Source organism: Nostocoides jenkinsii Ben 74, from assembly GCF_001046875.1.
Lineage (GTDB): Bacteria > Actinomycetota > Actinomycetes > Actinomycetales > Dermatophilaceae > Nostocoides_A > Nostocoides_A jenkinsii.
This window is the reverse complement of the sequence record NZ_HF571038.1, coordinates 980,952-1,038,058: the sequence shown is the minus strand read 5'-3', so window position 1 is coordinate 1,038,058 and position 57,107 is coordinate 980,952. Positions and strand designations below refer to the sequence as shown.

The window sequence follows — 57,107 nt, the reverse complement described above, 5'->3', positions numbered from 1 at the left end:
AGCTCGCGCAGCCGGCCTCCTCGAAGCGTGCCTTCTTGGTGTTGAGATCGATCAGCCGGGTGCTGGGAGACAACACCTCAACCGCCAGCAATGGTCGGAGAGGACGGTCCTTGTCGAAGAACCCCGCGCGCTCGACGACGAGAATGTCCGGCTGCAGCACCGTGTCCCGCGTATAGGCCACATCCAAGGGAGCGAAGGCAACGCACAGGTGGCCTGGACACGCGGCAGTGAGATCGATGTAGAACTTGCCTGCGCACAGTTGGTGCTCACGACCCGGTGACGGGGTCACAATCAGCGCCCCGTCGATGAGCTCGTAGCGGTGCCCGTCATCGGGCATCGCCGCGAGATCCTCGGCGGTCAGCGACCGCCCCCAGGGCAGCGTCGTCACGGTCATCAGTGTCCCTCACCTTGGGCCACGACAAAGCGACTCATGCGGGCCAGGTCTCGATGGCGGCAGGGAGGCCCGGCGCGCGCGCGAACTTCGCATCGTCTGTCAGGAGCGGGAGGCTGAGTGTCGCGGCCAGCGCGACGTAGAACGCGTCATACCCGGTGAGATTGTTGCGCAGGGCCACGACGTGGGCTTGCAGAGGTTGCATGGGATGCCGGACGATCGGCAGGTCTGCATAGTCGGCGAGCATCTGCTCGGCCCGCTCAAGCGTGATCCGGATGGTCAGCTTCGAGGTGATGAGCAGGCCCCGAATTGCGGACGCGACCTCCGCGTCGATCAGCGTCGGCGCGTGCACGAAGCGCTCACGCCGGAGTCGATCACGCAGCGGCCCGTCACCGCGCCGGTTCTGCAGGAGTCGAACGACGATCGAGGCGTCGACGACCACCACAACTAGGTCCGGCCCTCCGCAATGAGTTCCCGTATGTCGGTCCCGTCGGCGCCGACGCTTGCCCGTGTGGCGATGCGGTCGAGGATGGCCCCTATCTCGGGTCGGGAAGCATCGTGGTGGATGAGTTCGCGCAGGTAACTCGATAGCGAGATGCTCCGCGCCGCCGCGCGATCGCGCAGGACATCGAGTTCTGCGCTGGGCACGTCTCGGACCTGCACGATCTCGGTTCGCATGAGTGCCACCCTACGCCACTGCATGAACCCTGCATGCAGTCGACCGCGCTCCACGTCAGGCTCTGGCGGACTCCTTGGTATCGCGGGAGTCGGTGAGGGTGGATGCGCCATACAGGGAAATCACCCCGGCCAACACCGCGAGGACGAGGTATGCCGCGCGCTCACCCTGGAAGAACTGGCTCGCCAGCGCGGTGCTCCAGACGCCGGCCGGCAGGGCCGCGCCCATGGCGGCGGCGAGCACGGTGCCAATGACCGCGATGCCGAGGCAGGTGCCGATCTCCTGGGCGGTGTCGTTCAGCGCGGCCCCAATGGAGGTTCGGTTGGCGGGCATGGCGTTGACGAGTGCGATCGCGCAGATCGTCATGATCACGCGCAGGCCGAGCGTCATACCGACCATGGCGGCGGCGATCGCGAGGTAGCCGTCCGTCGCCGCGACGGCCAGCCCGACTAGCGACGCGGTCAGCGCGACCGCACCCGCCATCGTCGCGACCCGGTGACCGAAGCGCGCGGCGGCCCACTCGGCGTCGCGACAAGCATCGTCACGATGAAGGGGAGGTTGGCGAGGCCCGCGCGCACGGGCGACCAGCCGAAGGCGTACTGGAAGTGCAGCACCAGCCCGAACATCGCGCCGACCATGGCCACGCTGCCGCTGAGCTGCGCGAGGGCCGCACCGCGAATCGTCCTGCCCCGCAACAGGGTCAGGTCCAACATCGGATGCTCGGCGGACGCCTCGCGCCCGATGAAGGCGATCACCGCGACCACCGCCCCCACGACGCACACGAGCGTCGACGGCGCCGTCCAGCCCTGCTCCACGCCGCTGGTCAAGGCATAGCTGAACAGGCCGAGGGCCAAGCGCAAAACCGCTCATCCCGACGACAACCATCAGCGTGATCGCCCGCATGCGCAGCGCCTCGTCATCGAAGAGCCGGAAGACCAAGGACATCGTCACCGGCGCCACAGCGGCCGCCGCGACCCCCAGGGCCGCCCGGAGCGCAACGAGGTCCCCGATGCTCGACACAAGCGGCACCAGGGCGCTGATCGCCCCGAAGGCCGCCAGCCCGTACGACAGGATCCGGCGCCGGCCGAAGCGGTCCGCGAGCGCGCCCGCGGTCAGCAAGAGCCCGCCGAAGGTCAGGGCATAGCGCCGGTCACCCATTGCAAGGCGGTCGTGCTCGCATCGAAGGAGCGGCCGATCGTCGGCAGGGCAATGGTCAGGATGGTGTTGTCGACCATCTCGACGAAGAAGGCGAGTGCCAGCGCCAGCAGTGGCACCCAAGCCGCCCTCAGCGACGGGTAGATCCGGGCCGAGGGGAGGGAGACCTCCGCAGTCTCGGTCGGCGGCGTGGTGATGGTGGTCATTGCTAGCTCCTTCTCGAACGACGTTCTACTCTCGAATGTTGTTCGAGGATAGAACGACGTTCGAGAAACGGCAACTTCCGTGGTTCGATGGACGTATGCCGCCCGCTCGCCGCGCCCGCTCGACTCACTCCCTCCCGGCCATCCTGGAGGCCGCGGTGGCGATCCTCGATGAGTCCGGGGAGGAGGCGCTGACCTTCCGATCCCTGGCTGCGCGCTTGGGTGGGGGAGTGGGCAGCGTCTACTGGTACGTCTCCGGCAAGGACGAACTGCTCGACCGCGCAACGGATCTCGTCATGGGCGAGTTGGTCGTCCAGGCCGACCGCATCGCCACCGGCCCGAACCCGATCGCCAACCTCCGCGCCCTCGGCCTGGCCCTCTTCGAGGCGATGACCGCGCGGCGGTGGCTCGCGGCATACCTCATGAGAAGCGTTGACATGCAACCGAATTCAATGCGCGTTTATGAGCACTTCGGCCAGCAGGTGCAGCGGCTCGACCTGACCAGCCGCCAGCGATTCCACGCTGTCTCCGCGATCGTCAGCTATGTCGTCGGCGTCGGCTCCGAGATGAGCCAGGGCCCCACGGGTGTCCCCGACGATGAGCGTGCCGCGATGATGGCGGAGTATGTCGCCGCGTGGCGCGCGTTCGACCCGGCCGAGTATCCGTTCATCCACGAGGTCGCCGACGAGTTCGAGCACCACCAGGACACCGAGCAATTCCTCGCGGGCCTCGACCTGCTGCTCGCCGGGGTTCGGTTGCAGCACGAGTCCGCGGGCTGACCGCGGACATTTGGAATACCAATCGAACTCTGGTGGCCGGATCTGAACGATCCACCGGCGGCATTGGTATTCCGCCTGTCTGCCTCAGTGCCCGGTCAGCGCCTCCAGCGCCCCACCCAGCCGCGCCGGGCGGCCGGTCAGCGCCTCCTCGCGGTCCGCGAGGGCGGCCAACCGGAGCCCGCCATTGACTCCGAGCCAGCGGAAGGGCTCCGGCTCCCACTGCGGTGAACGGTGCCCCACCCACGGCAACCGCGTCAGGGCCGTATGCCGCCCGCTCACCAAGTCGGCCAGCGTGCGCCCGGCCAGATTGGTCGCCGCGACGCCGTCACCGACATACCCACCGGCCCACCCGACGCGCGTGGCCGGGTCATAGCCCACCGACGGATGCCAATCCCGCGGTATGCCGAGTGGCCCGCCCCATGCGTGCGTGAACTGAGTATCACCGAGCTGAGGAAGCATCTCCCGCAAGGCTTTTCGCAGCGACGCAAATACTCCCTCGTCACCATCGAACTCCGGGCGCACGCCCGATCCGAAGTGGTAGGGCGCCCCCCGACCGCCGAAAACCAGCCGGTCATCCTCGGTGCGCTGGCCGTAGACGATGACATTCCGGTAGTCGCTGAAGACCTCCCGCCGAGCCAGCCCGATGGCATCCCACGTCGCGGCGGGCAGTGGCTCGGTCGCGACGATCAGCGAATAGACGGGCGCCAGCCGCCGCCGCAGGCCGGTCAACTGCGCGGTGTAGGCCTCGGTTGCCCGCACGATGTGCCCGGCACGCACCGTCCGCCCGTCAACCAGCCGCACCTGCCCCGGCGAGGCGCCCGCGACGCGCACGCCTTCGACAATGCGACCACCCAACCGTTGAACGGCCGTCGCCAGCCCGTCCACCAGTGCCCTCGGCTGCACCCGCGCGCAATGCGGATTCCACGCCGCGCCAAGGACATTCGTCGCCGCCAGCCGCTCCCGCGCAGCGCCCGGCGGCAACCACACCGTCCCGTCGCCCCACTGCTCTCCGGCCGCCACGTCGCCGCGGGCGCGCTCGACCTGCGCCGGATTCCGCGCCAGAAATAGCGCGCCCCCCTTCACAAAGCCGACTCCCGGCAGTGCCTCCGCCGATACCACCGCGCCCACCTCGTCGACCGTATGCCGCAGCGCCGCCAGGAAATCGCGCGTCGCCTCGATCCCGTGCTGGCCCGCTAGCCGCGACGCGCCGACCGGGAAGAGCGCGGACACCCACCCGCCGTTCCGGCCGCTCGCACCGAAGCCCACATGTTCGGCCTCCACCACGAGGACCCCCAGCCGCGGGTTCGACCGCAATAGGTAGTACGCCGTCCACAGCCCCGTGAACCCGCCACCCACGATGGCGACGTCCACCTCGGCGGGAACATCGGCGGTCGCCCCGACGGGCGCCTTGGTGGGCACGTCGGTAGTGGAGGCATCGGCGCGGGGGGAGCGCGCGGCATACGACTGCGTCCACAGGCAGTTGGTGGGCACGTCAGCGGCGATGTCGCGACCCCGGGGCGAGTGTCACCGCGTGCCCCAGTTGTAGTGCTGCTTGTTGAGCTTCAAATAGACGAAGGTCTCCGTGGAGGCGACGCCGGGAAGGGCTCGGATCCGCCGACCAACCACGTCCAGAAGTTCGTCGTCGTCCTCGCACACCACTTCGCAGAGGATGTCGAAACTGCCCGCAGTGGTCACGACATACGCGACCTGGGGCAAGGCGGAGATCGCCTCGGCCGGCCCGTCCAACTCACCCTCGACGCGCACCCCGATCATGGCCTGTCGGGAGAAGCCGACCTGCAGGGGGTCAGTGACGGCGACGATCTGCATCACCCCCGTGTCCAGCAACCGCTGAACGCGCTGCCGCACAGCGGCCTCGGACAGGCCCACGATCTTGGCGATCGCGGCATACGAGGCGCGGCCGTCGGCTTGCAGCGCCTCGATGATCAGTCGGGATGTCGCGTCCAAGCGGGGGGTGCCGACCGGACCACGGTCGTTCCTGGGCATGCCCCCATCGTTGTGCAGGATTCGGTGGACCGCAAGGACAACGGCGACGGAATCCGTGGATCTTTCGGCTACATGTGTCGACTACGTAAATTCTGCGACGCGCGCGCCCGTCGGCACTAGTCCCTTGCGGCTCGGCTGGTTAGAGTTCCGTCAACCGTCAGAGTCGACGACCTTCTCGCCACCTTGGAGTCCTGGTGACCAACCCCCGTGAACTGAAGAATTTCATCGGCAACAGCTATGCCGATGCCACAAGCGATTCCCGCACTGAGCTGGTGAATCCGTCCACCGGCCAGGTGGTGGCTACCGCGCCGGTGTCGTCGGAGGCCGACGTCGACGCGGCCTACGCCAGCGCCGCGAGCGCCTTCGCGGAGTGGGGGCAGACGACTCCGAGCGAGCGCCAGCAGGCGTTGCTGAAGATCGCGGACGCGATCGAGGCGCGGGCCGACGAGTTCGTCAAGCTCGAGTCCGAGAACACCGGCAAGCCCTATGCGCTCACCGAGAGCGAAGAGATCCCGCCGATGCTCGATCAGATCCGCTTCTTCGCCGGCGCCGCTCGGGTCCTCGAAGGTCGCGCCTCCGGTGAATACATGAAGGGCATGACGAGTTGGATTCGGCGCGAGCCGATCGGCGTCGTCGGGCAGGTCACCCCGTGGAACTACCCGATGATGATGGCGGTCTGGAAGATCGCGCCGGCGCTCGCCGCGGGCAACACCGTCGTCCTCAAGCCGAGTGACACCACCCCGGAGACCACCCTGTTGCTGGCCGAGATCGCGGCCGAGTTCCTCCCCGCGGGCACCTTCAACGTCATCACCGGCGACCGTGAGACCGGGCGCGCGCTCGTCGAGCACCCCACGCCGGCGTTGGTCGCGATTACTGGCTCTGTTCGGGCCGGCATCCAGGTCGCCGAAAGCGCGAGTGCCCAGGTCAAGCGGGTTCACCTCGAACTCGGCGGCAAGGCTCCGGTCGTCGTCTTCGAAGACGCCGACATCGAAGCGGCCGTCGAGGGCATCGCCGTCGCCGGCTACTTCAATGCGGGCCAAGACTGCACGGCAGCCACGCGGGTTTTGGTCGCCGACGGAATCCACGACGACTTCGTCGCCGCCCTCGCGGCATACGCCAAGGACAATGCCAAAGTCGGTATGCCGGACGATCCCGACGCGCTGCTCGGTCCCGTCAACAACTCCCGCCAATTGGCGCACGTGAGTGGGTTCATCGACCGTCTCCCGGCGCACGCGAGCGTCGCGGCCGGCGGCAACCGCCTCACCTCCCTCGGTGACGGCTTCTTCCTTGAGCCGACCGTCCTATCGGGTCTGCGGCAGGACGACGAGGCGATCCAGAACGAGATCTTCGGCCCGGTCATCACGGTGCAGCGCTTCAGCGACGAGGCAGAGGCGCTCGGGTGGGCCAATGGGGTCGACTACGGCCTGGCGTCCTCGGTGTGGACGAAGGACTTCGGCCGGGCGATGCGGATGAGCAAGGCCCTCGACTTCGGCTGCGTGTGGATCAACACCCACATCCCGCTGGTCGCCGAGATGCCTCACGGCGGGTTTAAGCGCTCGGGCTACGGCAAGGACTTGTCGATGTATGGCTTCGAGGACTACACCCGCATCAAGCACGTCATGGCCAACATCGAGAGCTAGGACGCACTCCCGGTGAATCGTCGTATCCCCCCGACGGACCCTGCCGCTCGGGCGCTGATCCGAAGTGCCCGAGCCGCGCAGTTCAGCCGTCGCAACCTGCTGTCTGTCGGCGCTATGGGTGCCTCCGCGGCGGCGCTGGCCGCCTGTGCCCCCCCGAAGCCTCCGTCCGGTGGCCTGGCAAAACTCAAGTTGCCCACCGACGTCTCTGCCCAGGAGAAGATCGTTCGCTGGGCCAACTGGACCGCCTACCTCGATTACGACGACACCACCCAGAAGTACCCGTCGCTTGAGTCCTTCATCAAGAAGACCGGCATCCAGGCGACCTACTCCGAGGACATCGACGACAACGACTCGTACGTCAGCAAGGTCCGACCGCAACTTGAGGCTGGGCAGGACATCGAGAAGGACATCATCACGCTGACCGACTGGATGGCCAATCGCCTGATTCGCGATCAACTGATCCAGCCGTTGGAACTGATCCAGATGCCCAATGCGGGCAATCTGCTCCCGGCGCTGCGCGACGTCTCGTTTGACCCGGGCCGCAATTACAGCCTGACGTGGCAGTCGGGTTTTGCCGGGATCGGTTATGACAAGGCCAAGGTCGGCCGGGAGTTGAAGTCCCTCGACGACTTGTTCTCGCCCGATCTCAAGGGCCGGATCACGGTCCTGTCGGAGATGCGCGACACCCTTGGCTTGATTATGGCGTGGCAAGGCGTCGACATTGCCGGCAACTGGGGTAAGCCGGAGTTCGACAAGGCCATTGCGAAGGTGGATGAACTCCTCACGGGCGGTTTCATCCGTCGCGTGAAGGGCAACGCTTATATGAACGACCTCAAGAGCGGCAACGCCATCGCCGGCATCGTCTGGAGCGGCGACCTCTTCATCCTGCGGGCGGAGACCGAGAACGACAACTGGGAGTTCACGATCCCGGAGTCCGGCGGAACGCTGTGGTCGGACAACCTCATGGTTCCGATCACCTCGACGCACCGACGCAATGCGGAGGCGTTGATGAACTACTACTACGACCCGGCCGTCGCGGCCGAGGTCGCGGCATACGTCAACTATGTCTGTCCGGTGATCGGTGCCCAGCAGGAGATGGAAAAGATCGACCCCGATCTGGCCGAGAGTCCGCTGATCTTCCCCAGCCAGGACTACCTCACCAACAGCAATATCAAGGGTTTCCGTGCGCTGACGCCGGCCGAAGATGCCGAGTACAGCGCCGAGTGGGCAAAGGTGGTGGGCAACTGATGTCCGGCTTTCGTCAGGCTCAAGGTGACTTGCGGCTCGAGTCGGTCACCAAGGCGTTCGGTGACTTCAAGGCGGTCGACGACCTGTCCTTGACCGTTCCGCGCGGCTCGTTCTTTGCGCTCCTCGGTCCGTCGGGTTGTGGCAAAACCACGACACTGCGTATGGTCGCCGGTCTCGAACAACCCACCAGCGGCCGGATTCTCATCGGCGACACCGACCTCACCGGGTCGCGTCCCTACGAGCGTCCGGTCAACACGGTTTTCCAGTCCTATGCGCTCTTCCCGCACCTGACCATCCGCGACAACGTCGCCTTCGGGCCCAAGCGCCGCGGCCACAAGGATGCCGCGACGTTGGCCGACGAGGCGCTGGTGTTGGTGCAGCTGCCGCATCTCGCCGGGCGCAAACCGACGCAGCTCTCCGGTGGCCAGCAGCAGCGGGTGGCCGTTGCTCGGGCGCTGGTCAACCGGCCCGAGGTGCTCCTGCTCGACGAACCCCTCGGCGCACTCGACCTGAAGCTGCGTCGCCAGATGCAGGTGGAGCTCAAGCGCATCCAGACCGAGGTCGGCCTGACCTTCATCCACGTCACCCACGATCAGGAGGAGGCCATGACGATGGCTGACACCGTCGCGGTGATGAACCACGGGCGGATCGAGCAGATGGGGGCGCCCGCCCGGCTATACGACCTGCCGTCGACGGCCTTCGTCGCCAATTTCGTCGGTCAGTCAAACCTCGGGGTCGGCACGATCTCGGGCACCGACGGCGACTTCCTGGTCGCCGATGTCGGGGGGTCGCGCGTGAAGATTCCCCGGAGCCGCAGCCGTGTCCAGCAAGGCCCCGTGATGTTCGGCGTGCGCCCGGAGAAGGTCCGGATTCACCGGGACCGTCCCACCGGTGTCGGCAGCGACATGCAGGCCACCGTGCGGGACGTCTCCTTCACGGGGGTCGCCACGCAATACCTGGTCACGGTGGCGAGCGGCGCGACCTGGAGCGTCTACGAGCAGAACCTCGACGTCGAGCCGATCGACCTGCACCCGGGTGACCAGGTGTGGCTGTCGTGGGATCCCGGCCACGCGTTCGGCGTCCCCGCCGAGGGAGCCGAGGTGCCCGATGGCCCGGTGCTCGCGGACGTGACGATCACCGAACCGCACGTGGGTGCGGCCCCGATTCAGGACGCTCCATGAGCGCAGTTGTCCATGGGCCCGGGGCGCCCGCCGCGCCCGCCGGCCCGGACACGGCAACCCGGGCGAAATTTCTCCCGTATCTGTTGCTGCTTCCGGGCGCGCTCTGGCTGTTGATCTTCTTCGTCATCCCGTTGGTGCAGTTGTTCACCGTTTCCCTGCAGTCGCAGTTCCCGGGCTATCCGGGCTACTACTACCGGGATGTGAACTTCAAGAACTATTGGGCGGCGTTGACGGAGTTCGCGCCGCACTTCGGGCGGTCGTTGTTGTTCGCCGGCATCGCGACGTTCTTCGCGTTCGCGTTGTCCTATCCGCTGGCCTATGCGATGGCCTTCAAGGCCGGACGGTGGCGAGGGCTCATGATGATTTGCATCATCGCGCCCTTCTTCACCAGCTTCATTCTCCGCACGATCGCATGGCGCCAGATCCTGGCGGACGAAGGCCCGGTGGCCAAGGTTCTGAACACCTTGCACGTGCTTCCGGGCGGGCACATCACCGAGACGTGGATGGCGGTCGTGGCCGGTCTGACCTACAACTTCCTGCCGTTCATGGTGCTGCCGATCTATGCGTCCCTCGAACGCGTCGACCCGAGGGTGATCGAGGCCGGCGGGGACCTGTACGCCAACGGCTTCACGACCTTCCGGACGGTGACCCTGCCGATGAGTATGCCGGGCGTGCTCGCCGGGACGCTGCTCACCTTCATCCCCGCGGCCGGCGACTATGTCAACGCCGAACTCCTGGGGTCCGACCGCAGCACCAAGATGGTCGGCAATGTCATCGAGAGTCAGTTCTTCAAAGTGCCTGGCGGCTATCCGACGGCCGCCGCGTTGTCCTTCACGTTGATGGCGCTGATCCTGGCGATGGTCTTCGTCTATGTCCGCCGCTTCGGAACGGATGAGTTGGTATGAGCGCGGTGACGCAGAGCCGGGGATCGGCATACAAACCGTCCACCGGCAAACGAATCCAGGCCTGGCTGGCCGACCGCTTCGCGATGATCGCCGCGGTGCTCGTGTTGCTTTATCTGTTCGTGCCCGTGGCCTACACCTTCGCCTTCTCGTTCAACAACTACAAGAAGTCGAATATCACCTGGAACCCCGAGGGCAGCCCGACGCTGAAGCACTGGAAGAACCCCTGCGGCGCGCCAGGCGTGTGTGACTCGCTGGTGAAGTCCCTGGAGATCGGGGCCATTGCCACGCTTGTCGCGACGATCCTCGGGACGCTGGTCGCCTTCGCGCTCGTGCGCTACAAGTTCGTCGGACGCGGGGCAGGCAATGTGCTGACCTTCGTGCCGATGGCCACGCCGGAAATCGTCATGGGTGCGTCGCTGCTGACCATCTTCGTCCAGGGCTTCTCCCGGGTCGGCCTGCAACTGGGCTTCTGGACGATCGTTATCGCGCACATCGTCTTCTGCCTCAGCTTCGTCGTCGTCACGGTGAAGGCGCGGGTCCAGTCAATGGACCCGCGACTGGAGGAGGCTGCCCAGGATCTGTATGCCGGACCCACCGCGACGTTCTGGAAGGTCACCTTCCCGCTCGTGCTCCCGGGCATCGTCGGCGCGGCGATGCTGTCGTTCTCGCTCTCCTTCGACGACTTCATCATCACCAACTTCGTGTCCGGCTCCGAGACGACCTTCCCCAAGTTCGTCTACGTGTCCTACCTTCGCGGGATCCCGGCCCAGGCCAATGTGGTCGGCTTCTCGATGTTCGTCATCGCCGTCTCGCTGGTTATCCTCGCTCAGGTCATCGGCAACGCCCGAAAACCCAAGTAGGCGGCGGGGGCCGGCCCCCGCGCGCCATACCGACTCACGAGAAAGGGCGAACCGGAGCCCGGCATTAAGGAAGTGAATCCCATGCGGATTCTCATGATCGGCGCCGGCGGCGTCGGCGACGCAGCAGCCAAGATCGCGGTGGAACGGGACTTCTTCGACGTCTTCGTTGTCGCGGACTACGACATCGAGCGCGCCCGGCGCACTGTGGACGTGGTCAAGGAGCGTCGGCCGGGGGAGAACCGCTTCCACGCGGTCGCCGTCGACGCCTCGGACTCCGACAATGTGGCGGCGATGATCCGGCTGACCGGTGCCACGCATGTGCTCAATGCGGTGGACCCCCGCTTCGTCATGACGATCTTTGCCGGCTGTCTAGCGGCGGGCGCGAACTACCTGGACATGGCGATGTCGCTCTCCCAGCGGCACCCCGCGCAGCCGTTCGCCCTACCGCACGTGAAGTTGGGCGATGAGCAGTTCGCGCAGGCGAGCGACTGGGAGGGCCGTGAGCGGCTGGCCCTGGTCGGCATCGGGGTCGAGCCCGGACTGTCCGACGTCTTCGCGCGCTATGCCCAAGACAACCTCTTCGGCGAGATCGACGAACTCGGCACCCGCGATGGCGCGAACCTCGCCTACTACGGTCCGGACGGATCGGAGGCCTTCGCGCCGGGCTTCTCGATGTGGACGATCATCGAGGAGTGCCTCAACCCGCCGGTGGTCTGGGAGAAGGCACGCTCGGAGAAGGGTGGCTCGTTGGAGGCCGGCTTCTTCACGTTGCCGCCCTTCAGCGAGCCGGAGATCTTCGACTTCCCCGAAGGCATCGGGCCGGTCGAGTGCGTCCAGGTCGAGCATGAGGAAGTCCTGCTCATGCCGCGCTGGCTGGACGCGAAGCGGGTCACCTTCAAGTACGGCCTCGGCGCCGAGATGATCTCGATCCTCAAGGCGCTCAAGGCTCTCGGACTGGACTCGACTGAACCGATCACGATCAAGGGCGTGCAGGTGGCACCGCGCGATATCGTCGCCGCCGTCCTGCCCGACCCCGCGACGATCGGGCCACAGTTGACCGGCAAAACCTGCGCCGGCGTGCACGTCACGGGTGTGGGCAAGGACGGAAAGCCGCGATCGACCTACCTCTATCACGTGGCCGACAACGAGGTCACGATGCGCGACTATGGCGCCCAGTGCATCGTCTGGCAGACGGCGATTAATCCCATCGTGGCACTGGAGTTGCTGGCCCAGGGGGTGTGGTCCGGTGTCGGCGTCCTGGGCCCGGAGGCATTCCCGGCCGAGCCCTTCCTGGAGTTGCTTGCTGCGCCCAAACCCGACGGGTATGGCTCGCCGTGGGGTCTGCAGGAGGTCGAGGCGGCACCTGCAGTGGTCGCATGAGGTTCTAAGGTGACGGCATGTCTCGCTATGGCGCGCAGTTCGGTCCGGACATCACCTTCCTTGGCGTCGACCGGTGCGACCTCGATGAGCCGCAGTCGTATGCCGATGCCGACGTCGTGATCCTCGGCGCCCCTTTCGATGGGGGCACCTCGCACCGGCCCGGGACGCGCTTCGGACCGCAGGCGATCCGGATGACGGATTACCTGCCGCACGACGGGTCACGCCCCTCGCTCGCGCTGCGCGTCGACGGCCTGCAGGATCTGCGGGTCGTCGACGCGGGCGATGTCGAAATGTATTCCGGCGACATCGAGAGGTCGCTGCCTGCTCTTGAGGCTGCCGTGACGAAAGTCGTTGCGGCAGGGGCGATTCCGATTGTGCTCGGCGGCGATCACTCGATCGCCTTCCCGGACGCCAAGGGCTGCGCGAATGTCCTCGGCCAGGGAAGGGTGTCGATGATCCACTTCGATGCGCACGCCGACACCGGCAATATCGAGTTCGGCTCACTGTGGGGACACGGCCAGCCGATGCGCCGCCTCATCGAGTCCGGGGCGTTACGCGGCGACCGCTTCCTCCAGATCGGCCTGCGCGGATATTGGCCGCCACCGGAGACGCTGGACTGGATGGCGCAGCAGCACATGCGGTCATACGAGATGACCGAGATCGTCCACCGCGGGCTAACCGAGTGCTTGACGGAGGCGTTCGCTATCGCCACCGACGAGTGCGAGGGTGTCTTCCTCTCGGTCGACATCGACGTCTGCGATCCCGGGCACGCGCCGGGTACCGGCACGCCGGAGCCGGGCGGGCTGTCCGCCCGGCAACTCCTCGACGCGGTGCGGCGGATCTGCCTGGAGTTGCCCGTATGCGGTGTGGACGTCGTTGAAGTCAGCCCGCCCTATGACCATGCTGATATCACCGCGGCTCTGGCGAACCGCGTTGTCCTCGAAGCGCTTTCGGCGATCGCCCGCCGCCGCCAGGACGCCCGCGATGGCACCAAGTGGGACCCCGCCCTGCCCCTGCTCTCCGGCCGCGCCGCCGCCATCCCCGAAGGCCACCTCGGCCACTCGCACGACCACTGAGGTGCTGAGTTGGGGCCTGGCGGGCATCCCGTGGGTAACCACGGGCTTGCACCCCGGATACGATCGGGCGTATGCCCGCACTGTCGCAAAAGGCGCTCCTGGAATCTGTCCCCACGCAGTTGTTCATCGGGGGTGAGTGGCGGGGCGCGGAGGCGGGCGCGACGCTCGATGTGTACGACCCCGCGACCGGGCGCGTTCTCACGTCCGTCGCCGACGGATCGCCCGCGGACGGTATGGCAGCCCTCGACGCCGCCGTTGCGGCACAAGCGGATTGGGCCAAGGTCGCGCCGCGCGATCGCAGCGAGTTGCTGCGCGCGGCATACGAGAAACTCGTCGAGCGCACCGAGGAGTTCGCGCTCTTGATGACCCTGGAGATGGGCAAGCCGCTCGCCGAGGCCCGCGGCGAGGTCGCATATGGCGCGGAGTTCTTCCGCTGGTTCGCCGAGGAGGCCGTCCGCATTCATGGGCGGTATGCCGTGGCCCCCAATGGCGCGACCCGCCTCATCACGACCAAGCAGCCGGTCGGGCCGACGCTGATGATCACGCCCTGGAACTTCCCGCTCGCGATGGGCACGCGCAAGATCGGCCCCGCCATCGCCGCGGGCTGCACCATGGTCGTCAAGCCCGCGCACGAGACCCCGCTGTCGATGCTTGCCCTGGCGCAGTTGCTGGAGGAGGTCGGGCTGCCCAAGGGCGTCCTCAATGTCGTGACCACCAGCCACTCCGGCGCCGTCATGGAGCCGCTGATTCGCGACAGCCGCGCCCGCAAGCTCACCTTCACCGGCTCCACCGGCGTCGGCAAGAAGCTCGTCGAGCAATCGTCCGAGCAACTGCTGCGCCTCTCGATGGAGCTCGGCGGCAATGCACCCTTCCTCGTCTTCGAGGACGCCGACATCGATGCCGCCGTCGCCGGGGCGATGCTCGCCAAGATGCGCAATATCGGTGAGGCGTGCACCTCGGCCAACCGCTTCTTCGTCCACGAGTCGGTCGCGGCCGAGTTCTCGGAGAAATTCGCCGCCCGGATGGGCGCACTGACCGTCGGCAAGGGCACTGTCAAGGGTGTCGAGGTCGGTCCGCTCATCACCGAAAAGGCCCGCGCCGGCGTTGACGAACTCGTCCAAGACGCCGTCGCGAAGGGCGCCCGCGCACTCACCGGCGGCGCGCCCGTCCCAGGCAAGGGCTTCTTCTACGCCCCGACCGTCCTCGCCGATGTCCCCGCCACCGCGCGCGTGTTCGGCGAGGAGATCTTCGGCCCCGTCGCCCCCATCACGACCTTCCGCGACGAGTCCGATGCCATCGCCCGCGCCAATGCCACCGAGTACGGCCTGGTCGGCTACCTCTTCACCAAGGACCTCGCGCGCGCCATCCGCGTCGCCGAGGCGCTGGAGTTCGGCATGGTCGGCATCAACCAGGGCATCGTCTCCAACCCGGCCGCGCCATTCGGCGGCGTCAAGCACTCCGGGTATGGCCGCGAGGGCGGCTTCGAGGGCATCGACGAGTACCTCGAAACCAAGTACATCGGAATTGCCCTCTGAGAGAGGCGAATTCCTAGCCTGCTGAGGCGTATGCCGCGACTGCACGGACCCCTGAAAGACCTGCCCCACGATGAGTTGCGGCACATCGCGGGGCAGGTGGTGGACACGGCGATCGCGGGGGTGACGACCTACGTACCGCCGGCAACAGCGAACGAGCGCTAGATGACCAGGTTGACGAGCAGCACCACGATCAGGCCCGTCACCGAGATGACGGTTTCCATCACGGACCAAGACTTGATCGTCTGACCGACCGTCAGTCCGAAGTACTCCTTGACCAGCCAGAACCCAGCATCGTTGACGTGGCTGAAGAAGAGCGAGCCGGCGCCGATCGCCAACACCAGGAGCGCCAGGCCAGGCTTATCCATCCGGCGGCCAGCGGTGACACGATGCCGGCCGCAGTGATCGTCGCGACGGTCGCTGAGCCCGTGGCCAACCGGATGCCCACGGCGACAAGCCAGCCGAGGATGAGCGGGCTCAGCCCCGATCCCTTGGCCATGTCGCCGACGACATTCCCCACGCCGGCGTCGACCAGCATCTGCTTGAAGCCGCCGCCGGCGGCCACGATGAGCAGGATTCCGGCGATGCCCGGCAGGGCCGCGCCAACGGTTTTCTCGACCTTCGACTTGGTCATACCGGTTCCGTAGCCGAGGAGCGCCATACCGACCAGAACGGTGATAAGCAGCGCGACGGGTGGGTTGCCGAGGAATTCCAGGAACGAGCGAACACCATTGCCCTCATCGATGGTGAGTTCGGCGATGGCACGTGCCAGCATCAAGATGACCGGCAAGGTGATGCACAGCATTGCCGTACCGAACCCGGGGCGGCGCAAGGGCTCATCCTTCGTGACTGCCGACCCGCTGTCAGCAGCCTCGATCCCCCCGCCCGGAATGGCGTGCGCATGCACCGGAACCCACTGGTCCACGAACCGAGCAAGTAGCGGTCCGGACACGACCAAAGTCGGGATGGCGACCAAGAGCCCCAGCAGCAAGGTCGTCCCCAGATCCGCGCCGACGGTGTCAATCGCCAGTAGCGGTCCCGGGTGCGGAGGCACGAAGCCGTGCAGAACGGACAGACCGGCCAGCGCCGGAATGCCGACCTTCATCACGGAAATGTCGAGCTTGCGCGCGACCATGATGACGACCGGCACGAGCAGCACCACGCCGACTTCGAAGAACAGGGGGATACCGAGAATCGCGGCGATCAGGGCCATTGCCCACGGCAACTTGTTATCGCTGACGCGCTCGATGATCCGGCTGACAATGGAGTCAGAGCCGCCGGAGTCGATCAGCAACGTGCCGATCATCGCGCCCAACGCCACCAAAAGGCCGACGGATCCGGTGGTCTTGCCGAAACCCGCGGTGAAGGAGGTCACGACGTCATTGGGGGAGACGCCGGCGGAAAGCCCCATCGCGGCGGCGCCGAGGATGAGGGCGAGGAAGGGGTGGAACTTGGCCCAGCTGATCAGCAGGACGACAACAGCGATACCGATGAGCGCGGCGGTCAGCAGCTGCCCCCGCCCGGCATCGGTCAGGGTCTCGGCGTCGGCGAGGGGGATAGCGAAGGGGGCGAGCGCCATACTCATATGAGAACGCCTTCATGCTGTGGGTCGGGGGGGCACGAGCCCGAGGGCGTCGATGGCGTGGTGAATGACTTCAGGGACGTCGTCGTGAACCGTCACGAGGACACCTGGCTCGTCGGGCTCCAACATCTCCAAGGTGGCGAACTGGCTCGGGAGGAGGCTTGGCGGCATGAAGTGGTCCTTGCGATTGGCCATCCGCTGAGCGATGAGCTCTTGATCGTCGTGGAGGTGGAGGAAGCGCACATTGGGGCGCCCCTCGCGAAGGACATCGCGATAGACCCGGCGCAGCGCCGAGCAGGTGACGACCGCGCTTTCGCCGGCGTCGACCTGCTCGCTGATCCAGTCGCCGATCAGCCGCAGCCACGGCCATCGGTCTTCATCGGTCAGCGGCGTGCCGGCGTGCATCTTGTCGACGTTCGCCTGCGGGTGGAAGGCATCGCCCTCAGCGAAGGTCCATCCCATCAGGGTTGAGATTCCTTTGGCCACTGTCGTCTTGCCGGTTCCGGCGACGCCCATCACGATCAGGATGTCGGGATCCACGCCTTGAAACCTAGTGGTCGGCGACGTGCCACACGAGGGTTGCACGGCAGGTGAAACGCGGCGAGGTTCCCGCGAGGTGGAAAGCTGGGCGGTCGGCGGAAGCACCGCCACCTGGAGGAGGACCGGTGAAAAAGGCCGATCGGCAACTGCTCATGCTGCTCGGCGTCGCCCTGTGCGTGCTCGTCGTGTGGTGGGCGATTAGTCGGGGCGCGGCTGAGCCCACCGCACTGCCGTCCTCGACGTCATCGTCGGCCGCCTCCTCGCCGTCCGCCTCCTCGCCGTCCGCTAGCTCGACGGCAAGCCTGGCCACACCAGCCTCCGGCATGGACACGATCGCCGAGTCACAGCTCCCGCGTGAGGCGCGGCATACGCTCGATCTCATCCGCGCGGGCGGGCCGTATCCCTATCACCAGGACGACCAGACGTTCGGCAATCGCGAGCGCATCCTGCCGCGGCAGCGCGCTGGCTACTATCGCGAATACACCGTCGAGACACCGGGATCCGAGGATCGCGGCGCCCGACGCATCATCGGTGGCGCCGACGGCGATCGCTATTACACCGACGATCATTACGACAGCTTCCGGCAGATCGAGGAGGGGCGATGATGCGTCACCTGGGGCGGGATACCCGCATCGCCGAGGTGGTCCGTGGTGAGCGCGCCGCCGGTCGGCAGGTCGAGGTCGTTCCGGCCGGCGCGGACAAGACTGAGTCGCTGCGGCTGTTCGCCGAGGTGCTGGGCTTCCCGAGCTATTTCGGGCACAACCTCGACGCGCTTGCCGACAGCCTGACCGATCACGTTGGCACCCGGGCCGGAGAGTGGTCGCTGATCTGGGACGGCGCCCGCGGGCTGCGCGCCAGCGACGAGGCCACGTATGCCGCGATCGACGACATCCTCGGCGACCTCGCCAACGACAGCGGGGTCCACGTGACCGTGATCGACCGATGACCCGCTCCGTCGCCCTACTCGGGTCCACGGGGTCCATCGGCACCCAAGGGCTCGACGTGATCGCGCGCAATCCCGATCGGTTCTCGGTGGCCGCACTCGCCGCTGGCGCCAACCTCGATCTGCTGGCCCAGCAGGCTGCACGCTTCCGCCCCGCCCTGGTGGCCGCCGCGTCGGGGACGGTCGAGCAGGTGCGCACCGCCATTCGGGAGTATGCCGCGGGGGGCGGCCACGCGGCATACGAACCCGAGATTGTGGTCGGGGAGGACGCGGCCGAGCGGGCGGCCGGGTGCGGCGCGGATGTGGTCCTCAACGGCATCACCGGGGCCATCGGCCTGCGGCCGACGCTCGCCGCGCTCGCGACCGGCGCGCGGCTCGCGTTGGCCAACAAGGAATCTCTGATCATCGGCGGCCCGCTGGTCAAGGCGGCGGCCGCCCCCGACCAGATCGTTCCGGTCGACTCCGAGCACTCGGCAATCGCGCAATCTCTGCGCGGCGGCCGGTCCACCGAGGTCCGACGCCTCGTCGTCACGGCCAGCGGCGGGCCGTTCCGGGGCCGGTCGCGCGCGGAGTTGCGCGACGTGACGCCGAAGGCCGCGTTGGCGCACCCGAACTACGCGATGGGCCGGGTCATCACGACCAACTCGGCGACCTTGGTCAACAAGGGGCTCGAGGTCATCGAGGCGCACCTGCTCTTCGAGATCCCGTTCGAGCGCATCGACGTTGTTGTCCACCCGCAGCAGTGGATTCACTCGATGGTCGAGTTCCACGATGGCTCCACGATCGCCCAGATGGGGCCGCCGCGGATGCTCGTCCCCATCGCCTTGGGCCTGTCCTGGCCCGAGCGGCTGGTGGACATCGACGAGCCCTGCGACTGGTCACGCGCGCAATCCTGGGACTTCCATCCGCTGGATGATGAGGCGTTCCCGGCGGTGCGCCTGGCCCGTCAGGTCGGGGAGGCCGGCGGCACTTATCCGGCGGTCTATAACGCCGCCAACGAGGTCGGCGTCGACGCCTTCCATGACGGACGGATCGGCTTCCTCGACATCGTCGACACGATCGCGCGCGTCGTGGGGGTCCACGACGGCGGCTCGGCGAGCACCGTCGACGCCGTCCTGGCCGCCGACGCGTGGGCTCGCGCCGAAGCCGCCCGGGTGCTCGGAATCGGCTGAGTCAGCCACTCGGCCCGGGTTCGTCTCCGTCGACGGAGCTCGCCTCAGCCGTCGCGCTCGCCTCAGCCGGCGCGCGGTTCGATAAGGGCCGTGACGAGGTGGTGCGAGCCGTCGTCGGTTCCCGTCTCGTAGTAGGCGCGGATTCCCGCGGAGGTCTGCGCGAGGCAGGCATACCGCAGTGCTCGACCGTATGCCGCGGGGGCCGGCCCCGCGGCATACGTCAAGGAAGTGGGGGTGCCGACCGCGACGGCGGTGCGCTCGAAGAAGTTCTCGTCCGCGCTCGCCCGCCCGTCGTAGAGGGCGAGGGTGCCCTCGGGCCCGTCGACCACGGCGCAGACGCGGGCGCCGCGAGCATCCCACTCACCCGGGCGGGCGTCGATGGCCGGTCCGTGCATGGTCCAGTCGAGTCCGTCGGGGCTGGTCGCGTACCACGTGCTCATCCGGTCGGCCTGGTCGTCGCCGCCGTCGAGGGGGTGGCGGCAGGCCCACATTTCCCAGGTCTCGCCGGGCTGCACGATGACGTCCTTCCACGCCTCGACGTCATCGCCGGGCAGCGCGACGGTGCGATCCCCGGAGGGGAGGTCGGCGATCGTGTCGGCGTCGAGCGCCTCCACCCACCAGTGCTTGGAGTTCGGTGTCGAGCAGCTGACATAGATCCGCCAGCCGCCGTCCGGGCGACGTACCAGGGCCGGCCGTTCGAGGGAGGCCGCGCCGAAGTCGCTACTCGGGATGGTGGTCACGGTCTCGAAGCTCAGGCCGCCGTCGTCGGATCGGGCGAGGATGTTGGCCAGCCCGCGACCCGAGCCCTCGGGCCGGCGCAGGCGATAGGCGAGCCAGATGGTGTCGCCATCCACGACGGCCGACGGCCCACCGACCCAGTTGCCAGGGCCGGGAGCCGGCGCGGGGATGACGACGGTGGCCTCCGTGTCGCGGAGGCGGTCGAGGAGTTCGGTGGCAGACAGAGCGGTCCGGACACGCATGGGCCGGGAGTCTAGTGCGGCGCCAAACCACGTCGATTAGCCTGGCCGCTGCGGGAGTGAAACCCGCGCGCCATACGTTGCATCTCTGTCGGGCACCTGCCAGGTGCCGGTCGTCGACGAGCCGGTGAGGTCGAGCATGTTGTATTTGTTGGGGGTGCTGCTCGTCGTTCTCGGCGTCGGCCTCTCGATCGGTCTCCACGAGATCGGTCACCTCGTCCCCGCGAAGAAGTTCGGGGTCCGCGTCCCGCAGTACATGGTCGGGTTCGGGCCGACGCTGTGGTCGACGAAGCGCGGCGAGACCGAGTATGGGGTGAAGGCCATCCCGCTCGGCGGCTACATCCGGATGATCGGGATGTTCCCGCCGCGCCGCGGCGAGGACCCCAACCGCATCCGGGTGTCGAGCACCGGGCGACTGACTCAGCTCATGGACGAAGCCCGCGACCAGAGCCTGTCGGAGGTCCTACCGGGGGATGAGGATCGCGTCTTCTACGAGCTGTCCGTGCCCAAGAAGGTCACGATCATGCTGGGCGGTCCGACGATGAACCTCCTGATCGCGGTGGTCGTCTTCACGGGCCTGTTCACGCTGCACGGCATCTCGCAGACGAGCCCGGTGCTGCAGTCGGTGTCAAAGTGCGTGGACATCTCCGCCGCGGCGACCTCGACTCGCACCTCCTGCACCGCCGACATGCCGCTCGCCCCCGCCAACGCGGCCGGCCTGCAACCGGGGGATCGGGTCGTCTCGATCAACGGAGTCGCCCTCTCCACGTGGGACGACGCCCGCGGTCTCATCCGCGCCAATGCCGGCAAGCCGATCAATCTGGTGGTCGAGCGTGGAGGCCAGCAGTTGTCCCTGACGGCGACGCCGATGGCGGTGCAGTTGCCGATCTATGACAAGTACGGCGCGGAAAAGACCGACGGCGACGGCACCGTGCTTACGGAGCAGGCGGGCTTCCTCGGGGCCGCGGGTACGCCAATGGTGGTGCGCCAACCCCTTAGCGCCGTGCCCGGCCTGATCGGGGAGCAGCTGTGGCAGACCGCCGGCATCATCGTCAACCTGCCGCAGAAGATGGTTGGCGTGGCCAAGGCGGCCTTCAGCGATGAGAAGCGCGACATCAACGGGCCCATCTCGGTCGTGGGCGTCGGCCGGGTGGCGGGCGAGGTCGCGGCGACGGACCGCATCCCCAGCGCGGCGGACAAGGGCATCGTCCTGCTGTCGATGCTTGGCTCGCTCAATATCGCGCTCTTCGTCTTCAACCTGATCCCGCTGTTGCCGCTGGACGGCGGTCACGTCGCGGGCGCGCTGTGGGAGGGCCTCAAGCGGCGGCTGTATGCCGTGGCCGGCAAGAGCGACCCCGGCCCCGTTGACGTCACCAAGGCTCTTCCCCTGGCGTATGCCGTGGCCTCCCTACTGATCGTCATGTCGGCTCTGCTGATGTATGCCGACATCGTCAACCCGATCAAGCTGCCCGGCTGACGTGGACGTCCTTAAGGGACGAGGATGAAATCCCTGCACGGCATACGACCTCGGTGGATAGGTGCGCCCGTTCCGTGGGTGAGGGGTAAATGTCGTTGGGTGAGGGATAATTGACGATGTGAGTGTCTCTCTCGGTCTGCCTGCCTTGCCCCCGCCCGTCCTGGCGCCGCGCAAGAAGACGCGCAAGATCAAGGTCGGCAAGGTTGAGGTCGGCGGCGACGCGCCGATCTCGGTGCAGTCGATGACCACGACGCTGACCTCGGATATCAACTCGACGTTGCAGCAGATCGCCCAGCTGACCGCCGCCGGGTGCGACATCGTGCGCGTGGCCTGCCCGAGCCAGGACGACGCCGAGGCGCTGCCGGCGATCGCCCGCAAGAGTCAGATTCCGGTGATCGCCGACATCCACTTCCAGCCGAAGTATGTATTTGCCGCGATTGACGCCGGCTGCGCGGCCGTGCGGGTGAACCCGGGCAACATTCGCCAGTTTGATGACCAGGTCAAGGAGATCGCCCGCGCCGCCAAGGATGCGGGCGTGTCGATCCGCATCGGGGTCAACGCGGGGTCGCTGGACAAGCGGTTGCTGGCGAAGTACGGCAAGGCGACGCCGGAGGCGCTGGTCGAATCCGCAGTGTGGGAGGCCAGCCTCTTCGAGGAGCACGACTTCCACGACTTCAAGATCTCGGTGAAGCACAACGACCCGGTCGTGATGGTGCGGGCCTACGAGATGCTGAGCGAGCGGGGGGACTGGCCCCTGCACCTCGGGGTGACCGAGGCGGGGCCGGCCTTCCAGGGGACGATCAAGTCGGCGACGGCCTTCGGTGCGCTGCTGTCGCAGGGCATTGGCGACACCATCCGCGTGTCGCTGTCGGCGCCTCCCGTCGAGGAGGTCAAGGTGGGCCTGCAGATCTTGCAGTCGCTCAACCTTCGGCCGCGGAAGCTGGAGATCGTCTCGTGTCCGTCGTGCGGTCGGGCTCAGGTCGACGTCTACAAGTTGGCCGAGGAAGTGACCGCCGGCCTGGAGGGCATGACGGTTCCGCTGCGGGTTGCCGTGATGGGGTGCGTCGTTAACGGCCCCGGTGAGGCGCGCGAGGCCGATCTGGGCGTGGCCTCGGGCAATGGCAAGGGCCAGATCTTCGTCAAGGGTGAGGTCATCAAGACCGTCCCGGAGTCGCAGATCGTCGAGACGCTGATCGAGGAAGCCATGCGTCTTGCCGAGGAGATGGGCGAGCCCATCGACGGCGAGGGTGCGCCGTCCGTCACGGTTTCCTAAAGCCAGATCGGCGTATGCCGCGCGGCCCCGTCGCGTGACACCGCCCCCGTTTGAGGGCAGGCTTGGCCCCGTGCTGCGCATGCGAACTCCCACCCGATTCCTCGGGTCGGCCGACCGTGATGCGGCCTTGGAGTTGTGTGCCCGGCATCCGGCCGAGAATGTTTTTGTCGCCGCGCGCATCCTCGAAGCTGCTCCCTTCGGGGGCGGGACCCTCATTGGGTATGAGGAGGATGGTCGCCTCGAAGGCCTGTGCTGGAGCAACGCCAATGTCGTTCCGGTGGAGACGGATTCGGTGTCCCGGCAGGCTATTGGGGACCGGCTGCGGCGGTCGCGCGGCGGTCGGGCGGCCTCCTTGCTCGGTCCTGCGGACCAGGTGCTGGACCTGTGGGACCGCGTGCAACCAGGCTGGGGGCGGCCTCGCGCGCTGCGCGGCGTTCAGCCGCATCTGGTGACGACGACGCCGCCGAGTCGACTGGGCGTGACGTTGGACGAGCGGGTGCGCCGAGGGCGCGCGGACGAGGTCGACCTCATCCTGCCGGCCGCGGCGCACATGTTTACTGCCGAGATCGGGTATCCGCCCTATCGAGGGTCGTCGCGCAGCTACCGGGCGCTGATCGCGGCAATGGTGGAGCGCGGCCATACGTATGTGGTCGTGGAGAACAACGAGGTGATCTTCAAGGCCGACGTCGGGTCGGTCGGGCTGGGGTGCGCCCAGATTCAAGGGGTCTGGTTGGCGCCGTGGCTGCGCGGGCAGGGGCTCGGCACGCCGGCAATGGCCGCTGTCGTGGAGCGGGTCTTGGTCGATATCGCGCCAACCGTGACGCTCTATGTGAATGACTACAACACTGCCGCCCGCGCGATGTACGCCCGGATCGGGATGCACCAAACCTCTACGTTCGCCACGGTCTTGCTCTGACGACCGGTGGGATGGCAGCCCCCTGACTCTCGAACTTGAGCACGCCTTACGAACTTGAGCACGCCTTGCGGGGCGTGCTTAAGAACGTAAGGCGTGCTCAAGTTCCAAAGAGGCGGCGGGCGCAAGTTGACGGGCCGGTAGAATTGGCCGGTGAAACATGCGAGCCCACACGGGACCGGCAAGGACAAGGCCCGGTGGAGCACGGCCAAGAAGGCCGCCGCCCGGAAGACCAAGAACGACAAATTGAAGGCGGAGAAGGCCGACCGGCGCGAGCCGGTGGAGCCGCGCAAGAAGGCGCGCTGGGTCGACGGCAAGCCCGCCCGCCCGGAATCGGCGGACAAGGGGAAGCGTCGCGGCCACGCCGAGCGTGATCAGGACCGCCGCCCGCGCCGGGAAGGCGAGCGCGCGGCATACGACGAGCGCCGCCCGGCCCGGCGGGACGAAGGCTTCCGTCCGCGCGAGGACAAGCGCCGCCCCCGGTGGGAGCAGGAGCACGGGACGAGCCGGTATGGCCGTGACGACCGTCCCCGCGATGACCGCCGCTCCGACGAACGTCGGGGAGATGAGCGCCGCTGGGACGAGCGTCGGCGGGATGACCGCGGGGGACGTCCCGATGGCTCGACGAGTGGCCGCGGGGGCTGGAACCGAGACGACCGACGCGATGATCGCCGCGAGGACAAGCGTGCGGGCGAGCGTCGCGAGTGGAGCAACGACCGCCGCGAGGATCGACGCGACGACCGCAGTGGGCCGCGGCGTGAGTGGAGTAACGACCGTCGAGAAGACCGCGGAGGCGATCGCCGGGGGGACCGCGGCGCCGAGCGACGTGACTGGAGCCGGGATCGCGACGACAAGCGCGGCGGCGAACGTCGCGAGTGGACCGGTGCGCGCCGTGACGAGGGCCGCGAGGACGGCCGCAGCGACCGTCGCGACGACCGCAGCAACCGTCGCGACGACCAGCGCGATCGTCGTGACGACCGCGGTGGGCCCCGGCGTGAGTGGACTAACGACCGTGGCGACTACCGGCGCGACGGCCGTCGTGACGACGGCGGCGCGCAGCGTCGCGAGTGGAGTAGCGACCGTCGCGACCGCGGTGACGACCGCTCCCGCGATGACCGGCCCCGTAGCGACCGGCACCGGGATGACCGGCGACGTGATGATTGGCGAACCGACGATCGGCGACCTGATGACCGGCGCGGCGAGCGCCGCGAGTGGAACCGGGACGCCCGCGACTCCGGGCCCCGTGACTCCGGGCAGCGCGATTCGGAGCGACGCGATTTTGGGCGGCGCGACGGTGAGCGGCGCGAAGGGGAGCGACGGGACGCGGCATACGGGGATCGCCCGGCGAAGCGCCCTGTCGGGTGGCATTCGGACGGGCCGCGGCTGCAGGCGCGCCCAATGCGTGAGGAGCGCAGCCGCGCGTGGCGGACTACCGAGCCGACGTTCGCCCCATCGGCGAGCGAAGCGCCCGTGGAAGGCGACGCTGTGGTCGCCGCGAGTGAGGGGAACGAGTCGACGGCGCCAGCCTCAACGACCCATTCCGGTGTCCTGTTCGCCGATCTGGGCCTCCCCGAGGCGATGGTTGCCGCTTTGGGGGCACGCGGCATACGGCACGCGTTCCCCATCCAGGCTGCGACGATCCCCGACTCCCTGGCGGGGCGGGACTTGCTCGGCCGCGGGCAGACGGGGTCCGGCAAGACGCTCGCGTTCGGACTGCCCACGCTGACACGCCTGCGCAGCGGTCGCTCAACCCCGAATCGCCCCCGGGCCATCGTCCTGGTGCCGACGCGCGAGCTGGCCCTGCAGGTGGCCGATGCCCTCGAACCGATCTCGCGCGCTGTCGGCGTGAGTCAGAAGGTCGTCGCGGGCGGTATGCCGTACCCGCCGCAGCTGATGGCGCTCGACCGCGGCGTCGACCTCGTGGTGGCGACCCCAGGACGCCTTCAAGACCTCATCGAGCGCGGGGCCGCGGTGCTCGACAATGTCGACATCGTCATCCTCGACGAGGCCGACCACATGGCCGACCTGGGCTTCTTGCCGGAGGTCACCGAGATCCTCGATCTCGTCCCGGAGGGCGGGCAGCGGTTGCTGTTCTCGGCGACGCTGGACAAGGGGATCGATGAGCTGGCCAGCAAGTACCTCGTCGATCCGGTGACCCATTCCACGGACGACCCGACGGCGGCCGTGTCGACGATGGAGCATCGCATCCTGCTCATCGAACCGTCGATGAAGAAGACGCTCACCGCCCAGATCAGCGGTCGCCCTGGCAAGACGCTGATCTTCGTTCGGACGCAGCTCGGCGCTGATCGGGTTGCGGGTCAGCTGCGCGAGAGCGGGATCATGGCGGGCCCGATCCACGGGGGTCTGAATCAGTCGGTACGCAACAAGGTGCTGGAGGCATTCAAGGACGGGCGACTGTCGGTGCTGGTGGCGACGGATGTGGCGGCGCGCGGCATACATGTGGATGACGTGAGCCAGGTCGTTCAGGTGGACCCGCCGGCAGACCACAAGACGTATGTGCACCGCGCCGGGCGCACGGCTCGGGCCGGGTCTGCCGGGTCGGTCGTGACGCTGGCGCTGCCGCATCAGCGCAAGGCGATGGAGCGGATTGTCGACGAAGTTGCGCTGTCGATCAGTCCCGAGCGGCTGGACAACGCCTCGGCTGCCGCTGAGGGCATTCGTCCGACAGGCGCTCCCGTGCCGGAAGCGTGGTGGCAGGAGATCATCGCGCCGCGCCCCCAGCGCGGCCGTCGTGGTCCCGGTCGACCGCGGCCGGATGGCGCCCGTCGCCCCCGACGCGATGGTGTGCGCGGGGACGGCCCGCGGCGCCCGCGCTACTGAGCCATCGTGGTCGGCCGGACGCGTACGTTTCCGGCCGACTCAGCACAAGTTAGTCAACTGTGGACAGCTTGCACGGTGTCCATAGTTGACTAACTGCTGCTAGCAGCAGCTAGTCAAGAGGCCGGGGCGCGTAGCGTGGGCGTCATGCCTCCCGCTCCCTTGACCAAGGACATCACGGCACTGGCTGCGCTCTTCGCGACCTCCGGTGTCACGCACTTCATCAAGCCCCAGCATTTCGAGGGCATTGTGCCGAAACTGTTGCCGCGCAAGCGGGAACTTGTCTACATCTCCGGCGTCGCCGAGCTCGCCTGCGCCGCCGGGTTGCTGCATCCGCGCACGCGCAAGGCCGCCGGGTTGGCCAGCGCAGCCCTGCTCGTTGCGGTCTTCCCGGCCAATGTGCAGATGAGCGTCGACCAGGGCAAGCGCGCCCAACGGGTGGCGGGCAATGCCTCGAACGCCGCCTTCGCTGCCACGCTGGCCCGGCTGCCCATGCAGCTTCCGATGATCAAGACGGCGTTGCGGGCGGCCGGCCGGATCTAGTGGCTGAGCGGCTCAACTCAGCACACGTTAGTCAACTGTGGACAGCTTGCAAGGTGTCCACAGTTTCCTAACTGCTGCTAGCAGCAGTTAGGAAGGGGGGCCTCAGGCGGGAGCCTGCGCCACCCAGCGCATCGGATCGCCCCAGCCCAGGCCGCCCTCGCCCGCCGACTTCAGCGCCAGCGCGACCAGCGTGCGACGGTGGGCCGCGAAGGTCAGGACGTGGGCGATCATGCCGCCATACGTGAACACCTCGGCCGGCTCGCACAGGGCGTCGACGAAGGTGTCATCGAGGCGTTCCTCCTCGATCGCTGCCCGCACCGCCGACATGAACGCCGGGTCCTCCGCGGCGAGCCGGCGCCGCAACGAAGTCACCGATTCGTGCTCCTCGATCGACCAGTCGTACTCGCGATTGGCCAGCGCGGCATTCCACATGCCCATCTGACCGACCAGGCGCGACAGCAGGCTGCGAATCGTTTGCTCGTCCTCGTCGACCGACAGTTCGATCTGCCGATCGAGCGCCGCATCGTCCAAGCGCGCGCGGATATCCTTGCTGAGCCCCAACCCAAGGAGAACCCTCGTGGCTATGCGTATGTCGTCCCTGTTCCTGCGGACCCTTCGCGAGAACCCGGTGGACGCGGAGGTGCCGAGCCATCAACTGCTCGTGCGCGCGGGCTACATCCGGCGCGTCAGCCCCGGGATCTACACCTGGCTGCCCCTCGGGCTCAAGGTCCTCAAGCGGGTCGAGCAGATCGTTCGCGAAGAAATGGACGCGATCGGCGCGCAGGAGTTGCTCTTCCCTGCCCTGCTGCCGCGCGAGCCCTACGAGGCCACCGGTCGCTGGACCGAGTATGGCGACGGGGTCTTCCGGCTGAAGGACCGCAAGGACGGCGACTACCTCCTCGGCCCCACCCACGAGGAGATGTTCACCCTCGCGGTCAAGGACCTGTTCTCCTCCTACAAGGACCTGCCGGTCACGCTCTACCAGATCCAGACCAAGTACCGCGACGAGGCGCGGCCTCGCGCCGGCATCCTGCGCGGTCGTGAATTCGTGATGAAGGACTCCTACTCCTTCGATATCGACGACTCGGGCCTCGACAAGAGCTACCAGCTCCACCGCGATGCGTATGTCCGCCTCTTCGACCGCCTCGGCTTCCACTACGTCATCGTCCAAGCCATGGCGGGAGCCATGGGCGGGTCCAAGAGCGAGGAGTTCCTCGCGACCGCCGACAACGGCGAGGACACCTACGTCCGCTGCGCCAATTGTGCGTATGCCGCGAACGTCGAAGCCGTGAAAGTCACTGCCCCGCAGGAGCTTTCCCTCGACGGCCTCCCCCCGATGCGGGATGAGGACACTCCCGACGCGCCAACGATCGCCTCGCTGGTCGAGCGGCTCAACGAGCGGATCCCCGGCGGTGCCCCGAATGGCGGTGCGTGGAGTGCCCCCGACACCCTCAAGACCGTCATCGTCATGCTCGTCCACCCCGACGGCACCCGGGAGCCCCTGGCCATAGGCATTCCCGGCGACCGCGAGGTCGACGAGAAGCGCCTTGCCGCCCAGGTGGAGCCCGCCCGTGTGGAGGCCTTCGAGGAGAAGGATTTCGCGGCATACCCCACGCTGGTGAAGGGGTATATGGGGCCGCTCGCGCTCGGCTCCGAGAGTGAGTCCGCGATCCGCTTCCTTGTCGACCCGCGCGTCGTGACGGGCACCCGCTGGGTCGCCGGTGGCAACAAGCCCGGCGTGCACACGGTGGAACTGGTCGCCGGACGCGACTTCGTTCCCGACGCCACCATCGAGGCGGCCGAGGTGCGCCCCGGCGATGCCTGCCCCAACTGCGGCAACCCCCTGGAGTCCGCGCGCGGCATCGAGATGGGCCACATCTTCCAACTCGGTCGCAAGTACGCCGAGGCCCTCGACCTGAAGGTCCTCGACGAAAACGGCAAGCTCCAGACGGTCACGATGGGCTCCTACGGCTTCGGCGTCTCGCGCGCCGTCGCCTGCATCGCCGAGGGCAACAACGACCAGTACGGCCTGGTGTGGCCCCGCAACATCAGCCCCGCCGACGTCCACATCGTCGCCGCCGGCAAGGACGACGCGATTTTGACGTATGGCGAGGAGCTCACCGGGGCGCTCGAAGCGGCCGGCGTCGAGGTCATCTTCGACGATCGCAAGCAGGCGAGCCCGGGCGTGAAGTTCAAGGACGCGGAGCTGATCGGCGTCCCGACCATCGTCGTCGTCGGCAAGGGCCTGGCCGACGGAACGATCGAGATCAAGGACCGACGCTCGGGCGAGCGTCGCACCATCGCGATCGCGGACGCCGTGGAGAGCATCCTCGCCGAGATCGGCGGCTGACCCCGGCGTGGCGGCGAGAGAGTCCCGAGCGGCGGTCGAGGCGGTCGTCTTCGACTGGGGCGGCACGCTCACCCCGTGGCACACGGTGGACCTCGGCGAGCAGTGGCGGGTGTACGCGCGGGAGGTGCACGGCATACCCGTGGATTCGGAGGCGGTGAGCCCGGAGGACGTTGCCGCCGCGCAGGACTTGGCCGAGCGGGTCTTTGCCGCCGAGGCGGCGGCGTGGGCACGCGGGCGGGCCGAGCACTCCAGTGCTGCGCTTGATGCCATCCTCGCCGCGGCCGGTGCGGACCCGGAGCACGACCGGCACCTGCTCGCCCTCGCGGCATACCGGCGCTTCTGGGAGCCCCATACCCTGACCGACCCGCAGGTCCGCCCGTTGTGGGAAGGGCTGCGGGAGAGGGGAATCCGCGTCGGCGTGCTGTCCAACACCATTTGGACACGCGACTATCACCGCGAGATTTTCGCCCGGGACGGGGTGCTCGACCTGATCGACGCGGACGTCTATTCCTCGGAGATCCACGTCGTCAAGCCGCACGCCGAGGCCTTCGAGGCGGCGCTCGCGGCCCTGGATGTTCCGGCCGAGAACGCGGTCTATGTCGGCGACCGGATCTTCGAAGATGTCTGGGGCCCGCAACAGATCGGGATGCGCGCCATCTGGATCCCGCATTCGGACCTGCCGGACAATCAGCGCGTCGCCGTCGAAGCCACCCCGGACGCCGTCGTCCACGAACTGCGGGAGATTCTCGACGTCGTGGACCGGTGGGCATAAGCGGCGTCCCGACCGAGGTCTGGCTTGGACTTGCGGCGGGCTTCGCCGGGTGGCTCGACGCCGTCGTCGGCGGCGGCGGTCTCGTCCAGATTCCCGCGCTGCTGCTGGGCGTGCCGGGCGCTACGCCGGCGCAAGTGCTGGCCACCAACAAACTGTCCTCGGTCACCGGCACCATCAGCAGTTCGATCACGTATTACCGACGGGTGCGACCGGACCTGCGCACCGCCCTCCCGATGGCTGCGGTGGCCTTCCTCGGCGCCATCGGCGGCGCCTTCATCGGGGTGCACATCCCCAAGTCGGCGTTCAATCCGATCGTCTTGGTGATGTTGCTCCTTGTTGGGGCCTACACCCTGCTCAAGCCGGATCTCGGGTCGGTGACGGCACTGCGACACAACGGGATTCGGCATACGGGCCGGGCGATGGCAGTGGGTTTCCTGATCGGGATCTATGACGGGGCACTCGGCCCCGGCACCGGTTCCTTCCTCGTCTTCGCGCTCGTCGGTCTCCTCGGTTATGCCTTCCTCGAAGCCACCGCCAAGGCCAAGATCGTCAACCTCGCCACCAACTTCGGGGCCTTGGCCGTCTTCATTCCCGGGGGACATGTCATGTGGCGGCTCGGCCTGATCATGGCGGCGGCGAACCTGGTGGGTGGCTACGTCGGCGCGCGCACGGCGGTTGCCCGAGGTTCGGGTTTTGTGCGCGTCGTCTTCATCGTTGTGGTCGGGGCGTTTGTGACGAAGCTGGGCTGGAGCATGCTGGCCTGACACCACGGCCCTCCGACGCGTCCCCGGCAAGCACGAAGCCAAGCCATGGCCGGCACACAGGTGCGCCACAGGATCGGGCCCGACATTGAGTGCGTGAGCATCTCGTTAGCGCCGGTCTCTCCGCTGGCCGACCCTGCCGTGTCGAGCGTCAACGGGTTCCCGGTCCGCCGCGTTCCGCGGTGGTGGCGGGACTTTTCCGGAGCGCTGTTGTGGGGCCTCGTGCTGTGGGTCACCGCCTTGTGGATGAGTTCCGGCGGGCTCAACGACGTGGGTTCCATCGGCGGGTTCATGAGCACATTCGGCCGGCTGACCGGCCTCGTCGCCTCGGCACTGCTGCTGGTTCAGGTCTTCCTGATGGCCCGAGTGCCCTTCGTCGAGCAGGCTTGGGGTCAGGACCATCTCACCCGCATCCACCGGGTTGTCGGCTTCGCCTCCTTCAACCTCATGCTCGCCCACATCGTGCTCATCACGCTCGGGTATGCCGCGACGTCCCCCCTCGGGCTGTGGGGCACGATCGTCGACTTCACGCTGAACTACGCGGGGATGCTACTCGCGATCGCCGGCACCCTTGCCTTGTGCATGGTGGTCGTCACCTCCGTGCGTCGGGCGCGGCGCCGAATGCGTTACGAGTCGTGGCATCTCATCCACCTTTACGGCTACCTCGGTGCCGGCCTCGCCCTGCCTCACCAGCTGTGGACGGGCGCGGACTTCCTCCAGTCCCGCACGGCGACCATTTTCTGGTGGAGTGCGTATGCCGCGTGCGCCATCGCCGTCCTCGTCTACCGAATCGCGGTGCCCCTGGTGATGAGCCTGACCTCGCAACTGCGGGTGGTCGAGGTGCGCCGCGACGCAGAAGACGTCACCACGGTCACGGTGGCCGGACGCAACCTGGACGATCTCGGCGCGCAGGCCGGCCAGTTCTTCAACTGGCGCTTCCTCGGGCGCTCGGGGTGGACGCGTGTCAACCCGTACTCGCTGTCCGCGGCCCCGACGAGCACCACATTGCGGTTCACCGCCAAGCATCTCGGTGACGGGAGCGCCGCATTGGCCCGGCTGAAGGTCGGCTCGCGCGTGCTCATCGAAGGCCCGTATGGCCGCCTCCACCCCGGCGTGCGCACGCGTCCGAAGGTGCTGCTCTTCGCCGCCGGCATCGGCGTCACGCCCATGCGGGCACTGCTGGAGGCGCTCCCGCAAGAGGCCGGCCAGGTGACCATCCTCCACCGAGTCAGCGCGCAGTCGGATCTGGTTCTCGGAGATGAGATTCGGGCGTTGGCAGCCGAGCGCGGGGCGCGCTACGTCGTCGTCGACGGCCACCGGATGACGGGCCGGCAAAGCTGGCTGCCGCAGCGGGCCGCGCACCTGGACGACGTCGCCGGCCTGCGCCAGATCGTCCCGGACGTCGCCGAGCGCGAGGTCTACCTTTGCGGCGCCGAGGCCTGGATGGTCGCCGCCGAATCCGCCCTGCGCGGCGCGGGAGTCCCCGCCGACGCCATTCACGTCGAGCACTTCGCGCTCTGAAAGGTCACCCTCCAATGCGACGCATCACCCTCTGGCTGATGAGCACGATCTCCGCCTTGGTCCTGCTGTTCAGCTACCCCACCTCCACGAACTCGACCACTGCGGCGAGTGGCGCCGACGACTCCGTCGAGGCGGCAGTGACCCCCAACGCGACCACCACCCCCGAGGCGACGGCCACACCGGACGGTGCGGCGACCACCGATGGGTCGGCCACCAGCGATGCCACCCCGAGCGATGCCACCGCGAGTGATGCCACCCCGAGTGACGGCTCGACGTCGGCGACGGATCAATCGACCCCGTCCGACGCGGGCTCGACCAGCGACTCGGCGACCGGGACTTTTGCGGGGGACTCCGTGATGACCCGGTGGGGTGCCGTGCAGGTGCAACTCACCGTCAAGGACGGCCAGATCACCAAGTCCGAGGTCATCCAGATTCCGTGGGACAACCCCCGCGACCAACAGATCAACTCGTATGCCGTGCCGATCCTCAACAAGGAGGTCGTCACCGCGCAGACCGCCTCCATAGACATGGTCTCCGGTGCCACCGTCACCTCGGTCGGCTACATCCAGTCCCTCCAGTCCGCCATCGACCAGGCCCACCTCGCATGAGCCGCGCCGACACCGCCCCGTTGCCGATCCACCGCGGCCAACCACTCCTGCGTCGCCGTGCCTTTGTCGAGCACCTCATGGGTATGCCGATCTCCTTGCACGTCAAGGCAATCGACGTCCATCGCGACGACATTGAGGCGGCGGCGCGCAACGCCTTCGCGATGCTCGATCGCGTCAATGACATCTTCAGCCTGTGGCGCGACGACAGCGAACTTGCCCGCCTTCAGGCCGGTGACGTCCTCGCGGGGGAGTGCCACCCCTGGCAGGGGGAGGTCATGGAGTTGGCGCTTGAGGCCGAGGAAGCCACCGAGGGACGGTTCAGTGCCTGGTTCGGTGAGCGTGCGGCATACGACCCGACCGGGCTGGTGAAGGGCTGGGCGGTCGACAAGGCCGCCGACTTCCTGCGCGTCGTCCCCGGGATTTCCTTCTGCCTCTCGGCGGGCGGAGACCTCGTTGTCGGTGCTGGTCCGCACCTGCCAGGCGGAGCCCCGGCCTGGTTGATCGGCATCCAGGATCCGTATGCCGCGGACGGCTACGCCGCAACGGTCGAGGTCGCCCGGGGCGCGGTCGCCACGTCGGGCTCGGCCGCTCGGGGAGCCCATGTGATCGACCCGCGCACCGGGTCCCCGATCAGCCGGCCGGGGTCGGCCACCGTCGTCGGACCGGATCTCGTCTGGGCCGATATCTGGGCAACGGCGGCGTATGTCGATCCCGCCGGCCTCGCCGACCTCCTGCCGCGGCGCGCTCCGAGCTATCACCTGTCGCTGCTCTGAGGAGGAGGGCATTGCAGCGGGCACCGTCCGGCTAGATTCACGGCGTGGGTGCAGATCCTCCCGTCAGCAGCAGTGCGTTCTCGTCACCGGTGCTCCCCGGCTCGGGATGGCCGGGGGATGCTGCCACGGCGGGCACGCCGATCGCGGCCGACGGCGAGGACGTGATGGCGATCGCTGCTGACGCCGTCACCATCACCGACCTAGCCGCGGCCATCTCCGTATGCCGCGCCTGCCCCCGCCTCGTCGCCTGGCGCGAGGAGGTGGCCATCACCAAGCGGGCCGCCTTCGCGGATCAGGCCTACTGGGGTCGGCCGGTTCCCGGCTTCGGAGACCCGCGAGCCCACCTGCTCATCGTCGGTCTGGCCCCTGCCGCCAACGGTGCGAACCGGACGGGTCGGATGTTCACCGGCGACCGCAGCGGGGATTGGTTGTATGCCGCGCTCCACCGTCTCGGTGCCGCCAACCAGCCCGCCAGCGTCGACGCGGGGGATGGGTTGCGCCTGTCGGGCGTGCGCATCACGGCCCCGGTCCACTGCGCTCCGCCGGCGAACTCCCCGACGGGGGCGGAGCGGCATACGTGTGCGCCGTGGTTGGATCGGGAACTCGCCCTCCTGCCCGACGTGCGAGCCATCGTCGCGCTCGGCGGAATCGGGTGGGACGCAACCCTGTCGGCGCTGGCGAGGAATGGATTCGCCATCCCTCGGCCCAAGCCAAAGTTCGGCCACGGAGCACGCGTCGACGTGGCGAATCCCGGCGGCCGCGTACTGGCGGTCTTCGGCTGCTACCACGTCAGCCAGCAGAACACCTTCACCGGCCGGCTCACCGAGCCGATGCTCGATGACGTCTTGGGTCGGGCGCTGGCCATCTGACCTCTGCCGGCTGACCTCTGCTTGCTGACGCCGTGCCGCGGGCCCCGGCCGTCAGTCGGCTTCCAGGAGCGCCCGGATGTCGTCGGCAGTGATGCGGCCGGACATCGAGCCACCATCGTCGACCACCCGGTTGAAGAGGTCGCGCTTGCGGTCCTGCAAGGACACGACCTTCTCCTCGATGGTGTCGGCGGAGATGAGCCGATAGACCATAACCATCTTGTCCTGACCGATTCGGTGGGCCCGGTCGATGGCCTGGGCCTCGGCGGCGGGGTTCCACCACGGATCGAGCACGAAGACGTAGTCCGCCTCGGTCAGTGTCAGGCCGACCCCGCCCGCCTTGAGGCTTATCAGGAACGCGGTGGCGCTGCCCTCCTTGAACTCCTTGACCACGCTCGCCCGGTTGCGCGTGGCGCCGTCCAAGTAGGCAGTGCTGATCCCGGAGGCATCTAGGTGGTCCTGGACCAGTTTGAGGAAGCCGGTGAACTGGCTGAACACCAAGGCCCGGTGACCCTCGGCATGCAACTCGGCGAGATGCTGGGTGAGGATCTCAATCTTGGCCGGTATGCCGCTTCCCACCTGCTCGGGGTCGACCAGCCTCGGATCGAGGCTGAGTTGGCGAAGGCGGGTCAGGGCGGCCAGGATCGCCACCCGGTTGCCCACGGGATCGTCCAGGAGGCCCAGGACGCGTTGGCGCTCGCGCTGGAGGTGCTGGTCGTAAAGACGGCGATGGGTCGGCGTGAGTTGGACCCGGAGCTGCTGCTCCTGCTTCTCCGGCAGATCGGTGGCCACCATGTCTTTGGTCCGACGGAGCATCAGTGGCTTGATGCGGCGCCTCAGCCGGTCAAGCACTTCCGGTGACTCGCCGGACTCGATGGGGCGCCGATAGAACTCGGTGAACTTGTCGGCGCGCGGGTAGAGGCCGGGCGCCACGATCGCCAGCAGGGACCACAGGTCCATTAGCGAGTTCTCCAACGGAGTCCCGGTCATCGCCAACCGGAACGGCGCCGTCAGCTTGCGCAGCACCTGGTGGGTCTTGCCGACGTGGTTCTTGACGTACTGCGCCTCGTCGAGGATGAGTCCGCGCCACGGGATCGCGGTGAACTCATCGCCGTCGATCCGGGCTACGGCATAGGAGGTGACGACCAGGTCAGCCTCGGCGATCGCTTCCGCGAGCGGGGTTTTGCGGCGCCTCGCGGTCTCGGCGAGAACCACGACCCGCAGGCCGGGGGCGAAGCGCTCGGCCTCGCTTGACCACACGCCCAAGACGCTGGTCGGGGCGACCACGAGGACCGGGCTCGTCAAATCGCCTGCGGCCCGGGCATTTTCGAGCAAGGCCAGGGTTTGCAGCGTCTTGCCCAGACCCATGTCGTCGGCGAGGACGCCGCCGAGGTCGGCACTCCACAAGGCGTGGAGCCACTGGAAGCCGTCACGCTGATAAGGACGCAGCGTCGCCAGCAGGCCGGGGGGATCCGGCGGGGGCGGCGTCTCGGCGAGGTGTCGCAGCCGATCGACGCTGTGTGTCCACGCGGCGCTGTCGACGGTCGTCTCGCCCAGGCTCGCCAACTCGTCCCAAAGACTCACGTGGTAGCGCGAAATGCGCATCCCAGCGCCGGGCTCGATGAGTTCGCGGGCTTCGGAGATGAGTTGCCGCAAGCTGTCCAGCGCGGGGTCGTCGAGCCGGAACCAGACTCCCGAGTCGAGGATCATGGCTTCGTCGCCAGCGACCAAGGCGCGAAATAGCGGCTCGAACGGCACGACCTCGCCGTTGACGCTCACGCTGATGCCCAGGTCGAACCAGTCGGTGCCGCCAAGGCTCGACTCGGACAGGCCGACGTCGATCAGGGGGGCCTCGCTGGCCTCCTCGTAGGCGATCAACTCGTCGTCGAAGGTGATGTGGATGTCGGGCTGGAACTCTAACTCGGGCAACACATCGTCGATGAACCGAATCACCGGCATGCCCCGCAGCTCCACCTTGTCGGCGAGCTCGTAGGGGCTGGCGGGGTTGGCCCGGCTCCGGGCGCCCGGGATGCCATCGAGGACATCGAGACTCGCCAGGAGCGACTGCTCGGCGAAGCGATGCCTCGGCAATGGCCCAAGATCGCGAGTGAGCAGCGCCCCGGAGGGCGCGGCATACGCGAAATCGAAGAGGATCGACAGGCGCGTCGGGCCGGGCTGGGACAGCCGAATGCGCAGCACCGGCCGCGCTTGCTCCGGGATGACCACGGAATCGTCCGGTGACTCGACGCGGGTGACATTGCGCAGGCGGGGCAGGTAGAGGCTGAGGAAGCGGTCGACGTCGGCTGGGGGCACGCGCACGGGCCGCTTGCCGGCGAGCAGTGCTGCCAATCGGGGATCGAGCGGTGCATCCAGTGGTGCCAGGGTCAGCCCGTCGGCGGTGGCGATCGCGAACCCGTGGGGCGGCGAGCCGAGGGGAGTGGTGCCATGAACCTTTGACCCGATGACGTGGCTGTCCAAGGTGGCCTCGAGGGTAAGGCCGTTGCCGTCCTGCGTCACGTCCAAGACCACTTGCACTGGATCGGCCGACAGCCGGACGCCACCGCTGGGCAGATTGGGGCCGGGAAGGAGCTCCACGCCGCAGTCGACGGCCGCCCGCAAGAGCGGCCAGATGCGCGGGCCCAAATCACCGAGGAAGACATCGCCGTAGCCGTAGTAGGAAAAGTCCCGGGACTCCGCCACCCGATAGAGATCGTGGATCGCCTTCAGTGCCGATTGGTGCGCCTTGTTCAAAAGCACGCGTGGGGTATGGGCAGTGATGTCCCCCCACGTGAAATTGCGTGCCCACCCGGCGCGGGTGCGGCGAGTCGGGCGCACCAACACCCGCGGCTGAGACCGGCCACCGTGGATCTGCGCGATCGGTTGCGCCAGATCGACCACGAGCCCCAGCGGCATACCCTCATCGGTTTTGGTCGGCTCATCGTCGATGAGAGGGGCGAGCAGACGCTCCCAATCGGAGGAGGGCGCGTCGCCGCCGCTGTCCTGGAAGATCGCGCGGGCGGCCAGCAGGACCGCGACCGTGTGCTTGCAGTCGGCCCGCATGGGGCAACTGCAGCGGGAGACCCACCGGACCTGAGAGTCGGTGCGCTCGCTGGTCACGGTGATCAGGGTTTGATAGGGCAGCCGGCTGGTGCCCTCGACCTCCGCCAACAGCACCCGGCCCTGATCGGCGGCGGTGATCGAGCGGACCATGTCGGCCTGGGCATAGGAGTGGCCGCGCGCCCACGTCGCCCCACCGACGTGGCGCTGAATGCGCTCGTCGGTCAGGTCGGCCAGCCAACGGGCCGAGGTGAGCGGACTGTTCATCCGCTCAACGTAACCGAGGGCACCGACAGCCCGGAAATGTCCGGCGCTGCCATGTCAGTCTGTGGCCAGGCGCTGGCGTAGTCCGCTTGCTCGCTGAATCCGGCGCCCCAAGGCGGCACGCACCGTCTCGGGCGTGCCGATAATCGCCACCTCCTCCTGCGCGCGAGTCACCGCGGTGTAGAGAAGCTCGCGGGTCAACAGCTGTGAGTCCGCATCGGGGAGCAGGACGGTGACGCGGCGCGCCTGACTGCCCTGGCTCTTGTGGACGGTGGCCGCGTGCATCGTCTCGACATCGGTGAGCCGGGCAGCGCTGACCTCGCGGATGCTCGTGCCGGCATCGAAGGCAGCGACGAGACGGCCGTCCCGGCGCACGACCACACCGGTGTCGCCATTGTTGAGGTCCATTGCGGGGTCATTGCTGGTGACCAGGAGGGGACGGCCGACATACATCGGCGCCCAATGGGCATCGCCGGTCTCTTCGGAGAGCCACTGCTCGATCTGACGGTTCCAGTAGGAAACGCCATACGGGCCGTGGCGGTGGGCACACAACAGCCGGTGGCTACCCAGCGCGGCCACGGCCGCAGCCGCATCGCCTTCTCGGGCATGGCCGCGCAACTCCAGCGCGGCGTCCACCATGAGCCCGCGGCGCTCGGCCAGATCCGCGAACAGGCTGACCTCCGGTCCACCGGCCTGGAGTATGCCGAGCGCCTCCTCCGCGGCCCCGTCACGAAGCGCCTGGGCGAGCAGGCCGATCTGGCCGCCGAAGCGGTAGGTACGACGCAGCCGCGCCACGAGTGGGCGACGAGCGTCGGCCCCCAAACCGGCCACGAGATCGGCCAGGACCGCGCCGGCCTCCACCGACGACAACTGATCGGGGTCGCCCACGATGATCAGCCGGGCCTCCGGGCGTAGCGCCTCCAGCAGGCGGGCCATCATCGTCAACGACACCATCGACGCCTCGTCCACCACGACGACGTCGTGCGGCAACCGCGAATGGCGATCGTGGCGGAACCGGCTGCGCGACTCCGGCTTCCACCCCAGGAGGCGGTGCAAGGTCGAGGCGCCAGTCGCCGGCAACCGGTCCCGGTCGGCCTCGGGGAGTCGCCGTGACGCCTCGTCGAACGCTTCCGCCAGACGTGCTGCGGCCTTCGCTGTTGGGGCGGCCAGCGCAAACCGCGGGACGTGGTTGGGGTCGGCCGCGGCATACTGCTCGGCCAGCAACGCCAGGACTTTGGCGATGGTCGTCGTCTTGCCGGTGCCCGGACCGCCGGTGATGATGATCGTGCTTTCCGCAACCGCCAATCGCGCGGCCTCGCGCTGGTCGGCATCGGCCTCGGCGGGGAACAGCCGACCCAGGCCGGCGTCGAGTCGGTCCGGCGCAATCGTCGGACGGGGACGGTGGCGCCGCCGGGACAGTTCATCGGCGACGAGGACTTCTTGGTCGTGATAGCGCTCCAGATAGAGCAGCCCGTTGTCGATCACCAGAATGCGCTGGGCGACGAGTGGGCTGCGGCTGATCCGGGCCAGCCAGTCGTCGGTGTCCGTGGGCCAGGGGAAGGTCGTGTCGATCTCGGCGACCTGGTGCAGGTCGAGGGCGACAGACCCGGTCCGCACCGCCCGGGTGGCGAGGGCGAGTCCGAGGGCAACCTCGGGATCGGTCTCCCCGGCCAATGCGCTCAGGCGCGCCGCGACATGGACATCGGTCGGGCCCAGGATGTCGGCCTCGTTGGCCTCGGCGAGCAGACCGCTGGCTCGCTGCACGCGGCGATAGTCGTCAATGGGTATGGCCGTGCGCCGCCCCGGACGCGTCGTCATCGCCCGCACCTCGCTGCTGCCGTCGGCCGGTCAAGAGTCACCTGCATGCTCGACGGGAGCGCTGTGGTCGACGGAAGCAAGCGCATCAGCTGATGGGCGCGGGTGTATCCCTGGCTCTCGGCTACGGTCCGAGGGTGCGCGACCACCTCGCGCCGCGCGTCCTGCGGACCAGCCGACTGACATTGCGTCCTCCGACGCGCGCGGATCACGATTTCCTGGGCGCACTGCACGGGGATCCGGAGTTGTACCGGCATGCGCCGTGGGCCCGGCAGACGGATCCCGCGGCCTTTGCTGTTGATTTCGCGGGCTGGCGTGGGATGTGGACGGAGCTGGGATTCGGCTACTGGGTGGTCCTGGATTGTGCGGGGGAGGCCATCGGGTTTGCCGGACTTCGCCCGGCCGCGCCGGGGCGCCTGAATCTGTATTACCGATTCGCGGGCGCGGCGCATGGTCACGGCTTCGCTCGTGAAGCGGCCCGCGCGGCCGTGACCCACGCCGCCGAATGGCTGCCAGGCCACGTGGTGGAGGCCGTCGTGATGCCGGGGCACACGGCCTCGATTCGCACCGCCGAATCGGCCGGGCTGATCCTCGCGGGGACGCGCCGGCACCCCGGCGATCCCGCTGAAGTGGGTGAGTCGCTGGTGCTGGAAGGCCCATCGATCGAACGCATCGACGCTCTCGACGACGAGCTTCGACACGACGTCCTGGCACTGTTTTCGCGCGTCACCGATGCGGGTGGATCGGTGGGCTTCCTGCCGGGCACGCCCGTGCGTGAGATCGCCGCAGCGCTCGCAGCGCACGAGGACGAGATGGCTGCCGGTCGCGCGTTCGCGGTGGCATTGCGCGATGGCTCGGCGCTCGCCGGGTGGGCCTGGTGGGTTCGATCCGTCAATTCCCTGTTGGGGCACGGCCGATGGCTTTATCGCTTCATGGTCGATCCGGCCCGCCAAGGCCGCAATGTCGGAGCGATTCTCCTCGCCGCCACCACCGGCCTCGCCCGGACCGACGGCGCGGAGCAATTGCATCTCTCCTATCGCAGTGGGTCGGGATTGGGGGAGTTTTACGCCAAAGGGGGCTACGTCGAAGTCGGTCGGCTTCCGGGCGTCATCCGGGTGGCCGCTGGGGACGACCGGGACGAGGTATGGATGAGCCGCCGCGTCGATGGGGGACCCCTCGTGGCGGACGGCCGCCGGTGATGGCTTAGGGGCGGTGCGGGCGTCGGGAGTCATGGGCGTCGCCCGTCGAGCAGGTTGCTGATCGCCTCGACCAGCGCCGCGGGCGGACGCCAGGAAAAGACCCCGGTCGGATTCCCGTCGATGATGGGCGTCTCCGGCCCGCACATCCCGCGGAGATAGAGATAGAGCACCCCACCCAGGTTGATTTCCGGGTCGTATGCCGCCAGTCGCCACCGCAGGAAGCGGTGCAGGACAACGGCATACAGGAGGGCCTGCAGGGGATAGGACGAGTGCTGCATCGCCGCCACCAGGGACGCCGGGCCGTAGTCGGCCGCCGTGAGCTCGATGTCGGGGGCACCGAGCCAGTTGGTCTTGTAGTCCACCACCAGAAAGCTTTCGCCGAGCCGGAGGACGACATCGACGGAACCCGTGAGGTAGCCGCGCAGCAATTGCCCGCCCAACTCTTCATCTTCCAGGGCGTCGGCATAGTCGAGGAGCGGGTCTCCAGCCGGGAGGTGTGCGCGGAGCAATGGGGCCAGATCGCCCAATAGGACGTGCGCGTCGTCACCGCCGTGCGACCTCGTCTCGTCGGGAAGGCCGCCGCCAGTCGTGCGGCCTCGGGCGTCGCCGCCGTCCAACGGGACCTCGAACTCCAACTCGCACAATCGATCTCGGGTCGGTATGGCCGCGAGGGTCGCCCCGGGGACAAGCGGCCCCAGCGGGGTGGTCACTACCGCGACGAGCGCGTCGGCGAGTTGGGCCGTCGGCAGGTCGACCGGCCATCTCGGCAGTTGCTCGGCGATGCACCGGGCGAACTCCGCGCGCAGATCGGCCACCTCCGGGTCGGCGGTCTCGAGCACCGCATGGACGAGGGAGCCGAACGCCGCCCCGACCGGCAGGCCCGCCATCGGGGACGGAGTCGCCGCCGCGATGAGTTCGGGGCCGACCACAGCGCCAGACTCGGTGCCGACTTCAGCGCCAGACTCGGTGCCGACCTCAGTGCCGACTTCCGTGCCCACCCCGGGCCCGACTTGCGTCGCGGCCTCCGTCCCCAGGCCAGGACGGTCGTCGGTCGGGCGATGGTGCGTTTGCGGCAGGAGCTCAGCGGCGGGTGACTCGTCGTCCTTGCCGGGCAACTCCGGCTCGATCGCCGGTTTGGTGCCGGTGGCGAGGGCCGCATCGGCTGCCTTGGTCAGCGCGGTGTAGGACGTCCGGCGCCAGTGCGGGTCGACCGAGCGGCTGAAGGTCGAGGCGAGGGCCGGCGTGACATCCGGGACCATGGCCACCCGTGGCGGTTCCTGGGTTGGGTCGAGCCGCTCGAGGTGCGGGCCCCCGAGCTGACTCCATTGGGTGAAGGTGTCGTGGACCATCCGGTCACTGGGGACGGCACATTCCCCCTCGGGGGCGCCGACGCCGCCGGGGCCGCGCCCGAACATGGCCCGATGCAGAGACGACGCGCGGGTGGTGGTCAGCGGAGCCCACCAGGTCACGAGTTGGCTTTGAGCCCGGGTCAGCGCGACATACAGGAGGCGAAGGTTCTCGCCGTCGTCCTCGGCGCGTGCGCGAGTAAAGGTCGCGAGATCGGGGCCAGTGCTCACGTCGACCACCCGCGTCCCGGAGTCGTCGTGGTAGCGCAACCCGATCGCCCGTCGATCATCCTCGAAGCCGCGTACGAACCGATCGCACAAGAACGGCGCATAGACGATCGGGAACTGGAGTCCTTTGCTGCCGTGGACGGTGGCGAGTTGCACGGCGGCACCGTCACTCTCCAACCGGCGGCTGCGCTCCCCGGACGTGCGTCCGCCAGACCCGGCCACTTGGGAGGTCAGCCAAGCGGTGAGTGCTGAAAAGCCACCCTGATCACGCGTTGCCGTGTCGTGCAGGATCTCGGCCAGGTGGTGCACGTCGGTGTAGTCGCGCTCGCCGCCGGGTTGGGCAAGGAGCCGGGTGCCCAACCCTCCTGCGTGCGCCGCCGCCAGCACCGCGGGTATGCCGCGCAGCGCGAACAACTCGGCCCAGCGGCGAAGCGTCGCAGCCACGGAATCCGTCAACTCGTCGCCACGCGCGTCCAAGGTGGCGATGGACTCACCGAAGAAGGGGGTCAGCGCGGCCGAGCGGACTCGATCGGCGCGGTTGGTGAACTCCATCGCCTCCAGGACCCGGAGCCACCATTGCGCGGCCCGGGAGTGGAAGACACTCTCGTCACCGGCGAGCACCGCCGGAATGCCGATGCGGGCAAGAGCCTTGCGGACCGCGCGCAGTTGCGCATTGGTCGCGCACAACACCGCCACGTCGCCGGGCGCGATCGGACGCCCGTCGAAGTTCGCGCCGGAACCGAGCGTGATGGCGATGTCGGCGGCGCAGTCGGCCGCGATCGTCGGCCTGGCCGTATCCACCCGCCCCAGGTCTCCGGGGCCGACGCCCAGGGCTCCTCGGTCCAGCACCCGCATCCGCCACGGATGTGGCGCGGGCAACCCGACCAACCGTGACGTCCGATGGCTCGCGGTGACCGGATGCACGACGACCTCGGGATGGCCGAGGCTCATTCCGCCGAGACCAACGCCGACTGCGTCCACCAGCGGTGCGTCCGTCCGCCGATTGACATCGAGCGTGAACAGCTGGTCGGCCACGTGGCGCGCCCGGAGGTAGGTGTCGATATCGCCGCCGCGAAAGGCGTATATGGCCTGCTTCGGATCGCCGATCAGGACGAGGTCGCAGTGCCCGTGGAAGGCCCGCTCGAAGACGTGCCACTGCACGGGATCGGTGTCCTGGAACTCATCGACCAGGACGACGCGCCACCGAGCGCGCATGCGCGCTCGTGCCGGGGAGGTCGGATCGGCCAAGGCGTGGGCCAGGTCGGCGAGCAGATCGTCATACGACAGCAGTCCGAGTCGCCGCTTGCGGGTGGTGAGTTCGGCACGCACGGCCTCGGCGAATCTCACTCGCTCCTCGTCGTAGGACCCGTCCGGCGCGTTGTCGGGGCCGATCGCCGCGGCGGGATCGCCGGCCACTAACTCCGCGATCTCGCGCGCCTCGGCATGGGTGAACGGGACCACTTCGACCGCGCGATAGCGGGCGAGGTAGAGGTCATCAACGACGTCGTGCAGCAGGTCGCTCTGGTCCTCGATCAGCGTCGTGTCGGGATCGGTGTCGCCGGCCACGCCGAGACTGCGCAGTCCCAGATGGCAGAACTGATGAATGGTGGCGATGGTGGCGTCGTCGAAGGCCCCGAGGGCGTCCCGGATGCGCAGATGACGGCACCGCAGGACGTCCGTGTCCACGGGATCGAACTCGCCGAGCAGCGTGCGCTCCAGCCGGTCGAGACGGTCGGGGCGCGCGCGACCGGCCAGGGCATCGCGCAGCAGTCGCTCGGCGCGGATAAGGCGTTCGCGCACGCGTTCGCGAAGCTCTTCGGTTGCGGCGCGCCCGAAGGTGACGACCAGCAGCTGATCCAGTGGCAGGCCGTCGGCGACGTGGCGCGCCACGAGGGCGGCAATGGCCCAGGTCTTGCCGGTGCCGGCGGAGGCCTCCAGCACCGTGGTGCCGCGCGGCAAGGGCGCGGTGATGTTGAAGGGTGTGCTTATGTCGAAGGCGGCGGGTCCCACTTCCGCCACGCGCTCGCTGGGGATCGAATCGGTCATTTGTCGGCCCCCGAATACAGCGCGGGCCGCCAGACCCGTATGGCCGTGTAGCCGAATCGCGACGGGGGCGCGCTGTCCGCCGGGAGTGCCTCCAGGAACTCGTCGGGCGGCACGGGGTCCAGCCAGATGTCCAAAGACGACGAGGCGCCATAGAGATAGGTCACCGATGGTGCGTCGCGATCGTGGCTGCGCGCCCACTCGTCACGCGCCCGCGCCAGGGCCGCGTCCGTCGGCTTCTTGGCCCGATAGACGTGCTTGGCGTAGGCCAGGGAGGTGCGCGGGGCAAAGGCGAGCGGTCTGGTCAGGCCGAGGTCGCGCAACTCGATCAGATCTTCGAGAAAGACCCGGGCAGGGTGCGCGGCGACGCGCGCCAACGAGATGCGCTTAGGCCGGGTGCCCCACCGCCCGACAATCTCGGACGTCCAGGCTTCGCCGGGTCCCGCGCTGGCACACAACGCCAAGTGGTTGATCCAGGTCTCCAGGATTTGCTTGCCGGAGAGGCTCGCATAGGTCGCGTGCAGGTAGGACGTGCCGCGCACGCGACCGACCGTGCCGGTTAGGCGTCGCCCCCCAAGGTCGAGCTCGATGTCGGCCGTGCGTGCCGGCTGCGTGGCGAGGGCCGCCCCCAGGGCGCCGGCAACCTCGTCGGCGATGGTGTCGGCAGTCGTCCCGACCGCCCGCAGCGTCGCCGAGCCAAGGCCGCCGGGTGGTAGCTGGCCGCGTAGCCGCTCGGCCGTCTCGATCTCGGCAATCCCCGCACCCGACAGACGTTGTTGCAGGAGTCGATCGCCGAGCCCCCACTTCTCCAGCGGGTCCAACTCGATCGGGATGCCGGCCGCCGCGGACTCGTCATCGCGACGCACGGCGACCCCGACCCGGTCACGCAAGAAGGCGCGGGTGGGGTCGGCGAAGAAGTCGTGAAGCTGCGCGAGCGTGACGTCGTCAGCAGCGCTTGCGGGCAGTGGCCCGGGCAGGACCAAGCCTGGCGCGGGCCGTCGGCGATTGGTGGTTCGAGCAGAGCTTCGGGCGGCACGCACTGCCGTCACGGCGGGGACGGCCTGAGGATCAAAGGTTGCTGGTGCGCCGCCGGGGGAGCGTCGGGTCGCCTCGTCGAAGGACTGGAGGGGATGGCGGATCACCGGGGCCCCGTCGGGATCGTCGGGACCGATTCCCCGGGCAGCCCGGGCAGCGTCGATGAACTCGCCGACCGGCACGGCGGGTGGTCGCGCGGCGCCGGTCTGTGGATCGGCGCCGGAATAGGTAAGGACCAAGGTCTGGGTTGCCGCACACACGGCATCGAGCAGGAGTTGGCGATCCTCCGAGCGAGCATCGCGCTCGCCGGTCATTGGCTCGCGCGCGAGCAAGTCGTCGCCGTCGGGCGCGCCGCGACGTGGAAACACCCCGTCATCGAGGCCGAGGAGGGCGATCACCCGGTGGGGCACCGATCGCATCGGCACCATCGTGCACACGGTCAGACTGCCGGTGCGGAAGTTGGTCCGGCCCGGTCTGCCCTCCAGTCGGTGCGCCAACAGCGCCCGGATGTCACTGTGCGCCAACGGAAGATGGTCACCCCGAGGCGACAGCGTCAACTCGCGTTCCACCTCGGCGCGCTGCCACAACTCATCCAGTGGCACCTCAGTCAGCGCATTGGTGCCGTCGATCAGGGTGCGCGTCCAATCCGTCGCCAACGAGGCAGCGTTGGCGGCCTCCCGGAAGGCGGCGACGCGGTCGACGAACTCGGCGACCCGTCCCACGAGGTCCAACGTGCCGCTGTCGACGTCGTCGACCGGCAACACCCGCTGGTAGGGCCGACCTGGCTCCTCCGCGCGGGCGACGCCGAGGAGCAACCGATCGAGTCCGAAGCGCCAGGTGTTGGCGCCGAGATTGCCCAGATTGAAGTCCGCGCGTTGTTCGGCATCCAAGCCCCACCGAATCCCGGCCTGCTCGACCCATCGGGCGAACCGCTCGAGATCATCGTCATCGAAGCGGAAGCGGCGCCGGACGGGCTCTGCCGCCGCGAGATCGAGGAGTTCGGCGGCCGCGAAGCGACCGCGAGACAACTCCACCAGTCGCGCCGCCACGGCAAGCAGCGGGTTGCTCGCCGCAAGTGATCGATCGGCCAGCTGGACACGGAGCAGGTGGCCGGGGTGGGCCGGCCCATCGAAGCGGATGTCGGCGAGGCCGAAAGCGGCGTGGATCAACGGTGCATAGGTCTCGACGTCCGGACACATGATCAGGATGTCGCGGGGCTCCAGGGTCTCGTCATCGGCAAGCAACCCCACGAGGGCTTCTCGGAGCACCTCGACCTGGCGGGCTTGCCCATGGCAGGCGTGCACCTGGATGGACAGATCGTCGGGTCCGATGCGGCGGGCCGCCGCGGCGGCACAGTCCGGCACGGCATCCGCCCTCAGATCGGCCTGCAACCAGGCGAGCCAGGACCTCGGCGGTGCCGTCGGCGTCTGAATCTCGTCATCGAGCGCGGGTCCGGCGACCCTCAGCTGGCGCTGCAACTCCCGCAGGTCACGACCCAATGACACCAGCAGGGGATGCTCGACGACCAACTGCGAAGCGTCCGCGCGTCGCGGCGTGGGCCCCGCGTCGCCGGTGGCGGCCAAGCGCCCCCACAGCGCGGGTGACGGGTGCGGCAGCCACAGGTGCACCTCACGATGGATGGCTCCGGCCCGGAGCAGCTCGAGTTCGCTGACGGGGATGCGCGTATGCCCGAACAGAGACACCCGGGCGGGCAGGTCGAACGAGTCCGGATCGGTGGTCAACCGCGCGACTGTCGCGTCATGCCGGGTCGTCGGCGTCGGCAACCCCAGACGAGTCACGACCGCGCGCCACAGGCGCGGCTGCCACGCAAGGTCCACCGGCACCGATCCGCCGGCGCCGTCGTCCCACGGTCCGTCCGGACCGGCGGCCTCCCAGGAGCGCAAGACACCAGGGCGTTGCGTGGCGTAGCTGTGGAAGAGCCCGGCCAGCCGACGAGCCACCGAATAACGCCGACCGTGTCGGAAGACATCGTCCGGGCGACCACCGGGAAAGCCGAGATGGGCCGCGAGGGGGGCCGCCCAGGCATACGACAACGACGCGTCGATCGTCTCGAGAAGTGGCCACACGAGCTGATCCGGCAACCACGGATCGTCCCGGTCCGTCTCGAGCAAGAGGGTGGTCAAGGAGTTGGGCGAGAGGAAGCGCACGCCGGCACAGACCCCGTCGTCCCCGGAGACCGCACCCAGCCGGTGCGACAACCGTTGCGTTAGCCATCGCTCAACACCCCGCGCCGGCACGATGACCAATTCGGTGGCGAAGGGATCGGCCGGCGGCGTGGCGAGCAGCGCGGCGAGCCCCTCGGCGAGGAGATCGGTCCGCGTTGCGCGGTGCAGGTGCAAGGCCACGTCCGTCACCTTAGATCGCGCCACCGACAGCCCACCGAGCGGACGCGGTAGCCCTAACCTTGGAGCCATGGAGCCCGTGTATGCCCCCGTCATCGCCTTCACCAAGGGAGTCTTCCGGGCGCAGGGCCTGAAGTTCACGATCGTGGGCGCGGACAATGTGCCCCGCACCGGCGGGGCCGTCATGGCCATCAACCACACGAGCTACTTCGATTTCACGTATGCCGGGCTGGCCGCCCAAACGAATCACCGCTACGTCCGGTTCATGGCCAAGAAGTCGATCTTCGAGCATCGGATCGCCGGCCCGCTCATGCGGGGGATGGGACACATTCCGGTCGACCGAGCCAATGGCGCCGGGTCCTATCGAGAGGCTCTCGCCGCCCTGAAGTCCGGCGAGATCGTCGGGGTCTTCCCCGAGGCGACGATGTCGCGCAGCTTTGAATTGAAGGAGTTCAAGTCGGGCGCCGCGCGAATGGCTCGCGACGCCCGGGTGCCGCTGCTGCCCACCACCCTGTGGGGTGCCCATCGGGTCTGGACCAAGGACGCGCCGAAGCATCGCGGTCGCAGTCGCATCCCGATCTTCGTCGAGATCGGCGAGCCCATCGTGGTCGAGCGGGGGAGCAATGTCGATGAGGCGACGGCGCGGTTGAAGGCGGCCATGCAGGAGCAACTCGACCGTCAGCAGGCGGCCTATCCGCGCTTGACCGGTGCCGACCTGCGCTATCTGCCCGCCCGCCTCGGCGGCACGGCTCCGACAGTGGAGGAGGCCGCCGCGGCCGACCTGCACGACATGACCCGCACGAAGGACGAGTTCAACTCCTAGGGCAGACGACCCGCGAAAGGCAGATCCCCTGCGCCGGACGGGACACATAGGCTGCCGGTCGTGCTGCGCATCGCAACGGTCAACGTCAACGGGATCCGCGCCGCCCAGCGCCGCGGGTTCGGCGCCTGGCTGCAGGCAACGAACCCCGATGTTGTTGCGCTGCAAGAGGTTCGCTGCCCGGAAGGGGACCTGCCGGATGATGCCTTCGGGGGCTACCACGCGGCATACGACTCGGGGGTGCGCGCGGGCCGCAATGGGGTGGCGGTGCTCACCCGGCACGCTCCGGTGGCGGTGCGCACGCTCCATTCCGACGGGTATGACCGTCCGGTCGCCCGTGAGCTGCGCGCCGCCGCCGACCAAGGGCGCTATCTCGAGATCGATCTCGCCGAGATTCCGCTCACCGTGGCGAGTGTGTACGTACCCAAGGGAGGATTGCCGGCGCACCTGCAGAAGCCGGGAAGGATGCGCGAGGCGCCGGACGGGGGCGCGGCATACGACCGGAAAATGCGGTTTGCCGCGGGGCTGAGCCGACATCTGGATCGCTCACGGCGCGCGGCGGCGGCTCAGGGACGCGAGTTCATCGTGATGGGGGACTTCAATGTGGCGCATCGCGAACTCGACGTGGCTGCCTGGCGTCGCTCGCGCCAGTCGGTCGGCTTCCTTCCGCAGGAGCGGGAGTGGCTGGCCGAGTTGCTGTCCCCGCGCCGCTTTGTCGATGTCGTGCGACGGCTACATCCGGACCAGCCCGGTCCCTACTCCTGGTGGTCCTGGATGGGCAATTCGTATGCCGTGGACTCGGGTTGGCGGATCGACTACCACTTCGCGTCGCCCGGGTTGGCGCGGACTGCCGTGCGCGCGTGGGTGGACCGGGAGACCGACGGTGTGCGCATCAGCGATCACTCCCCGGTCTCCGTGGACTACGACTTCTGAGGCTTCGGCTGGCTGGTCGTCGGGTTGGCTGCGGCGTCAGATGGCGTGGCCGAGGTGCGCGATGGCCTGGCGAAGCAGCACCCCGTGACCGCCGTCCATCTCGGCCAGCACCGCGGGATCAAGCGCCTCGTCCGGCGTGAGCCAGGCGAGGTCGAGGGCATCCTGTTGCGGCGCGCAATCACCGGCCACGGGCACGACGAAGGCCAATGAGACGGCATGTTGGCGCGGGTCGTGGAAGGCGGTGACCCCGGGGGTGGGGAAGTATTCGGCGACCGTGAACGGAACCGGACTCACGGGAATCTGGGGGAGCGCCACCGGGCCGAGGTCCTTCTCGATGTGGCGGAGCAGCGCGTCTCGGATCCGCTCGTGGAAGAGGACGCGACCGGAGACGAGTTCGCGCTGGATGCGGCCCCCATCGGTCGCCCGCAGAAGGAGGCCGATCGACGTGACGGCGCCCCCGCCATCGACGCGGACGGGAACGGCATCGACATACAGGATGGGCATCCGGCCGCGGACGGACGCGAGCTCCTCGTGGCTGAGCCAGGCTTCGCGACGTTCGACATCCAGGTTCATGGGCCCGTTTCTATCACCGGTCGACGGGTCGAGGGCCGGTCGGTTCGAAGGTGACGGCAGCACCGAAGGCCGCCTTGCGTACGGCTCGACGCAGCGCGCCCAGGACGGCGGATCCGGTCAGCAGGATGAGGACGGCATTGGTCAGGGCGCGGCCGAGATCCCAGCCGAAACTCGTGGCCAGGCTAAACAGCGCGAACCGGTGCAGGTTGTCGATCGGATTGGCGCCGGGCTCGAAGGATAGGCCGGTTCCGGAGCCAATTGCGAACGGCCAGAACGAAAAATTGAGCAGCCACCCATAGAGCAGACCACTGATGCCGCCGTATGCCGCGAGCAGCCACAGCTCCGTCCGTCCCCGCGCGCGGGGGAGGAGCCCCGCGCCGAGCCCGACCCAGGCGGCGCCGAGCATTTGATAGGGGAGCCAGGGACCGACGCCTCCCGTGATCAGCGCGGAGGCGAAGAGCGTGGTCGCCCCGAGCACGAAACCGAACCCCGGCCCGAACACGCGGCCGGCGAGCACGAGGAGGAAGAAGACGAGTTCGACGCCGGCGCTCCCGGCGCCGAGCGGGCGCAGGACGGCGCCGACAGCGGACAGGACGCCGAGCATCGCAACGGCCTTGACGTCGAGGCCGCCGTCGGCGATCTCGGCGAGCACGACGGCAAGTAGGAGGGGGAGGAGGAGCGCGAAGACGAACGGGGCGTCGTTGCCGTGTGCCAGACCCGAGCCCGGGTCGACGATCAGCGGCCAGCCGAAGGCGATGACCCCGGCCAGGCTCACCAGGATCAGCGCCAGGGTGGAGCGGGCGCGGAGCCGGATAGCGGTGGATGTGGCGGCGGGCGGGCGTTCGGCGGGGGGGTGGGGCACGGCGGGGGCGGGGGGCACGGTCATCCGACATCGCCGGCTTCGGCCAGTGCCTGCCGGACTTGTGCGACTGTCAGGAGTGGGGCGGGGGCGAGCACCTTGGCGACCTGCGGGGCGAATGCCGCGGACGCGGCCACGACGTCGGGGGTCGGGCCGTGGGCGACGACCTCGCCTTCGGCCATGACGACGACCTCGTCGGCGGCGTCGGCGACGAATTCGACATCGTGGGTGGAGATCAGGACGGTATGGCCGTGCCCCGCCAACCCGCGCACGATGCCGGCGAGCCGGGTCTTGGCGGGGTAGTCCAGGCCGCGGGTCGGCTCGTCGAGGAGGACGACGTCGGGGCCGGCGGTGAGTTGGATGGCCAGGACGAGGGCGAGCTTTTGACCCTCGCTGAGGTCGCGCGGATGGCGGTCGGCGGGGATGCCGGGGGCGAGGTCGTCCAGGAGGGCGCGGCAGGTTCCGGTGGGTTTGGCGGACTCGGCGTCGGCCTGATCGCATTCGGCGCCAACGGAATCCAGATAGATGAGGTCGCTGGCGGTCTGCGGGACGAGGCCGACGCGGGCCCGGCGCGCGACGGGTTTTAAGGTGGCCGGGTCGCTGCCATCGGTGACCGCGACGCGGCCGGCGCTGCGCGTGCCGGTGCCGTGCAGGGCCCACAGGAGCGAGGACTTCCCGGCGCCATTGCGGCCCATCAGCGCGGTGACCCGCCCCGCCGGCACGGCCAAATCCACCCCCCGCACCGCCCGCACCCGCCCGTGGTCCACCCGCAGCCCCGTGGCGCGGATTCCGGGGGTCGGAACCGTCAAGGAACTTCTGCTAGCAGAAGTTAGTGAACTGTGGACACCTTGCAAGGTGTCCACAGTTGACGAACCTCTGCTAGCAGAAGTTAGGAGGGGCGCCCCCAGCCCACCCAACCGCGCGCGGAGGGGGGCGGCGGCGCGGCGGGCGTCGCGGATGCTGACCGGGAGGGGGGACCACGCGGCATACCGACCCAGCTCGACCACCGGCGGCGCTACAGTGGCGTCGCGCATGATTTCGGCGGGCGAGCCGGAGCGTACCCGGCCGTCGACCACCTCGACGACGCGATCGGCATACTGAATCACCCGCTCCAGCCGATGCTCCGCAATCACGATGGTGACCCCGAGGTCGTGCACGAGCCGGGTGAGGGTGGCCAAAACCTCCTCTGCCCCAGTCGGATCCAGGGCCGACGTCGGCTCGTCGAGCACCAGGATGCGTGGCTGCGTCGTCAGCACCGAGCCGATCGCCACCCGTTGCTGCTGCCCGCCGGACAGGTCCCGCAGCGGGGCGGCGCGCAGGTCCGCGATACCGAGCAGATCCAGGGTCTCCTCGACGCGCTTGCGCATCGTCGTCGGCGGCAGGGCGAGTTGCTCCATGCCATACGCCAGCTCCTCCTCGACGGTGTCCGTCACGAAGCCGGCCACCGGGTCCTGACCGACCACCCCGACGATGTCGGCCAAGTCCCGCGGCCGATGCGTCGCCGTGTCCCGCCCGAGGACCCGCACGCGGCCGGTCAGCAGCCCTCCGGTGAAGTGCGGCACGTGCCCGTTCAGTGTGCCGAGCAGCGTCGATTTGCCCGAACCCGTGCGTCCGACGACCAGCACGAGCTCGCCTTCCTCGATGCTCAGGTCCACCTCGCGCAGCGTCGGCGCGCTCGCCTCGGGATAGCGGACCGAGACGCGGTCGAGTTCGAGCACCGCTTCCCCCATTCCGTATGCCGCGTCGCTCCACCCGCTCATGCCGTCACCTCGCGCGTCGCCCGGCTGCTCGACAACGGCGGGACGGGGGTGGCCACGGCCGGCACGATAGCGAGCAGGAGCCCGGCCAGCACGGGCAAGGGGAGGGCGGGCCAGGCGAGGGGACGCAGCGGCATACCCAAGGAAAGGGGTTCGCGGCGCAAGGTGACGAGGGAGCCGACCAAGGCGGCCACGCCGCACCCGACCGTCACCCACTCGGCGACACCCCACGGCTCCCGCCGATAGATCGTCCGTCGCACTCGACGCCCGCCGGCCCACAGTCCCGCCACGCACGCCGCGAGGCCGGCGACCAGGACTGGCATCCCGAGCGCCGCGGGAGTCGTGGTGTCCAAAAGGCCATAGAGACCGACGGCCGTCCCCATCAACCCCAGCGCGGCAAGCGCCCCGGTGAGGCGCCCAGACTCCCGCTCGTTGCGGCCGTACCCGCGTCCGTCCATGGCTGCCGCGAGGGCCAGCGAGCGATCGAGGGTGTCCTGCAGGATGGGCATGGCGACGGAACGAAAACCCTTGAAGCGCAGCGTCATTTCGCCCCGAAGCTGGCGTGCCCGGACGACCCGCTGCAAGCTCTCGGCAAGCTGCGGCGCCACGGTCACGGCCACCACCAAGGCCGAGCCGATCTCGTGCAGCGCCGCCGGGAACACCTTCAGGAGCCGCTTGGGCGAGGCCAGCGCGTTCGCGGCGCCGATGGCCAGGATCATCATGCCGAGCCGAGCGCCTTCCAGGGCGCCGCCGAGCGCGCCCTCGAGATAGACGGTGCCGCCGAGTTGGATTCCGGCCGCCCAGGAAGGCAGGTCGGCCTGCGGCAGCGGCAGCAGCCGATGTTCACCGAACTTCAGCCCGACCAGGATGTGCAGCACCACGCGGGTGGCGACGATGACGGCGCCGAGCGCGGCATACAGCCGGAACGTGCGCCCCCACGGCGACCCGTCGCGGCGCGCCATGACGACGCCGGTCAGGACCAGGCCGTGCGCGGCGAGCAGCGCCGGGTTGGTGGCCAGGCTCGCGCTGGCGGCCATGGCGATGGCCCACAACCACCAGGCCGCCGGATGAAGATGGCGGATCACTGCGCGGCGGCGCGGTCCCGCTGGCGGCGGACTACCCATGCCCCGAGTATGAGGAGCGCCCCCACCCCGGCGCCCCCACCGACGATGAGGGCGGGGGAGGCGCCACCCGAGGTGCCCGAGTCGGGGAGAGCGGTCGCCGACGTCGCGGGCGCCGAGGTATCCGTCGTCTTCTCGGTCGCACCGGCCGCCGAGGTGTCCTCGGAGGCTGAGGACGCAGGCGGGTCGCTCGTGGATGAGGCCTCGCCGGAGCTGGTCTTCGTCGCCGAGGGCGCGGTCGAGGCTGGCGCTGAGCCGGTGCCCGTGGCTGACGGTGAGGTCGGCGGCCGAGTGGTCGAGGACGTGGTCGTCGAAGCCGGCGGCGTCGTCGCCGGTGGGGTGGTCGCGGATGGCGGGGCGGGTGGCGCCACGGAGGGCTGCGCGCCGGCGCCGAAGGCAACCCCGACGACGCTGCCGGGCGCGGGATTCAGGGTGGCTGCGCCCGTCGAGCTGTAGGCCCACGAACCGCCGGCGGACGCCGACCACACGGACCAATAGGCACTTGCCGACGGCGTCTGCACGCACGGCTCCACGTCGGCGGTGGGGAAGCCCGCGACTCGGCAGATGAAGGTGGTCGGGAAGCGTTGGGTCCCTTCCACCGCAAAACCAGCACTCTCCAGGGCACCCCACGCACTCGTGGGATCGCCTGCGGCGCAACCCGTTTGGACGCGCGCGCCGAAGTCGACGACGACGCTCACCCCGCTGGTTCCGGAGCACGTCGCCGCGCCCGCGGGGCCGGCAAACGTCAGCGATGCGGCCCCGAGGGTGGTGGCGAGTAGCGCAGCGCGGGCGGAGGTGCGCCTCACTTCGGCGGCGCTACCGTCGGCGGTTTGCCCGCGCCATACGCCCAGCCCTCGACCGTGCCCGGCTTCGGGTTGTAGCTCCCCGCGCTCGTCGTAGCGTAGGTCCACTTCCCGCCACGCGCGGCGTGCCAGTAGGACCAATACTTCGTCGTGGGCGGCATCACCACGCACGCATCCTGTGTCGCGGTCGGCCGCCCGTTGATCCGGCAGACGGCCGCCGGGAAGCGCGCCACCATCGCGACGGTGAACCCGGCACCCCGTAGCGCAGCCAGCCCGGACGTCGGATCGCCACTCGCACAAGAGATTTTCTCGGTCGTGCCGAAGTCGACGACGACGCTCACCCCCTTGCCGCGGGGGCACGCGGTCGCCTTCTCACTGGCGGCGGCCCCGTCCCCAACCGTATGCCGCGCGCTCGCCGCCGGCGCAGCCCCCACCGCCGCCATCGAGGTCGCGAGCGCAGCGGCTCCCAGCGTGGCCGCGATCCGGGGGCGACTCCCGAACCAGCGGTTCTGGGCGGGGGTCGGGGGGCGGGTGGTGCGTACGGTCATCAGTGGCTCCTTCCACGGCGGAGGATGACGGTGGCGCCGGCGGCGCCGGCGAGGACGAAGGCTCCCGCGGCAACAAGCGCCGCTGTTGAGGTGCCGGGTTCGGCGGCGCCGGGCGTGACTGCAGCCGTCGCCGAGACCGAGGCCGAGGGCGCCGAGCTGCTAGCAGCCCGCGCGGAAGTGCTTGCCGGAGAAGAGCTTTCCGACGCGCTCGGCGTGGCAGGCTGGCTGCTCGTCACGGTCCGAGTCGCCGTGGCGGTCTCCGTGTGCGTCACCGCGGCAGGAGCCGCGGTCACGGTCGAGGTCGCCGTCTGCGTCACGGTCGCCGTGACCGTGTGGGTGATAGTCGCCACCGGCGTCGAACCCGTTGTGGCCGTCGTCGAACTCGACGTCGACGTGCTCGTCGAGGTCTCCGTCGGGCCCGCGCAGCCGTCCGCCCCCTCCGTCACGCCGGCAATCGCGACGGTTGCCAGGCCGGCCGAACCGAGGCCGAGCAGGGCCTGTGCGGTAGCCCGACGCTCCTGGTCGGAGGCGACGGCGTGGGAGCCGGCGGCGACCAGCGCGGCATACGTCTGAGGGTCGTAGGCAACCGCCCCACGAACCGTCGCCGGCGCGTCGCATCCGAGTTGCACCGACCTCAGGAAGTCGGCGGCCGCGTCTGCCTCGGCCGTCCGCCCCGCGCTGCGCCAGGCCATGGCCGCGAGCCCGGTCGTGTTGGCGTTGACCCCACTCGTGCCGGAGCCGCCCACAACCCCACCGGACGGCTCCTGCGCCGCCGACAGATGCAGGGCAGCCGCGTCCTGGGCGCCGTCTTGGCCACCCACGGCGGCCAGCGCGACGACGGCCAACGACGTGGCGTCCGGATCGCTGACGCACGCGCCGTCGCCCGGGAACATCCGGAAGCCATCGTCCGAACATTGCTGTGCCAGTAGGTAGTTCACTGCATTCACTGACGGCTTCGATGCCGTGCGCGACAGCGCGATGAGCCCCAGAGCCTGGGTGAACGTGTTCGAGGTGTCCCCGTATGCCGTGTGGTCGGCATACCGCCCATCGGCGGTTTCCAGGGATTGCAGGTCGGCGACGAGGTCGTGCCCACCGAAGGAGCTTGGGTCGCCGGTCACGGCGGACGCCAGGATCGCGGTCTTGGCGACGGGCCCGGCATACAACTCGGTCGCACCGAACGTCGGGCCGAGGTAGTCGTCCACATGCGCCGAGATGGCCGCGGTCGAATCCCGCGCGGTCGCCGCCCCGCTGCCCGCGGCGAGCATGCCGAGGACGGCATCGATCGTCAGCCCGATGTCTGCCTGATCGGAGCCGGGATACGGCAGCAGACCGTCGTGCGCCCTGATCTCGCGAGCGAGGAAGGCGGACCCCGCCGCCCCGGCACCGGCCCCCGCCGCACCCGCA

General features: G+C 68.7%; 51 protein-coding genes and 2 pseudogenes (1 of these 53 only partly in view). 29 read left to right on the top strand and 24 right to left on the bottom strand.

Features of this window, described 5'->3' with window-relative positions:
* The 7 genes and pseudogenes from BN13_RS04870 to BN13_RS20730 form a co-directional block, all read right to left on the bottom strand.
* Window positions 1-394: the 5' portion of a Uma2 family endonuclease gene (locus BN13_RS04870; RefSeq protein ID WP_048544895.1), read on the bottom strand. 152 nt of this gene lie to the left of the window's left edge; 394 of the gene's 546 nt are visible here — the first part of the coding sequence; it begins with the start codon at window positions 392-394; the stop codon falls past the left edge of the window.
* 34 nt (window positions 395-428) lie between these two features.
* A complete protein-coding gene (locus BN13_RS04865) occupies window positions 429-836 on the bottom strand; it encodes a type II toxin-antitoxin system VapC family toxin (RefSeq protein ID WP_048544893.1) in 408 nt (135 codons plus the stop codon).
* Window positions 837-838: 2 nt separating this feature from the next.
* A complete protein-coding gene (locus tag BN13_RS04860) occupies window positions 839-1,069 on the bottom strand; it encodes a hypothetical protein (RefSeq protein ID WP_157038443.1) in 231 nt (76 codons plus the stop codon).
* A gap of 55 nt (window positions 1,070-1,124) precedes the next feature.
* Window positions 1,125-1,550 carry an MFS transporter gene (locus BN13_RS20745; RefSeq protein ID WP_321162926.1) on the bottom strand — a complete coding sequence of 142 codons (426 nt, stop codon included), beginning with the start codon at window positions 1,548-1,550 and terminating at the stop codon, window positions 1,125-1,127.
* Window positions 1,529-1,927, bottom strand: coding sequence for an efflux MFS transporter permease (locus tag BN13_RS20740; RefSeq protein WP_321162925.1), 399 nt, complete (start codon window positions 1,925-1,927; stop codon window positions 1,529-1,531). Before BN13_RS20740 ends, BN13_RS20745 begins: the two co-directional genes overlap by 22 nt.
* Window positions 1,928-1,973: 46 nt before the next feature.
* Window positions 1,974-2,225, bottom strand: a pseudogene (locus tag BN13_RS20735) (MFS transporter); the annotation flags it as partial.
* Window positions 2,201-2,428 (bottom strand): hypothetical protein, encoded by a 228-nt coding sequence (locus tag BN13_RS20730; RefSeq protein ID WP_321162893.1) that lies wholly within the window; start codon window positions 2,426-2,428, stop codon window positions 2,201-2,203. The pseudogene BN13_RS20735 and the gene BN13_RS20730, both read right to left, overlap by 25 nt.
* Before the next feature lie 95 nt (window positions 2,429-2,523).
* Between BN13_RS20730 and BN13_RS04850 the strand changes: the two genes are divergently transcribed.
* Window positions 2,524-3,204 carry a TetR/AcrR family transcriptional regulator gene (locus BN13_RS04850; protein WP_048548892.1) on the top strand — a complete coding sequence of 227 codons (681 nt, stop codon included), beginning with the start codon at window positions 2,524-2,526 and terminating at the stop codon, window positions 3,202-3,204.
* Window positions 3,205-3,288: 84 nt separating this feature from the next.
* On the opposite strand, the gene BN13_RS04845 is transcribed toward BN13_RS04850, so the two are convergent.
* Both BN13_RS04845 and BN13_RS04840 read right to left on the bottom strand, forming a co-directional pair.
* Window positions 3,289-4,695 carry an NAD(P)/FAD-dependent oxidoreductase gene (locus BN13_RS04845; protein ID WP_235433940.1) on the bottom strand — a complete coding sequence of 469 codons (1,407 nt, stop codon included), beginning with the start codon at window positions 4,693-4,695 and terminating at the stop codon, window positions 3,289-3,291.
* A gap of 33 nt (window positions 4,696-4,728) precedes the next feature.
* Entirely contained in the window at window positions 4,729-5,208 is a 480-nt protein-coding gene (locus BN13_RS04840; protein ID WP_048544885.1) for an Lrp/AsnC family transcriptional regulator, read from the bottom strand.
* A gap of 194 nt (window positions 5,209-5,402) precedes the next feature.
* Here BN13_RS04840 and BN13_RS04835 point away from each other — a divergent pair, with 194 nt between their 5' ends.
* The 9 genes from BN13_RS04835 (at window position 5,403) to BN13_RS20570 (ending at window position 15,195) form a co-directional block, all read left to right on the top strand.
* Window positions 5,403-6,848, top strand: a complete 1,446-nt coding sequence (locus tag BN13_RS04835) for a gamma-aminobutyraldehyde dehydrogenase (RefSeq protein ID WP_201329046.1) — start codon at window positions 5,403-5,405, stop codon at window positions 6,846-6,848.
* 12 nt (window positions 6,849-6,860) lie between these two features.
* Window positions 6,861-8,096, top strand: coding sequence for an ABC transporter substrate-binding protein (locus BN13_RS04830; protein ID WP_048544882.1), 1,236 nt, complete (start codon window positions 6,861-6,863; stop codon window positions 8,094-8,096).
* The gene (locus BN13_RS04825; RefSeq protein WP_048544880.1) at window positions 8,096-9,277 is read left to right on the top strand and encodes an ABC transporter ATP-binding protein; all 1,182 of its coding nucleotides are present in this window, start codon (window positions 8,096-8,098) and stop codon (window positions 9,275-9,277) included. Before BN13_RS04830 ends, BN13_RS04825 begins: the two co-directional genes overlap by 1 nt.
* A complete protein-coding gene (locus tag BN13_RS04820; protein ID WP_048544877.1) occupies window positions 9,274-10,182 on the top strand; it encodes an ABC transporter permease in 909 nt (302 codons plus the stop codon). The genes BN13_RS04825 and BN13_RS04820 overlap by 4 nt, the downstream gene beginning before the upstream one ends.
* 83 nt (window positions 10,183-10,265) lie before the next feature.
* Window positions 10,266-11,042: an ABC transporter permease gene (locus BN13_RS04815; RefSeq protein ID WP_048548890.1), complete on the top strand. Its 777-nt coding sequence runs from the start codon at window positions 10,266-10,268 to the stop codon at window positions 11,040-11,042.
* Between the two features lie 81 nt (window positions 11,043-11,123).
* Window positions 11,124-12,422 carry a saccharopine dehydrogenase family protein gene (locus BN13_RS04810; protein ID WP_048544875.1) on the top strand — a complete coding sequence of 433 codons (1,299 nt, stop codon included), beginning with the start codon at window positions 11,124-11,126 and terminating at the stop codon, window positions 12,420-12,422.
* A 17-nt stretch (window positions 12,423-12,439) separates the two neighbouring features.
* Window positions 12,440-13,498, top strand: coding sequence for an agmatinase (gene speB / locus BN13_RS04805; RefSeq protein WP_048544873.1), 1,059 nt, complete (start codon window positions 12,440-12,442; stop codon window positions 13,496-13,498).
* Between the two features lie 71 nt (window positions 13,499-13,569).
* On the top strand, window positions 13,570-15,033 hold the full coding sequence (locus BN13_RS04800; protein WP_048544871.1) for an NAD-dependent succinate-semialdehyde dehydrogenase: 1,464 nt from the start codon (window positions 13,570-13,572) through the stop codon (window positions 15,031-15,033).
* A 30-nt stretch (window positions 15,034-15,063) separates the two neighbouring features.
* A complete protein-coding gene (locus BN13_RS20570; protein ID WP_268806953.1) occupies window positions 15,064-15,195 on the top strand; it encodes a hypothetical protein in 132 nt (43 codons plus the stop codon).
* Here the strand turns inward: BN13_RS20570 and BN13_RS04795 are convergent.
* A pseudogene (locus BN13_RS04795) lies at window positions 15,192-16,609 on the bottom strand (GntT/GntP/DsdX family permease). The gene BN13_RS20570 and the pseudogene BN13_RS04795 sit on opposite strands and share 4 nt — an antisense overlap.
* A gap of 18 nt (window positions 16,610-16,627) precedes the next feature.
* Window positions 16,628-17,128, bottom strand: a complete 501-nt coding sequence (locus BN13_RS04790; protein WP_048548889.1) for a gluconokinase — start codon at window positions 17,126-17,128, stop codon at window positions 16,628-16,630.
* Window positions 17,129-17,277: 149 nt separating this feature from the next.
* Here BN13_RS04790 and BN13_RS04785 point away from each other — a divergent pair, with 149 nt between their 5' ends.
* Genes BN13_RS04785 through dxr form a run of 3 tightly spaced genes read left to right on the top strand, consistent with a single transcriptional unit; the run spans window position 17,278 to window position 19,267 of the window.
* The gene (locus BN13_RS04785; RefSeq protein WP_235433939.1) at window positions 17,278-17,757 is read left to right on the top strand and encodes a ribonuclease domain-containing protein; all 480 of its coding nucleotides are present in this window, start codon (window positions 17,278-17,280) and stop codon (window positions 17,755-17,757) included.
* On the top strand, window positions 17,754-18,098 hold the full coding sequence (locus tag BN13_RS04780; RefSeq protein ID WP_053079721.1) for a barstar family protein: 345 nt from the start codon (window positions 17,754-17,756) through the stop codon (window positions 18,096-18,098). Before BN13_RS04785 ends, BN13_RS04780 begins: the two co-directional genes overlap by 4 nt.
* Window positions 18,095-19,267: a 1-deoxy-D-xylulose-5-phosphate reductoisomerase gene (gene dxr, locus BN13_RS04775; RefSeq protein WP_048544869.1), complete on the top strand. Its 1,173-nt coding sequence runs from the start codon at window positions 18,095-18,097 to the stop codon at window positions 19,265-19,267. The genes BN13_RS04780 and dxr overlap by 4 nt, the downstream gene beginning before the upstream one ends.
* 62 nt (window positions 19,268-19,329) lie before the next feature.
* Here dxr and BN13_RS04770 read toward each other — a convergent pair whose 3' ends face one another.
* Window positions 19,330-20,247 carry a hypothetical protein gene (locus BN13_RS04770; protein ID WP_048544867.1) on the bottom strand — a complete coding sequence of 306 codons (918 nt, stop codon included), beginning with the start codon at window positions 20,245-20,247 and terminating at the stop codon, window positions 19,330-19,332.
* 136 nt (window positions 20,248-20,383) lie between these two features.
* On the opposite strand from BN13_RS04770, the gene BN13_RS04765 reads away from it, so the two are divergent.
* The 3 genes from BN13_RS04765 to BN13_RS04755 all read left to right on the top strand — a co-directional run bounded on the left by BN13_RS04765 (window position 20,384) and on the right by BN13_RS04755 (window position 23,910).
* Entirely contained in the window at window positions 20,384-21,721 is a 1,338-nt protein-coding gene (locus tag BN13_RS04765) for a M50 family metallopeptidase (protein WP_048548886.1), read from the top strand.
* A 118-nt stretch (window positions 21,722-21,839) separates the two neighbouring features.
* A complete protein-coding gene (ispG, locus tag BN13_RS04760; RefSeq protein WP_048544866.1) occupies window positions 21,840-22,994 on the top strand; it encodes a flavodoxin-dependent (E)-4-hydroxy-3-methylbut-2-enyl-diphosphate synthase in 1,155 nt (384 codons plus the stop codon).
* Window positions 22,995-23,073: 79 nt separating this feature from the next.
* Complete coding sequence (locus BN13_RS04755; RefSeq protein ID WP_048548885.1) at window positions 23,074-23,910, top strand: GNAT family N-acetyltransferase; 837 nt, start codon at window positions 23,074-23,076, stop codon at window positions 23,908-23,910.
* Window positions 23,911-23,988: 78 nt separating this feature from the next.
* Here BN13_RS04755 and BN13_RS04750 read toward each other — a convergent pair whose 3' ends face one another.
* Window positions 23,989-25,275, bottom strand: a complete 1,287-nt coding sequence (locus tag BN13_RS04750) for a hypothetical protein (protein ID WP_048544864.1) — start codon at window positions 25,273-25,275, stop codon at window positions 23,989-23,991.
* A gap of 30 nt (window positions 25,276-25,305) precedes the next feature.
* Here BN13_RS04750 and BN13_RS04745 point away from each other — a divergent pair, with 30 nt between their 5' ends.
* Together BN13_RS04745 and BN13_RS04740 are read left to right on the top strand one after the other, a co-directional pair.
* Complete coding sequence (locus BN13_RS04745; protein ID WP_084733571.1) at window positions 25,306-26,748, top strand: DEAD/DEAH box helicase; 1,443 nt, start codon at window positions 25,306-25,308, stop codon at window positions 26,746-26,748.
* Window positions 26,749-26,892: 144 nt separating this feature from the next.
* Window positions 26,893-27,288: a DoxX family protein gene (locus BN13_RS04740; RefSeq protein ID WP_048548883.1), complete on the top strand. Its 396-nt coding sequence runs from the start codon at window positions 26,893-26,895 to the stop codon at window positions 27,286-27,288.
* A gap of 102 nt (window positions 27,289-27,390) precedes the next feature.
* Here the strand turns inward: BN13_RS04740 and BN13_RS04735 are convergent, their stop codons facing one another.
* The gene (locus BN13_RS04735) at window positions 27,391-27,819 is read right to left on the bottom strand and encodes a hypothetical protein (RefSeq protein ID WP_157038441.1); all 429 of its coding nucleotides are present in this window, start codon (window positions 27,817-27,819) and stop codon (window positions 27,391-27,393) included.
* A gap of 52 nt (window positions 27,820-27,871) precedes the next feature.
* On the opposite strand from BN13_RS04735, the gene BN13_RS04730 reads away from it, so the two are divergent.
* The 7 genes from BN13_RS04730 (at window position 27,872) to BN13_RS04700 (ending at window position 34,942) form a co-directional block, all read left to right on the top strand.
* On the top strand, window positions 27,872-29,638 hold the full coding sequence (locus BN13_RS04730; protein ID WP_407667890.1) for a proline--tRNA ligase: 1,767 nt from the start codon (window positions 27,872-27,874) through the stop codon (window positions 29,636-29,638).
* A gap of 7 nt (window positions 29,639-29,645) precedes the next feature.
* Window positions 29,646-30,410 (top strand): HAD family hydrolase, encoded by a 765-nt coding sequence (locus BN13_RS04725; protein WP_048544858.1) that lies wholly within the window; start codon window positions 29,646-29,648, stop codon window positions 30,408-30,410.
* On the top strand, window positions 30,401-31,174 hold the full coding sequence (locus tag BN13_RS04720; RefSeq protein ID WP_048544853.1) for a TSUP family transporter: 774 nt from the start codon (window positions 30,401-30,403) through the stop codon (window positions 31,172-31,174). The genes BN13_RS04725 and BN13_RS04720 overlap by 10 nt, the downstream gene beginning before the upstream one ends.
* 93 nt (window positions 31,175-31,267) lie before the next feature.
* Complete coding sequence (locus BN13_RS04715; RefSeq protein ID WP_084733907.1) at window positions 31,268-32,692, top strand: ferredoxin reductase family protein; 1,425 nt, start codon at window positions 31,268-31,270, stop codon at window positions 32,690-32,692.
* A 38-nt stretch (window positions 32,693-32,730) separates the two neighbouring features.
* Window positions 32,731-33,300 carry an FMN-binding protein gene (locus BN13_RS04710; protein WP_235433938.1) on the top strand — a complete coding sequence of 190 codons (570 nt, stop codon included), beginning with the start codon at window positions 32,731-32,733 and terminating at the stop codon, window positions 33,298-33,300.
* Complete coding sequence (locus BN13_RS04705) at window positions 33,297-34,073, top strand: FAD:protein FMN transferase (protein ID WP_048544849.1); 777 nt, start codon at window positions 33,297-33,299, stop codon at window positions 34,071-34,073. The genes BN13_RS04710 and BN13_RS04705 overlap by 4 nt, the downstream gene beginning before the upstream one ends.
* A 44-nt stretch (window positions 34,074-34,117) precedes the next feature.
* Entirely contained in the window at window positions 34,118-34,942 is an 825-nt protein-coding gene (locus tag BN13_RS04700; protein WP_048544848.1) for a uracil-DNA glycosylase, read from the top strand.
* A 51-nt stretch (window positions 34,943-34,993) separates the two neighbouring features.
* Here BN13_RS04700 and BN13_RS04695 read toward each other — a convergent pair whose 3' ends face one another.
* Together BN13_RS04695 and recD are read right to left on the bottom strand one after the other, a co-directional pair.
* Window positions 34,994-38,263 carry a DEAD/DEAH box helicase gene (locus BN13_RS04695; protein WP_053079720.1) on the bottom strand — a complete coding sequence of 1,090 codons (3,270 nt, stop codon included), beginning with the start codon at window positions 38,261-38,263 and terminating at the stop codon, window positions 34,994-34,996.
* 54 nt (window positions 38,264-38,317) lie between these two features.
* A complete protein-coding gene (gene recD / locus BN13_RS04690; RefSeq protein ID WP_084733570.1) occupies window positions 38,318-40,078 on the bottom strand; it encodes an exodeoxyribonuclease V subunit alpha in 1,761 nt (586 codons plus the stop codon).
* 134 nt (window positions 40,079-40,212) lie between these two features.
* On the opposite strand from recD, the gene BN13_RS04685 reads away from it, so the two are divergent.
* On the top strand, window positions 40,213-41,274 hold the full coding sequence (locus BN13_RS04685) for a GNAT family N-acetyltransferase (protein WP_162199917.1): 1,062 nt from the start codon (window positions 40,213-40,215) through the stop codon (window positions 41,272-41,274).
* A gap of 29 nt (window positions 41,275-41,303) precedes the next feature.
* On the opposite strand, the gene BN13_RS04680 is transcribed toward BN13_RS04685, so the two are convergent.
* Together BN13_RS04680 and recC are read right to left on the bottom strand one after the other, a co-directional pair.
* Window positions 41,304-44,894, bottom strand: a complete 3,591-nt coding sequence (locus tag BN13_RS04680; RefSeq protein WP_157038438.1) for a UvrD-helicase domain-containing protein — start codon at window positions 44,892-44,894, stop codon at window positions 41,304-41,306.
* Complete coding sequence (recC, locus tag BN13_RS04675; protein WP_053079719.1) at window positions 44,891-48,292, bottom strand: exodeoxyribonuclease V subunit gamma; 3,402 nt, start codon at window positions 48,290-48,292, stop codon at window positions 44,891-44,893. The genes BN13_RS04680 and recC overlap by 4 nt, the downstream gene beginning before the upstream one ends.
* Window positions 48,293-48,359: 67 nt before the next feature.
* Between recC and BN13_RS04670 the strand changes: the two genes are divergently transcribed.
* Entirely contained in the window at window positions 48,360-49,112 is a 753-nt protein-coding gene (locus tag BN13_RS04670; RefSeq protein ID WP_048544843.1) for a lysophospholipid acyltransferase family protein, read from the top strand.
* Between the two features lie 60 nt (window positions 49,113-49,172).
* Complete coding sequence (locus tag BN13_RS04665) at window positions 49,173-50,042, top strand: exodeoxyribonuclease III (protein ID WP_201329045.1); 870 nt, start codon at window positions 49,173-49,175, stop codon at window positions 50,040-50,042.
* Between the two features lie 36 nt (window positions 50,043-50,078).
* Here BN13_RS04665 and BN13_RS04660 read toward each other — a convergent pair whose 3' ends face one another.
* Genes BN13_RS04660 through BN13_RS04645 form a run of 4 tightly spaced genes read right to left on the bottom strand, consistent with a single transcriptional unit; the run spans window position 50,079 to window position 54,355 of the window.
* Window positions 50,079-50,615 (bottom strand): NUDIX hydrolase family protein, encoded by a 537-nt coding sequence (locus tag BN13_RS04660; RefSeq protein WP_048544840.1) that lies wholly within the window; start codon window positions 50,613-50,615, stop codon window positions 50,079-50,081.
* Window positions 50,616-50,628: 13 nt separating this feature from the next.
* A complete protein-coding gene (locus tag BN13_RS04655) occupies window positions 50,629-51,501 on the bottom strand; it encodes an ECF transporter S component (RefSeq protein WP_084733569.1) in 873 nt (290 codons plus the stop codon).
* Window positions 51,498-53,234 (bottom strand): ABC transporter ATP-binding protein, encoded by a 1,737-nt coding sequence (locus BN13_RS04650; RefSeq protein ID WP_235433937.1) that lies wholly within the window; start codon window positions 53,232-53,234, stop codon window positions 51,498-51,500. Before BN13_RS04650 ends, BN13_RS04655 begins: the two co-directional genes overlap by 4 nt.
* The gene (locus BN13_RS04645; RefSeq protein WP_048544838.1) at window positions 53,231-54,355 is read right to left on the bottom strand and encodes an energy-coupling factor transporter transmembrane component T; all 1,125 of its coding nucleotides are present in this window, start codon (window positions 54,353-54,355) and stop codon (window positions 53,231-53,233) included. The genes BN13_RS04650 and BN13_RS04645 overlap by 4 nt, the downstream gene beginning before the upstream one ends.
* Before the next feature lie 9 nt (window positions 54,356-54,364).
* Here BN13_RS04645 and BN13_RS04640 point away from each other — a divergent pair, with 9 nt between their 5' ends.
* Window positions 54,365-54,808: a hypothetical protein gene (locus BN13_RS04640; RefSeq protein ID WP_157038437.1), complete on the top strand. Its 444-nt coding sequence runs from the start codon at window positions 54,365-54,367 to the stop codon at window positions 54,806-54,808.
* A gap of 346 nt (window positions 54,809-55,154) precedes the next feature.
* On the opposite strand, the gene BN13_RS18245 is transcribed toward BN13_RS04640, so the two are convergent.
* Window positions 55,155-55,703 carry a hypothetical protein gene (locus tag BN13_RS18245; RefSeq protein WP_053079718.1) on the bottom strand — a complete coding sequence of 183 codons (549 nt, stop codon included), beginning with the start codon at window positions 55,701-55,703 and terminating at the stop codon, window positions 55,155-55,157.
* Window positions 55,703-57,107, bottom strand: a 1,405-nt coding sequence (locus BN13_RS04630; RefSeq protein ID WP_048544833.1) for a prenyltransferase/squalene oxidase repeat-containing protein, incomplete at its 5' end; no start/stop codon positions are given. The genes BN13_RS04630 and BN13_RS18245, both read right to left, overlap by 1 nt.

Bases quoted from the DNA above. Each gene is read 5' to 3' on its own strand.
- BN13_RS04860 (WP_157038443.1), bottom strand. From the start codon at position 1,069: ATGCGAACCGAGATCGTGCAGGTCCGAGACGTGCCCAGCGCAGAACTC.
- BN13_RS20745 (WP_321162926.1), bottom strand. From the start codon at position 1,550: ATGGCGGGTGCGGTCGCGCTGACCGCGTCGCTAGTCGGGCTGGCCGTC.
- BN13_RS20730 (WP_321162893.1), bottom strand. From the start codon at position 2,428: ATGACCACCATCACCACGCCGCCGACCGAGACTGCGGAGGTCTCCCTC.
- BN13_RS04850 (WP_048548892.1), top strand. From the start codon at position 2,524: ATGCCGCCCGCTCGCCGCGCCCGCTCGACTCACTCCCTCCCGGCCATC.
- BN13_RS04840 (WP_048544885.1), bottom strand. From the start codon at position 5,208: ATGCCCAGGAACGACCGTGGTCCGGTCGGCACCCCCCGCTTGGACGCG.
- BN13_RS04825 (WP_048544880.1), top strand. From the start codon at position 8,096: ATGTCCGGCTTTCGTCAGGCTCAAGGTGACTTGCGGCTCGAGTCGGTC.
- BN13_RS04820 (WP_048544877.1), top strand. From the start codon at position 9,274: ATGAGCGCAGTTGTCCATGGGCCCGGGGCGCCCGCCGCGCCCGCCGGC.
- BN13_RS04815 (WP_048548890.1), top strand. From the start codon at position 10,266: ATGATCGCCGCGGTGCTCGTGTTGCTTTATCTGTTCGTGCCCGTGGCC.
- BN13_RS04810 (WP_048544875.1), top strand. From the start codon at position 11,124: ATGCGGATTCTCATGATCGGCGCCGGCGGCGTCGGCGACGCAGCAGCC.
- speB (WP_048544873.1), top strand. From the start codon at position 12,440: ATGTCTCGCTATGGCGCGCAGTTCGGTCCGGACATCACCTTCCTTGGC.
- BN13_RS04800 (WP_048544871.1), top strand. From the start codon at position 13,570: ATGCCCGCACTGTCGCAAAAGGCGCTCCTGGAATCTGTCCCCACGCAG.
- BN13_RS20570 (WP_268806953.1), top strand. From the start codon at position 15,064: ATGCCGCGACTGCACGGACCCCTGAAAGACCTGCCCCACGATGAGTTG.
- BN13_RS04790 (WP_048548889.1), bottom strand. From the start codon at position 17,128: ATGGGCGTCGCCGGAACCGGCAAGACGACAGTGGCCAAAGGAATCTCA.
- BN13_RS04780 (WP_053079721.1), top strand. From the start codon at position 17,754: ATGATGCGTCACCTGGGGCGGGATACCCGCATCGCCGAGGTGGTCCGT.
- dxr (WP_048544869.1), top strand. From the start codon at position 18,095: ATGACCCGCTCCGTCGCCCTACTCGGGTCCACGGGGTCCATCGGCACC.
- BN13_RS04770 (WP_048544867.1), bottom strand. From the start codon at position 20,247: ATGCGTGTCCGGACCGCTCTGTCTGCCACCGAACTCCTCGACCGCCTC.
- BN13_RS04765 (WP_048548886.1), top strand. From the start codon at position 20,384: ATGTTGTATTTGTTGGGGGTGCTGCTCGTCGTTCTCGGCGTCGGCCTC.
- BN13_RS04755 (WP_048548885.1), top strand. From the start codon at position 23,074: ATGCGAACTCCCACCCGATTCCTCGGGTCGGCCGACCGTGATGCGGCC.
- BN13_RS04750 (WP_048544864.1), bottom strand. From the start codon at position 25,275: ATGCCACCCGACAGGGCGCTTCGCCGGGCGATCCCCGTATGCCGCGTC.
- BN13_RS04745 (WP_084733571.1), top strand. From the start codon at position 25,306: ATGCGTGAGGAGCGCAGCCGCGCGTGGCGGACTACCGAGCCGACGTTC.
- BN13_RS04740 (WP_048548883.1), top strand. From the start codon at position 26,893: ATGCCTCCCGCTCCCTTGACCAAGGACATCACGGCACTGGCTGCGCTC.
- BN13_RS04730 (WP_407667890.1), top strand. From the start codon at position 27,872: ATGCGTATGTCGTCCCTGTTCCTGCGGACCCTTCGCGAGAACCCGGTG.
- BN13_RS04710 (WP_235433938.1), top strand. From the start codon at position 32,731: ATGAGCACGATCTCCGCCTTGGTCCTGCTGTTCAGCTACCCCACCTCC.
- BN13_RS04705 (WP_048544849.1), top strand. From the start codon at position 33,297: ATGAGCCGCGCCGACACCGCCCCGTTGCCGATCCACCGCGGCCAACCA.
- BN13_RS04695 (WP_053079720.1), bottom strand. From the start codon at position 38,263: ATGAACAGTCCGCTCACCTCGGCCCGTTGGCTGGCCGACCTGACCGAC.
- recD (WP_084733570.1), bottom strand. From the start codon at position 40,078: ATGACGACGCGTCCGGGGCGGCGCACGGCCATACCCATTGACGACTAT.
- BN13_RS04680 (WP_157038438.1), bottom strand. From the start codon at position 44,894: ATGACCGATTCGATCCCCAGCGAGCGCGTGGCGGAAGTGGGACCCGCC.
- BN13_RS04670 (WP_048544843.1), top strand. From the start codon at position 48,360: ATGGAGCCCGTGTATGCCCCCGTCATCGCCTTCACCAAGGGAGTCTTC.
- BN13_RS04660 (WP_048544840.1), bottom strand. From the start codon at position 50,615: ATGAACCTGGATGTCGAACGTCGCGAAGCCTGGCTCAGCCACGAGGAG.
- BN13_RS04655 (WP_084733569.1), bottom strand. From the start codon at position 51,501: ATGACCGTGCCCCCCGCCCCCGCCGTGCCCCACCCCCCCGCCGAACGC.
- BN13_RS04650 (WP_235433937.1), bottom strand. From the start codon at position 53,234: ATGAGCGGGTGGAGCGACGCGGCATACGGAATGGGGGAAGCGGTGCTC.
- BN13_RS04645 (WP_048544838.1), bottom strand. From the start codon at position 54,355: ATGGGTAGTCCGCCGCCAGCGGGACCGCGCCGCCGCGCAGTGATCCGC.
- BN13_RS04640 (WP_157038437.1), top strand. From the start codon at position 54,365: ATGAGGAGCGCCCCCACCCCGGCGCCCCCACCGACGATGAGGGCGGGG.
- BN13_RS18245 (WP_053079718.1), bottom strand. From the start codon at position 55,703: ATGACCGTACGCACCACCCGCCCCCCGACCCCCGCCCAGAACCGCTGG.